The 57,671-nt window shown below is 71.4% G+C and carries 43 protein-coding genes, 2 tRNA genes and 1 pseudogene (2 of these 46 cut by a window edge); 17 read left to right on the top strand and 29 right to left on the bottom strand.

Annotation, left to right across the window (positions count from 1 at the left end; translation table 11 throughout):
- Window positions 1-1,277: the 3' portion of a recombinase family protein gene (locus ACFYNS_RS24670; RefSeq protein ID WP_388605108.1), read on the top strand. Its footprint begins 412 nt before the window's first position; 1,277 of the gene's 1,689 nt are visible here — the last part of the coding sequence; its start codon lies beyond the left edge, outside the window; its stop codon occupies window positions 1,275-1,277.
- Between the two features lie 512 nt (window positions 1,278-1,789).
- Here the strand turns inward: ACFYNS_RS24670 and ACFYNS_RS24665 are convergent.
- The 11 genes from ACFYNS_RS24665 to ACFYNS_RS24615 all read right to left on the bottom strand — a co-directional run bounded on the left by ACFYNS_RS24665 (window position 1,790) and on the right by ACFYNS_RS24615 (window position 16,171).
- The gene (locus tag ACFYNS_RS24665) at window positions 1,790-1,951 is read right to left on the bottom strand and encodes a hypothetical protein (RefSeq protein WP_360294588.1); all 162 of its coding nucleotides are present in this window, start codon (window positions 1,949-1,951) and stop codon (window positions 1,790-1,792) included.
- 23 nt (window positions 1,952-1,974) lie between these two features.
- Window positions 1,975-3,906 carry a TIGR03960 family B12-binding radical SAM protein gene (locus tag ACFYNS_RS24660; RefSeq protein ID WP_388605107.1) on the bottom strand — a complete coding sequence of 644 codons (1,932 nt, stop codon included), beginning with the start codon at window positions 3,904-3,906 and terminating at the stop codon, window positions 1,975-1,977.
- 160 nt (window positions 3,907-4,066) lie between these two features.
- Window positions 4,067-5,266, bottom strand: a complete 1,200-nt coding sequence (gene rodA, locus ACFYNS_RS24655; protein ID WP_360294582.1) for a rod shape-determining protein RodA — start codon at window positions 5,264-5,266, stop codon at window positions 4,067-4,069.
- On the bottom strand, window positions 5,263-7,572 hold the full coding sequence (gene mrdA / locus ACFYNS_RS24650; protein ID WP_388605105.1) for a penicillin-binding protein 2: 2,310 nt from the start codon (window positions 7,570-7,572) through the stop codon (window positions 5,263-5,265). The genes rodA and mrdA overlap by 4 nt, the downstream gene beginning before the upstream one ends.
- Before the next feature lie 115 nt (window positions 7,573-7,687).
- Window positions 7,688-8,422 (bottom strand): rod shape-determining protein MreD, encoded by a 735-nt coding sequence (gene mreD / locus ACFYNS_RS24645; RefSeq protein ID WP_388605118.1) that lies wholly within the window; start codon window positions 8,420-8,422, stop codon window positions 7,688-7,690.
- A 23-nt stretch (window positions 8,423-8,445) separates the two neighbouring features.
- Complete coding sequence (gene mreC / locus ACFYNS_RS24640) at window positions 8,446-9,381, bottom strand: rod shape-determining protein MreC (RefSeq protein WP_360294576.1); 936 nt, start codon at window positions 9,379-9,381, stop codon at window positions 8,446-8,448.
- Between the two features lie 127 nt (window positions 9,382-9,508).
- A complete protein-coding gene (locus ACFYNS_RS24635) occupies window positions 9,509-10,528 on the bottom strand; it encodes a rod shape-determining protein (protein ID WP_026004902.1) in 1,020 nt (339 codons plus the stop codon).
- 258 nt (window positions 10,529-10,786) lie between these two features.
- Window positions 10,787-11,200, bottom strand: a complete 414-nt coding sequence (gene ndk / locus ACFYNS_RS24630) for a nucleoside-diphosphate kinase (RefSeq protein ID WP_019358134.1) — start codon at window positions 11,198-11,200, stop codon at window positions 10,787-10,789.
- 129 nt (window positions 11,201-11,329) lie between these two features.
- Window positions 11,330-11,692, bottom strand: a complete 363-nt coding sequence (locus ACFYNS_RS24625) for a DUF4233 domain-containing protein (protein WP_360294573.1) — start codon at window positions 11,690-11,692, stop codon at window positions 11,330-11,332.
- Complete coding sequence (locus ACFYNS_RS24620; protein WP_388605102.1) at window positions 11,693-13,252, bottom strand: bifunctional folylpolyglutamate synthase/dihydrofolate synthase; 1,560 nt, start codon at window positions 13,250-13,252, stop codon at window positions 11,693-11,695. It lies immediately after the preceding gene.
- Between the two features lie 285 nt (window positions 13,253-13,537).
- Window positions 13,538-16,171, bottom strand: coding sequence for a valine--tRNA ligase (locus tag ACFYNS_RS24615; protein WP_388605100.1), 2,634 nt, complete (start codon window positions 16,169-16,171; stop codon window positions 13,538-13,540).
- A 132-nt stretch (window positions 16,172-16,303) separates the two neighbouring features.
- On the opposite strand from ACFYNS_RS24615, the gene ACFYNS_RS24610 reads away from it, so the two are divergent.
- The 3 genes from ACFYNS_RS24610 to ACFYNS_RS24600 all read left to right on the top strand — a co-directional run bounded on the left by ACFYNS_RS24610 (window position 16,304) and on the right by ACFYNS_RS24600 (window position 19,695).
- A complete protein-coding gene (locus ACFYNS_RS24610) occupies window positions 16,304-17,407 on the top strand; it encodes a hypothetical protein (RefSeq protein WP_388605099.1) in 1,104 nt (367 codons plus the stop codon).
- A 577-nt stretch (window positions 17,408-17,984) separates the two neighbouring features.
- Window positions 17,985-18,914, top strand: coding sequence for a hypothetical protein (locus tag ACFYNS_RS24605; RefSeq protein WP_360294563.1), 930 nt, complete (start codon window positions 17,985-17,987; stop codon window positions 18,912-18,914).
- A 7-nt stretch (window positions 18,915-18,921) separates the two neighbouring features.
- The gene (locus ACFYNS_RS24600; protein WP_360294560.1) at window positions 18,922-19,695 is read left to right on the top strand and encodes a hypothetical protein; all 774 of its coding nucleotides are present in this window, start codon (window positions 18,922-18,924) and stop codon (window positions 19,693-19,695) included.
- A gap of 151 nt (window positions 19,696-19,846) precedes the next feature.
- On the opposite strand, the gene clpX is transcribed toward ACFYNS_RS24600, so the two are convergent.
- The 5 genes from clpX to ACFYNS_RS24575 form a co-directional block, all read right to left on the bottom strand.
- Window positions 19,847-21,130, bottom strand: a complete 1,284-nt coding sequence (clpX, locus tag ACFYNS_RS24595; RefSeq protein WP_019358128.1) for an ATP-dependent Clp protease ATP-binding subunit ClpX — start codon at window positions 21,128-21,130, stop codon at window positions 19,847-19,849.
- A gap of 159 nt (window positions 21,131-21,289) precedes the next feature.
- Entirely contained in the window at window positions 21,290-21,949 is a 660-nt protein-coding gene (locus tag ACFYNS_RS24590; RefSeq protein ID WP_019358127.1) for an ATP-dependent Clp protease proteolytic subunit, read from the bottom strand.
- Window positions 21,950-22,019: 70 nt separating this feature from the next.
- Window positions 22,020-22,625, bottom strand: coding sequence for an ATP-dependent Clp protease proteolytic subunit (locus ACFYNS_RS24585; RefSeq protein ID WP_019358126.1), 606 nt, complete (start codon window positions 22,623-22,625; stop codon window positions 22,020-22,022).
- 248 nt (window positions 22,626-22,873) lie between these two features.
- Entirely contained in the window at window positions 22,874-24,271 is a 1,398-nt protein-coding gene (gene tig / locus ACFYNS_RS24580; protein WP_360294557.1) for a trigger factor, read from the bottom strand.
- 102 nt (window positions 24,272-24,373) lie between these two features.
- Window positions 24,374-24,450, bottom strand: a tRNA-Pro gene (locus ACFYNS_RS24575).
- 70 nt (window positions 24,451-24,520) lie between these two features.
- Here ACFYNS_RS24575 and ACFYNS_RS24570 point away from each other — a divergent pair.
- Window positions 24,521-24,591: transfer RNA gene (locus tag ACFYNS_RS24570), tRNA-Gly, on the top strand.
- A gap of 453 nt (window positions 24,592-25,044) precedes the next feature.
- On the opposite strand, the gene ACFYNS_RS24565 is transcribed toward ACFYNS_RS24570, so the two are convergent.
- Window positions 25,045-25,239 (bottom strand): hypothetical protein, encoded by a 195-nt coding sequence (locus ACFYNS_RS24565; RefSeq protein ID WP_019358124.1) that lies wholly within the window; start codon window positions 25,237-25,239, stop codon window positions 25,045-25,047.
- A 608-nt stretch (window positions 25,240-25,847) separates the two neighbouring features.
- Between ACFYNS_RS24565 and ACFYNS_RS24560 the strand changes: the two genes are divergently transcribed.
- The gene (locus ACFYNS_RS24560; RefSeq protein ID WP_360294554.1) at window positions 25,848-27,047 is read left to right on the top strand and encodes an acyltransferase family protein; all 1,200 of its coding nucleotides are present in this window, start codon (window positions 25,848-25,850) and stop codon (window positions 27,045-27,047) included.
- A gap of 149 nt (window positions 27,048-27,196) precedes the next feature.
- Here ACFYNS_RS24560 and ACFYNS_RS24555 read toward each other — a convergent pair whose 3' ends face one another.
- Window positions 27,197-28,357 (bottom strand): PP2C family protein-serine/threonine phosphatase, encoded by a 1,161-nt coding sequence (locus ACFYNS_RS24555; RefSeq protein ID WP_360294551.1) that lies wholly within the window; start codon window positions 28,355-28,357, stop codon window positions 27,197-27,199.
- Window positions 28,358-28,505: 148 nt separating this feature from the next.
- On the opposite strand from ACFYNS_RS24555, the gene ACFYNS_RS24550 reads away from it, so the two are divergent.
- A complete protein-coding gene (locus tag ACFYNS_RS24550; protein WP_388605096.1) occupies window positions 28,506-29,759 on the top strand; it encodes a GNAT family N-acetyltransferase in 1,254 nt (417 codons plus the stop codon).
- A gap of 4 nt (window positions 29,760-29,763) precedes the next feature.
- Here ACFYNS_RS24550 and ACFYNS_RS24545 read toward each other — a convergent pair whose 3' ends face one another.
- The gene (locus tag ACFYNS_RS24545) at window positions 29,764-30,597 is read right to left on the bottom strand and encodes an Fpg/Nei family DNA glycosylase (RefSeq protein ID WP_388605095.1); all 834 of its coding nucleotides are present in this window, start codon (window positions 30,595-30,597) and stop codon (window positions 29,764-29,766) included.
- A 3-nt stretch (window positions 30,598-30,600) separates the two neighbouring features.
- Window positions 30,601-31,086 (bottom strand): ribose-5-phosphate isomerase, encoded by a 486-nt coding sequence (locus ACFYNS_RS24540; RefSeq protein ID WP_019358119.1) that lies wholly within the window; start codon window positions 31,084-31,086, stop codon window positions 30,601-30,603.
- Window positions 31,087-31,313: 227 nt separating this feature from the next.
- Here ACFYNS_RS24540 and ACFYNS_RS24535 point away from each other — a divergent pair, with 227 nt between their 5' ends.
- On the top strand, window positions 31,314-32,876 hold the full coding sequence (locus ACFYNS_RS24535) for an amino acid permease (protein ID WP_360303737.1): 1,563 nt from the start codon (window positions 31,314-31,316) through the stop codon (window positions 32,874-32,876).
- A gap of 127 nt (window positions 32,877-33,003) precedes the next feature.
- Here ACFYNS_RS24535 and ACFYNS_RS24530 read toward each other — a convergent pair whose 3' ends face one another.
- Entirely contained in the window at window positions 33,004-33,609 is a 606-nt protein-coding gene (locus ACFYNS_RS24530) for a biotin transporter BioY (protein ID WP_388605093.1), read from the bottom strand.
- A 328-nt stretch (window positions 33,610-33,937) separates the two neighbouring features.
- Between ACFYNS_RS24530 and ACFYNS_RS24525 the strand changes: the two genes are divergently transcribed.
- Window positions 33,938-35,410 (top strand): amino acid permease, encoded by a 1,473-nt coding sequence (locus ACFYNS_RS24525; RefSeq protein ID WP_388605091.1) that lies wholly within the window; start codon window positions 33,938-33,940, stop codon window positions 35,408-35,410.
- 158 nt (window positions 35,411-35,568) lie between these two features.
- Window positions 35,569-36,210, top strand: coding sequence for a superoxide dismutase (locus tag ACFYNS_RS24520; RefSeq protein WP_366769910.1), 642 nt, complete (start codon window positions 35,569-35,571; stop codon window positions 36,208-36,210).
- 215 nt (window positions 36,211-36,425) lie between these two features.
- Here ACFYNS_RS24520 and ACFYNS_RS24515 read toward each other — a convergent pair whose 3' ends face one another.
- On the bottom strand, window positions 36,426-37,055 hold the full coding sequence (locus tag ACFYNS_RS24515) for a DsbA family protein (RefSeq protein WP_366769876.1): 630 nt from the start codon (window positions 37,053-37,055) through the stop codon (window positions 36,426-36,428).
- Between the two features lie 204 nt (window positions 37,056-37,259).
- Between ACFYNS_RS24515 and pepN (ACFYNS_RS24510) the strand changes: the two genes are divergently transcribed.
- Together pepN (ACFYNS_RS24510) and ACFYNS_RS24505 are read left to right on the top strand one after the other, a co-directional pair.
- Complete coding sequence (pepN, locus tag ACFYNS_RS24510) at window positions 37,260-39,893, top strand: aminopeptidase N (protein WP_388605089.1); 2,634 nt, start codon at window positions 37,260-37,262, stop codon at window positions 39,891-39,893.
- A gap of 12 nt (window positions 39,894-39,905) precedes the next feature.
- A pseudogene (locus ACFYNS_RS24505) lies at window positions 39,906-41,127 on the top strand (IS701 family transposase).
- Between the two features lie 351 nt (window positions 41,128-41,478).
- Here ACFYNS_RS24505 and ACFYNS_RS24500 read toward each other — a convergent pair.
- Together ACFYNS_RS24500 and ACFYNS_RS24495 are read right to left on the bottom strand one after the other, a co-directional pair.
- The gene (locus ACFYNS_RS24500; protein WP_388605087.1) at window positions 41,479-42,483 is read right to left on the bottom strand and encodes a hypothetical protein; all 1,005 of its coding nucleotides are present in this window, start codon (window positions 42,481-42,483) and stop codon (window positions 41,479-41,481) included.
- 263 nt (window positions 42,484-42,746) lie between these two features.
- Window positions 42,747-43,733, bottom strand: a complete 987-nt coding sequence (locus tag ACFYNS_RS24495; RefSeq protein WP_360299680.1) for a LysR family transcriptional regulator — start codon at window positions 43,731-43,733, stop codon at window positions 42,747-42,749.
- Between the two features lie 232 nt (window positions 43,734-43,965).
- Between ACFYNS_RS24495 and snpA the strand changes: the two genes are divergently transcribed.
- Complete coding sequence (snpA, locus tag ACFYNS_RS24490) at window positions 43,966-44,646, top strand: snapalysin (protein ID WP_366769872.1); 681 nt, start codon at window positions 43,966-43,968, stop codon at window positions 44,644-44,646.
- A 90-nt stretch (window positions 44,647-44,736) separates the two neighbouring features.
- On the opposite strand, the gene pepN (ACFYNS_RS24485) is transcribed toward snpA, so the two are convergent.
- Window positions 44,737-47,319: an aminopeptidase N gene (gene pepN, locus ACFYNS_RS24485; protein ID WP_388605085.1), complete on the bottom strand. Its 2,583-nt coding sequence runs from the start codon at window positions 47,317-47,319 to the stop codon at window positions 44,737-44,739.
- Window positions 47,320-47,498: 179 nt separating this feature from the next.
- Here pepN (ACFYNS_RS24485) and ACFYNS_RS24480 point away from each other — a divergent pair, with 179 nt between their 5' ends.
- Window positions 47,499-49,313 (top strand): TIGR03767 family metallophosphoesterase, encoded by a 1,815-nt coding sequence (locus tag ACFYNS_RS24480; protein ID WP_388605083.1) that lies wholly within the window; start codon window positions 47,499-47,501, stop codon window positions 49,311-49,313.
- A 64-nt stretch (window positions 49,314-49,377) separates the two neighbouring features.
- On the opposite strand, the gene ACFYNS_RS24475 is transcribed toward ACFYNS_RS24480, so the two are convergent.
- Window positions 49,378-50,298, bottom strand: coding sequence for a LysR family transcriptional regulator (locus ACFYNS_RS24475; protein WP_360302666.1), 921 nt, complete (start codon window positions 50,296-50,298; stop codon window positions 49,378-49,380).
- Between the two features lie 191 nt (window positions 50,299-50,489).
- On the opposite strand from ACFYNS_RS24475, the gene ACFYNS_RS24470 reads away from it, so the two are divergent.
- On the top strand, window positions 50,490-51,404 hold the full coding sequence (locus ACFYNS_RS24470; protein WP_388605081.1) for a DMT family transporter: 915 nt from the start codon (window positions 50,490-50,492) through the stop codon (window positions 51,402-51,404).
- Window positions 51,405-51,415: 11 nt separating this feature from the next.
- Window positions 51,416-52,561 carry a serine hydrolase domain-containing protein gene (locus ACFYNS_RS24465; protein WP_360302672.1) on the top strand — a complete coding sequence of 382 codons (1,146 nt, stop codon included), beginning with the start codon at window positions 51,416-51,418 and terminating at the stop codon, window positions 52,559-52,561.
- A gap of 10 nt (window positions 52,562-52,571) precedes the next feature.
- On the opposite strand, the gene ACFYNS_RS24460 is transcribed toward ACFYNS_RS24465, so the two are convergent.
- The 3 genes from ACFYNS_RS24460 to ACFYNS_RS24450 form a co-directional block, all read right to left on the bottom strand.
- Window positions 52,572-53,462 (bottom strand): hypothetical protein, encoded by an 891-nt coding sequence (locus ACFYNS_RS24460; protein ID WP_360302675.1) that lies wholly within the window; start codon window positions 53,460-53,462, stop codon window positions 52,572-52,574.
- A gap of 143 nt (window positions 53,463-53,605) precedes the next feature.
- Complete coding sequence (locus tag ACFYNS_RS24455; RefSeq protein WP_360302678.1) at window positions 53,606-53,842, bottom strand: hypothetical protein; 237 nt, start codon at window positions 53,840-53,842, stop codon at window positions 53,606-53,608.
- 381 nt (window positions 53,843-54,223) lie between these two features.
- Window positions 54,224-54,505, bottom strand: coding sequence for a hypothetical protein (locus ACFYNS_RS24450; RefSeq protein WP_075001366.1), 282 nt, complete (start codon window positions 54,503-54,505; stop codon window positions 54,224-54,226).
- Between the two features lie 531 nt (window positions 54,506-55,036).
- Here ACFYNS_RS24450 and ACFYNS_RS24445 point away from each other — a divergent pair.
- Window positions 55,037-57,671 carry the 5' portion of a beta-N-acetylglucosaminidase domain-containing protein gene (locus ACFYNS_RS24445; RefSeq protein ID WP_388605116.1) on the top strand. The gene runs 614 nt beyond the window's last position, so only the first 2,635 of its 3,249 coding nucleotides appear in the window; its start codon is at window positions 55,037-55,039; the stop codon falls past the right edge of the window.

Genomic DNA, 57,671 nt, shown 5'->3' with positions numbered 1-57,671 from the left:
TGGTCTCGAAGAACGACGCGATCGACCTCGGTACGCCTGCTGGCCGGATCATGGTCACGCTCATCGGTGGTATCGCTGAGATCGAGGCAGCGAACACGTCGACCCGTGTGACGTCACTGTGGGACTACACACGGACTCAGGACGCATGGCTTGTCGGTAAGCCTGCGTACGGCTACGTCACGACCAGGATCAACGGAAAGCCTGCCCTTGCCATCGAGCCCGACGCGCACAAGGCGCTGCACTGGGCTCGCCGCATGGCTCTGCGAGGGGTGTCCGCCCGTCGCATGGTTCTGTGCATCGTCCGCTCTGGACTCATGACCGCCGGGCTCACCCCGTCAACTCTGCTCCGTCGCCTTCGAAACCCGGCGCTCATGGGGTACCGGGTCGAAGAGAACAAGCAGGGCGGGAAGCGGCGGAGCAGGACCGTCCTCGGCAACGACGGCAAGCCGATACGGGTCGCTCCCCCGATCGTCACCGAGGAGGAGTTCGAGAGCCTTCAAGCGGCGCTCGACCGCCGAAGCAAGAATCAGCCTGCCCGGCAGGCAGGCGGAGCTACGCAGTTCCTTGGTGTGCTGATCTGCGTCGACTGCTCAACCAACATGACCGCGCAGAAGACGAGCCACAAGGGGCGGGACTACACCTACTTGCGGTGCGGCGAGTGCAAGAGCGGAGGGCTCGGCGCTCCGAACCCGCAGGGCGTGTACGACGTGCTGGTGAGCGATGTCCTCCGAGTCCTCGGGGACTTCCCCGTGCAGGTCCGTGAGTACGCGCGAGGAGCCGAAGCCCGCGCCGAAGTGAAGCGTCTCGAAGAGGCCATCGCCTACTACATGACCGAGCTCGAACCGGGAGGCCACTACACGAAGACGCGGTTCACGCGGGAGCAGGCGGAGAAGGCGCTCGACAAGCTCACGGACGAACTGAACGCCATCGACCCCGAGACCACACAGGACCGGTGGGCCCTCGTCCACAACGGGAAGACGTTCCGCGAAATGTGGGAAGAGGGCGGCATGGAGGCCATGGCGGAGGACCTGCGTCGAGTCGGCATCACGTGCGAGGTGACCCGGACAAAGGTCAAGGGAGTGCGCGCTCCGTCCGTGCACCTGCGGTTGAAGATCCCTCGCGACGTACGCGAGCGTCTCGTCATCAAGAGCGACGCCTTCGCCGCTCAAGTGCAAGCACAAGAAGGGGGCGCTCCCGCGCCCAGACAGAGCAGGGCTGCCAGGCGTCGTTCTACGCAACCCGGCGTCCTCCCGCCGGGGGGCAGCGCAGGCCCATGACCAGGTAGGACGAGCGCGGACAGGAGCAGGTCGACGTCCTGAACGGTGGGCAGGGTCCGGCCGTTCTCAATCTTCGAGAGCTTCCCTGCGGGCTACCGCGTCACCGGTCAGTCCCGATGCTTCCCGCAGTGCCCGCAGGGATCTCCCGATCGACTCCGTGGTCAGGGATGCCGCTCCCAGTAGGCCGCGAACGGCACGGCGCGGGTGAGCGCCACGTCACGGTAACCCTGGTACTCCCTCAGTCGGTCGGCAGGCAGGAGCTCACTGCCGATGAACTTGCCGCGGGGTTGCCGTTCTCGCAGTCCGGGTCTCCCGACAGCTTCCGCAGCGGTGCGCCCACGGCTTCCCCCTCACGTCGCCAGTCAGTGTCCCGATCGATGCTTCCGACCTGCGGGCAGCAGGGTCAAGATCTTCGGCTTTCCAGAACGGGAAAGCCCTTCATCTGTGCGGGAGCCGCATCCCACAACGAGCGAGAGGCGCCGGACTGTCACTGTCCGAACGCCTCTCATCGATCACACCCACTCGACCGAAGAGACGATGCTCTCGGCTCGCCGGGGAGCGGGCAGCGGCGTGCGGCGCACCCTACGGGGCGCCTGCTCGCGCCCCTTCGCGCCGAGCGAGCGAAGCATCTCGGCACGCTCCACCTCGGTCAGACCAGCGATTGTCTCAGCCACCTGCCGGACCGTATCGCCGCTGGTCACGAGGACTTCTTGACCGTCAGCGGAAGCAGCTTCCTACCGCTGTCGCTCAGTTGTGGCCACGTATCAAATTGCGGGCACACCCCGCAGTCGAAGCAGGGGTCCCAGCGGCAGTCCGGGACCTCGGTCTCGTCGAGGGCGTCCTGCCAGTCCTCCCAGAGCCAGTCCTTGTCCAGGCCCGAGTCGAGGTGGTCCCAGGGGAGCACCTCCTCGTAGGAGCGCTCGCGTGTGGTGTACCAGTCGACGTCGACGTCAGCGCCGCGCAGCGCCTCGGCTGCCGACTCCATCCACAGGTCGTAGGAGAAGTACTCGCGCCAGCCGTCGAACCGGCCGCCGCGCTCGTAGACCTCGCGGATCACCGCACCGAGGCGGCGGTCGCCGCGGGAGAGCAGGCCCTCGACGATGCCCGGCTTGCCGTCGTGGTAGCGGAAGCCGATGGAGCGGCCGTACTTCTTGTCCCCGCGGATCGCGTCGCGCAGCTTGGCCAGCCGCGCGTCGGTCTCCTCGGGCGAGAGCTGCGGTGCCCACTGGAAGGGGGTGTGCGGCTTGGGGACGAAGCCGCCGATGGAGACGGTGCAGCGGATGTCGTTGGACCCGGCGACCTCACGGCCCTTGGCGATGACGCGGGTGGCCATGTCGGCGATCTGCAGGACGTCCTCGTCGGTCTCGGTGGGCAGCCCGCACATGAAGTAGAGCTTCACCTGACGCCAGCCGTTGCCGTAGGCCGTGGCGACGGTGCGGATCAGGTCCTCCTCGGAGACCATCTTGTTGATGACCTTGCGGATGCGCTCGCTGCCGCCCTCGGGGGCGAAGGTGAGGCCGGAGCGGCGGCCGTTGCGGGTCAGCTCGTTGGCCAGGTCGATGTTGAAGGCGTCGACGCGGGTGGAGGGCAGGGACAGGCCGACCTTGTCCTCCTCGTAGCGGTCGGCGAGGCCCTTGGCGACGTCGCCGATCTCGCTGTGGTCGGCGGAGGAGAGGGAGAGCAGTCCCACCTCCTCGAATCCGGTGTTCTTGAGGCCCTTGTCGACCATCTCGCCGATGCCGGTGATGGAGCGCTCCCGGACCGGGCGGGTGATCATGCCCGCCTGGCAGAAGCGGCAGCCGCGGGTGCAGCCGCGGAAGATCTCCACCGACATCCGCTCGTGGACGGTCTCGGCGAGCGGGACCAGCGGCTGCTTGGGGTAGGGCCACTCGTCCAGATCCATCACGGTGTGCTTGCTCACCCGCCACGGGACGCCGGAGCGGTTCGGCACGACGCGGGAGATCCGCCCGTCGGCCAGGTACTCGACGTCGTAGAAGCCCGGCACGTACACCCCGCCGGTCTTCGCGAGCCGCAGCAGCAGCTCCTCCCGGCCGCCGGGGCGCCCTTCGGCCTTCCAGGCCCGGATGATCTCGGTGACCTCCAGCACGGCCTGCTCGCCGTCACCGATCACCGCGACGTCCAGGAAGTCGGCGACGGGCTCCGGGTTGAACGCGGCGTGGCCGCCCGCCATCACGATCGGGTGGTCCTCGGTGCGGTCCCGGGCGTGGAGCGGGACGCCGGAGAGGTCGAGGGCGGTGAGCAGGTTGGTGTAGCCCAGCTCGGTGGAGAAGGAGACGCCGAGGACGTCGAAGGCGCCGACCGGGCGGTGCGCGTCGACGGTGAACTGCGGGACGTCGTGCTCCCGCATCAGCTTCTCCAAGTCGGGCCAGACGCTGTAGGTGCGCTCGGCCAGCACGCCCTCGCGTTCGTTGAGCACTTCGTAGAGGATCATGACGCCCTGGTTGGGCAGGCCGACCTCGTAGGCGTCCGGGTACATCAGCGCCCAGCGGACGTCCGTCGCGTCCCAGTCCTTGACAGTGGAGTTCAGCTCACCGCCCACGTACTGGATCGGCTTCTGGACGTGCGGGAGGAGGGCCTCTAGCTGGGGGAAGACCGACTCGACGGGCATCTGGGGCGCGCTTTCGTACGGAGGACAGGGCCAGTCGTCCAGAGTAACGGTTGGTTCGGGCCCGTCCCGATGGCCGTGCGCCCGCACCGCTGTGCGCGGCCGCCGGGAGGGGCGGCGCACAGCGGTGCGGGCGGGGCTGCGGCGCGCGGCGGGGCCGCGGCTAGGCCGCTATCGGGCGCTGGGTGCGGATCGACTGCAGCAGTCCGACGGCGATCCAGACCGCGAACATGGAGGTGCCGCCGTAGGAGACGAACGGCAGCGGGAGGCCGGCCACCGGCATGATGCCGAGTGTCATGCCGATGTTCTCGAACGCCTGGAAGGCGAACCAGGCGATCACGCCCGCCGCGACGATGGTGCTGTAGAGCTCCGTGGACTCCCGGGCGATCCGGCAGGCGCGCCAGATCAGCACGCCCAGCAGCACGAGGATCAGCCCGCCGCCCACGAAGCCCAGTTCCTCGCCCGCGACGGTGAAGACGAAGTCCGTCTGCTGCTCGGGGACGAACTGACCGGTGGTCTGGGTGCCCTCGAAGAGACCCTTGCCGGTGAGGCCGCCGGAGCCGATGGCGATACGGGCCTGGTTGGTGTTGTAGCCGACGCCCGCCGGGTCGAGTGCCGGGTTGGCGAACGCCGCGAACCGGTTGATCTGGTACTCGTCCAGCAGGCCGAGCGCCCACACCAGGACCGCTCCCCCGGCCCCTGCCAGGCACAGTCCGATGACCCAGCGGTTGGAGGCGCCGGAGGCGAGCAGGACCGCGAGCACGATGACGACGAGCACCATCACCGAGCCGAGGTCCGGCATGGCCAGGATGACCGCGATGGGCAGGGCCGCCATGCCGAGCGCGTGCAGCACGGTGCGGTGGTCGGGGTGGTCCTGGTCGCCCGCGTCGACCTTGGCGGCCAGCAGCATGGCCATCCCCAGGATCACCGTGATCTTGATGAACTCGGCGGGCTGGACGGTGAAGCCGCCGCCGAGGTTCAGCCAGGCGCGCGATCCGTTGATGGTGGCGCCGAGCGGGGTGAGGACGCAGAGCGCGAGCAGCACGGTGAGGCCGTAGAGCACGGGTACGGCGCTGCGGAGTCTGCGGTGGCCGAGCCAGACGGTGCCGATCATCAGTGCGATGCCGATGCCCAGGCTGATGACGTGCCGGACCAGGAAGTACCGCGGGTCGCCCTGGTTGAGCTCGGTGCGGTTGCGGGTGGCGGAGTAGACCAGCAGCGAGCCGATGATCGCGAGCGCGACACCGGCGAGCAGGATGATCCAGTCCATCCGCCACACGACGGAGTCCCGCGCGGTGAGCCGGTCCCAGGCCGAGCGGGGGCGCGGTCCGTAGCCGCCGAGTGCGAACGTCCGGCTGGTCATGGGCGGTCACCTCCGGCGGACTCGCGGGTGGCGCCGGCCTGCTGGGCGCCGTCCCGGCGGCGCTGCTGCTGCTCGCCCTCGTTGCGTGCGGCCTCGCCCTCGCGCCGGGTCTCGGGGGTCTCGCCGGGCGGTGCGGTGGAGGGGCCCTGGCCGGACGGCGAGGCGGAGGGACTCTTGGAGGGGTCGTCGGCGGGCCGCTTGTCGCGCTGGGCGACGATGGCGCCGTCCTTGTCGATCTTCGGCAGCTTGGTCTGCGGCTTGGGCAGCAGGGCCTTCTTCTTGTCGATGCCGCCGTCGGAGCCGACGCCGTACATGGCGTTGTAGATCTCGCGGACGGCTGGGCCGGAGGCGCCGGATCCGGTGCCTCCCTGGGAGATGGTCATCACGACGGTGAAGTCGTCGGTGTAGGTGGCCAGCCAGGAGGTGGTCTGCTTGCCGGCGACCTCGGCGGTACCGGTCTTGGCCCGGATCTTGACCTTGTTCTGCGGCCAGCCCGCCTCGCCGAACCGCCAGGCCGCCGTGCCGTGGGTGGCCACGCCCTGGAGGCCCTTGTCGATCTTGCGGAGGGTCTTGTCGCTCACCGGGAGCTTGCCGTGCGCGTGCGGCTCGATCTCCTTGACGGACTTGCCGTCGGGGCTGACGACGGCCTTGCCGATCGTGGGGTCGTGCAGGGTGCCGCCGTTGCCGAGCGCCGCGTAGATCGTGGCCATCTGGATCGGGGTGACCAGGGTGTCGCCCTGGCCGATGGAGTAGTTGACGCTGTCACCGGCCCGCATCTTCATACCGGAGACGCAGTTCTCCTTGGCGATCTTCTCGGCGTAGCTGGGGTCGTCCCCGGCGTTGTCGGCCTGCTTGCACCAGGCGTCCTTGTTGGCCTTCCAGTAGTCCTTCTTCCACTGGCGGTCCGGGACACGGCCCTCGACCTCGTTGGGGATGTCGATGCCGGTCTTCTCGCCGAGGCCGAACTGGTGGGCGGTCTTGTAGAACCAGTCCTTCGCGCCCTTCTTGGGCAGGTTCCCGCCGTCCTTCTTCCACTCCTTGTAGGCGAGGCGGTAGAAGACGGTGTCGCAGGAGACCTCCAGCGCCCGGCCGAGGTTGATGCCGCCGAAGCTCTCCGACTCGAAGTTCTTGAAGACCTGGCCGCCCACCTCGAAGTCCGAGGAGCAGTCGTAGCGGCCGTCGAACGGGTAGCCGGCCTTGACTGCCGCGGAGGTGGAGATGACCTTGAAGATGGAGCCCGGCGCCGCCAGACCCTGGATTCCGCGGTTGAGCAGCGGGTAGTTGGACTTCTTCCCGGTGAGCTTCGCGTACTCCTTGCCGGAGATGCCGCCGACCCAGGCGTTGGGGTCGTACTCGGGGTTGGAGGCCATGGAGACGACCCGCCCCGTCTTGTTCTCCAGTACCACGACGGCGCCCGCGTCGGCCTTGTAGTTGCGGCCGGTGTTCTTGTCGAACTTCTTGCGGGCGTCCTTCATCGCCTTGTCGAGCTGCTTCTCGGCCACCGCCTGGAGGCGCGAGTCGATCGAGGTGACCAGATTCGAGCCGGGGCGGGCCTTGTCCCGCTCGGCCTCGCCCATCACGCGTCCGAGGTTGTCCACCTCATAGCGGGTGACTCCCGAGGAGCCGCGCAGTTCGCTGTCGTAGGACCGCTCCAGGCCGTTGCGGCCGACCTCGTCGGAGGCCAGGAACGGCGAGTCGGTGTCCTTGGCCTTCTCGATCTCGTCGTCGGTGACGGGCGAGAGGTAGCCGAGTACCTGCGAGGTGTTGGCGCCGTGCGGGGCCGGGTAGCGCCGGACGGCCTCCGGCTCGGCGGTGATCCCGGGGAAGTCCTCGGAGCGCTCCCGGATCTGCAGGGCCTGCTTGGGCTCGGCGTCGTCGGTGACCGGGATCGGCTGGTAGGGGGAGCCGTTCCAGCACGGCTGCGGAGTCTCCGCGTTGCAGAGCCGCACCTTCTCCTCGACCGTCTTGGGCGACATGCCCAGGACCTTGGCGAGCCGTTCCAGGACGGCCTTGCCGTCGTCGTCCTGCTTCATCAGCTCGGTGCGGGAGGCCGAGACCACCAGGCGGGTCTCGTTGTCGGCGATGGGCACGCCCCGCGCGTCCAGGATCGAGCCGCGGGTGGCGGGCTCGACGACCTGCTGGACGTGGTTGCCCTTGGCCTCCTTCTGGTATTCGTCGCCGTTGCGGATCTGGAGGTACCACAGTCGGCCGCCCAGCGTCAGCAGCAGCGACAGCACCAGGATCTGGATGGCGACCAGCCGGATGGTGACGCGGGAGGAGCGGCCGGTCTCGGGAATGTTGGTCACGGCGCGCAACGCCTCCTCGAAGGGCGGTGGTCGGCCCGGTGGTCGTGGCCGGCGGGCGCCGGGCGGGAAGCCGGGAGGAGAACCGAGGGGAAAGCCGGGTGGGAAGGAGCGCGCGTCACAGCCGCTTGACCCCCTTGATCTTCCCGGCCTTGCCACGGCCGCTGAGGTTCACGGCCTTGTTGCGCGAGGTCCGCTTGCCGGTCTTGAGCCCCTTGCCGCCCTTGCCGAACACGCTGCCGCTGCCGCTCTTGCCGAACACGCCGCCGCCGAGCTGGGCGTCCAGGCTTCCGCCGGAGGTGAGCCAGCCGTAGGCGCGCATCCCGCCGTCCGCGCTGCCGCCGCCGGGTTCGCCCCCGATCGGGTCCTTCTCGCCGCGCCGCGCCAGGGACATGATCAGCGGGACCACGAACGGCGCCAGCAGCAGGTCGTAGAGGGTCGCGGTGAGCAGCATTCCGCCGAGTCCGTCGGGGCGGGCCACGGTGTCCCCGACCAGGGCGCCGACCCCGGCGTACAGCAGGGTGGAGCCGATGGCGGCGGAGGCGACGACGAGCATCGGCACGGTGGCCGAGCGGTGCTGTCCGCCCTCCGGCTTGGTCAGCCCGGCGGCGTAGCCGATCAGGCAGAGAACCAGCGCGTAGCGGCCCACGGCGTGGTCGGCGGGTGGGGCGATGTCGGCCAGCAGTCCGGCGGCGAAGCCCACCAGGGCGCCGGCGGTGTGACCGTAGACCAGTGCGAGGCCCAGCACGACGAGCAGCAGCAGGTCGGGCACGGCACCCGGGAGCTGGAGTCTGGCCAGCACGGTGACCTGCAGCATCAGGGCGACGACCACGAGAGCGGCCGAGAGCAGCATCCGGTTGAGGAGGTGCACGGGGATCAGCTCCTGGGCGAGGAGGTGGCGCCGGGCGTCTTGGTGACGGTCACCGTGGGGGCGGGCTTGGGCTTCGGGGGCTTCTTGGATTTGAGGACCTCGTCGCGCGGGTCCTTGCGCGGCGGCTTGACGACGATGCCGACCACGTCCAGTCGGGTGAAGCCCACGTAGGGCCGCACCCGTACCGTCCGGGTGAGGTCGCCCTGGTGCCGGTTGATCTTGGTGACCTCGCCGACCGGGACGCCGGGGACGAACGGCTTGTCCTCGCTGGAGCCGAAGGTGACCAGCCGGTCGCCCTTCTTCACCTTGGCCTTGCCGTTGAGGAGCTGGACGGAGAGGGCGTTGCCGCCGCGCCCGGTGGCGAAGCCCAGCTCGTTGCTCTTCTCCATGCGGGTGCCGACGGTGAAGTCGGGGTCGTTGGCCAGCAGCACGGTGGAGGTGGAGGGGCCGACGGTGGTCAGCCGGCCGACCAGTCCGTCGCCGTTCAGCACGGTCATGTCGCGGCGCAGTCCGTCCTCGCGGCCCGCGTCGATGGTGACGGTCCAGGAGAATCCCTGGGCCGCGCCGATCGCGACGACCTGGGCGCCCTTGACGCCGTAGCCGCCCGCCCCGGCGGTCTTGAGGAGCTTGTCCAGTTCCTTGGCCCGGGCCCGGTTGCGGTCGCTGGAGCCGAGCTTCTGGCGCAGTGCCGCGTTCTCCTGCTCCAGCCGGCTGAGTCTGTCGTGGCGGGCACCCGAGTCGCGGACGGCGGCGACGGCGTTGCCGACGGGGTCGACGGCCGAGGCCATACCGTTCTCTACCGGGCCAAGGACGGAGGCGGCGGACTGCCGTGCTCCGTCGAGCGGAGACTGCTCGCCCCCTCTGAGGTCCACCGTGATCAGTGCGAACGCGATGGCGATCAGCAGGACGAGCAGCAGCCGGCTTTCTCGTGTGTCCCTCACGTGGGGCGGCCGTGCCTTTCTGTGGGGCAGCCCCGCCTGGGCGGGGTGCATGGCGGGGGCCGCCACTGCGTTCGAACGACCCGCCGCGTGAACGGTCAGTTGTTGCGCACCGGCGCGCGCTCGGGGCTCAGCGGCGCGGCTGCGCGTCGAGCACCTGCTGGAGCGCCTCGAACTCCTCGACGCACTTGCCGGAGCCGAGCGCGACCGAGTCCAGCGGGTCCTCGGCGATGTGGATCGGCATCCCCGTCTCCCGGCGGAGCCGCTCGTCCAGACCGCGCAGCAGCGCGCCACCGCCGGTGAGCACGATGCCGCGGTCCATCACGTCACCGGACAGCTCCGGCGGGCACTTGTCGAGGGTGGTCTTGACCGCGTCGACGATCGCGTTGACCGGCTCCTCGATGGCCCTGCGGACCTCGGCAGCGGAGATCACCACGGTCTTGGGGAGTCCGCTGACCAGGTCGCGGCCGCGGATCTCGGTGTGCTCGTCCTTGTCGAGGTCGTGCGCCGAGCCGATGGTGATCTTGATGCTCTCGGCGGTGCGTTCGCCGAGGAGGAGACTGTACTCCTTCTTGATGTGCTGGATGATCGCGTTGTCGAGCTCGTCTCCCGCCACCCGGATGGACTGCGCGGTGACGATGCCGCCGAGCGAGATCACGGCGACCTCGGTGGTGCCGCCGCCGATGTCCACCACCATGTTGCCGGTCGCCTCGTGGACGGGCAGCCCGGAGCCGATCGCCGCGGCCATCGGCTCCTCGATGATGTGCACCTGGCGGGCACCCGCCTGGGTGGACGCCTCGATGACGGCGCGGCGCTCGACTCCGGTGATACCGGAGGGGACGCACACCACCACGCGGGGGCGGGCGAGATAACGCCGCTTGTGGATCTTCAGAATGAAGTAGCGGAGCATCCGCTCGGTGATCTCGAAGTCGGCGATCACGCCGTCCTTCAGGGGCCTGACGGCCACGATGTTGCCAGGGGTGCGGCCGATCATCTTCTTCGCCTCGGCGCCGACCGCGAGGATTCCGCCGGTGTTGGTGTTGATCGCGACGACGGACGGCTCGTTGAGGACGATCCCGCGACCCCTGACGTACACCAGCGTGTTGGCGGTCCCGAGGTCGACAGCCATATCACGGCCGATGAACGACATATTGGTTCCCATGGATGCGTCTGGCCTTCCAAGTGGGGCGATGTGGTGTGCGGCTACGGAAGGATGTGGAGTACCTCGCCGGCATGCTCGAAACGCGAGGCTTCCATCGTAGACGCGGTTGCTCGAACACGTGGAGACGGTTCCTCCGCCATTGTCGGCGGAAGTCCGAACGGCCACCGTAATGGTGACGTCGTGTCGGAGCCGAGCCCCGGTCCATTCCGCCTCAGGCGGTCGATTCGGCGGCGGGCGAGGCCCGGCTCAGGAGAATCGGGGGAAGAAGATCTTCATCTCCCGTGCGGCCGACTCCTCCGAGTCCGAGGCGTGGATCAGATTCTCCCGCACAATGGTGCCGAAATCTCCGCGGACCGACCCGGCGGGGGCCGCGATCGGGTCGGTCGGCCCGGCCAGCGCCCGCACTCCCTCGATCACCCGTTCGCCCTCGACGACCGCGACGACGGACGGGCCGGAGGCCATGAACTCCATCAGCGGCTGGTAGAACGGCCGGCCCTCGTGCTCGGCGTAGTGCTGCTCCAGCGCGGCCCGCTCCAGCGTACGCAGCTCCATGGCCGCGATCGTCCACCCCGCCTTGCGCTCGATACGGCCGATGATCTCGCCCACCAGACCGCGTGCGACGGCATCGGGCTTGAGGATGACGAGGGTGCGCTGGGTCATGCGTGCGGCTCCTTGGCTGCGGTCGTACGGTGAGCAGAGGCTACCTGCGGCCCGCGGCCGCTCCGACGCCGGGGAGCACTTTTCCGCCGCCCGGGTGGCACCCGCGCCTCGGCGGATGCCGTCCGCGCCTCAGCTCGCGGCCTCGGCCTCGCCCGTCGGCGCGGCCGCGGCCGCGAAGCGCGCCTTCGCCTCGTCGACCTTCCGGCCGAAGTGCACCGAAGCCCACCAGAGTCCGGCGAAACAGGCACCCAGGAAGAACATCGCGGGGACCACGAACCCGCTGGCCACCAGGGCGATCTGGAGCACCCAGCCGAGGTGGACACCACCCGGACGGGTGAGGACGCCGCACAGCAGCAGGCACACCACCATGGCGACCCCGCTGACCGTCCAGACGGTGGCCGCCGAAAGGTCACTCGTCTGCATCGCGACCAATCCGGCGAACCCGATGACGAAGAACTCGCCGATCAGCGTGGACGCGCACAGCGTTCGCATCTAGCGCCCCCCGCCGAGCAGCAGCCGGGCCTCGCCGACCGTGATGACCGAGCCGGTGACCAGCACCCCGGCCCCGGCGTACTCGCCCTCCTCCTCGGCGAGGGTGACCGCTTCCTCCAGCGCCGCGTCCAGCCGCGGCTCCACCTGGACCCGCTCGTCGCCGAAGACCTCCACGGCGAGCGCGGCCAGCGCGTCCACATCCATCGAGCGGTGGCTGGAGTTCCGGGTGACGACGATCTCCGCGAAGATCGGTTCGAACGCCTCCAGCAGTCCGCGCACATCCTTGTCGGCGCTGGGGGCCACGACTCCGACGAGCCGGCTGAAGTCGAACGCCTCGCTGACGGCCTCGGCCGTGGCGAGGGCGCCGCCCGGATTGTGCGCCGCGTCCAGCAGCACCGGAGGACTGTTGCGCACCAGTTCCAGGCGGCCCGGCGAGGAGACCGCGGCGAACGCCTCGCGGACCACGTCGATGTCGAGGGTGCGGGCCTGCTGCTGGCCGATACCGAAGAACGCCTCCACGGCGGCCAGCGCCACGCACGCGTTGTGCGCCATGTGCGCGCCGTGCAGCGGGAGGAAGATGTCCGGGTACTCGCCGCCCAGGCCGCGCAGCGTGAGCTGCTGGCCGCCGACGGCGAGCTGCCGGGAGACCACGCCGAACTCCATGCCCTCGCGGGCGACGGTCGCGTCCACCTCCACGGCCTTCTTCAGCACCACGGAGGCCGCCTCCACCGGCTGCTGGGCCAGCACCACGGTGGCGTCCGGCTTGACGATCCCGGACTTCTCCTGAGCTATCCGCTCGGGCGTGTCGCCGAGCCGGTCGGTGTGGTCGAGGGAGATGGGGGTGATGACGGCGACGCCCGCGTCGATCACGTTGGTCGCGTCCCAGGTGCCGCCCATGCCGACCTCGACGACGGCCACGTCCACCGGCGCGTCGGCGAACGCGGCGAACGCCATCGCGGTGAGGACCTCGAAGAAGGAGAGCCGGTAGTCCTGCTGCGCGTCCACCATCTCGACGTACGGCTTGACGTCCTCGTACGTCTCGATGAAGCGCTCGGCCGAGAGCGGCGCGCCGTCGACGCTGATGCGCTCGGTGACCGACTGCACGTGCGGGGAGCTGTAGCGCCCCGTCCGCAGCTCGAAGGTGCCCAGCAGCGCCTCGACCATGCGCGCCGTGGTGGTCTTGCCGTTGGTGCCGGTGATGTGGATGGAGGGGTAGGAGCGCTGCGGCTCGCCCAGCACGTCGACCAGCGCGGCGATGCGCTGCACCGAGGGGTCCAGCTTGGTCTCGCCCCAGCGGGTGGCCAGCTCCTCCTCCACCGCCCGCAGGGCCCGGTCCACCTCAGGGTCCTCGGGGCGGGCGGGCACCGGCTCCGGCTGCGGGGGTCCGGCCTGGGCCCGCAGGGTGCGGCTGCCCGCCTCGATCACCGCCAGATCGGGATCGCGGTCGGTCTCTTCCCCGACGATCTCCTCGAAGGAGGAGGGCCGCGGCTCGTGCGGCTCGGACTCGTGGGGCTCGGGTTCGTGCGGCCGGGACTCGTCGGGCTGGGGCTCGTCGCTCACGCGACCAGTCTACGTAAGGGTCCGGCGTCGGACGGGGGTGCGTTCGGACAGACCGGACGACCACCCCCGCCAGGTGGCGCAATGTGCCATGCGGGCATATTGCGCTGCTACGCCCGTGCCCGACTCCCTGACCCGAACCCTGCTCGCCCTCCGGCGGAACGCCCCGGCCGGACAGTGCCGGAACGGGTGCGGCACGGCGGCCCGGACGCACGGACGGCGGTGTGGAACCGACCCGGGGCCGGTTCCACACCGCCGGTCACGCGGACGCGCCTGCCGTGCGGCCGGTCAGCCGAGCCGCTCCAGCTGCTGCCGCAGCCGGTCGATGTCGGCCTCCGCAGCGGCCTTGCGGCCTCGGATCTTCTCCACCACCTGGTCGGGCGCCTTGGCCAGGAATGCCTCGTTGCCGAGTTTCGCGCCGGTCTGCGCCAGCTCCTTCTCGGCGGCCGCCAGGTCCTTGGCCAGCCGCTTGCGCTCGGCCGCCACGTCGATCGCGCCGGAGAGGTCGAGGCTGACCGTCGCACCGGCGACCGGCAGCGAGGCCGTGGCCTGGAACCCCTCCCCCGCGGGCTGGAGCCGCAGGAGCTGCCGGATGGCGTCCTCGTGGGCCACCAGCGGGGTGCCCTGCACCGCCAGGTCGGCGGGCACCTTCTGGCCCGGCTGGAGACCCTGGTCGGCGCGGAAGCGGCGGACCTCGGTCACCGCCTGCTGGACGGTGGCGATCTCCCGCTCCGCCTCCGCGTCGCGGAACCCGGAGTCCTGCGGCCAGTGCGCGACGACCACGGACTCGCCGCCCGTCAGCGTCGTCCACAGGGTCTCGGTGACGAACGGGACGACGGGGTGCAGCAGCCGCAAGGTCACATCCAGCACCTCGCCCAGCACGCGGCGCGAGACCTCGGCGGGCCTGCCGCCCTTGGCGAAGGTGGTCTTGGACAGCTCGACGTACCAGTCGAAGACCTCGTCCCACGCGAAGTGCCGCAGCGCGTCGGAGAGCTTGGCGAACTGGTAGTCGTCGTAGTAGCCGTCGACCTCGGTCAGCACCTCGTTCAGCCGGGAGAGGATCCAGCGGTCGGTGGCCGCCAGCTCACCGGCCTCCGGCAGCGGTCCCTCGACGGTCGCCCCGTTCATCAGCGCGAAGCGGGTGGCGTTCCAGATCTTGTTGGCGAAGTTGCGGGACGCCTTGACCCAGTCCTCGCCGATCGGCACGTCCGTGCCCGGGTTGGCGCCCGAGGCGAGGGTGAAGCGCAGCGCGTCGGAGCCGTAGGCGTCCATCCAGTCCAGCGGGTCGACGACGTTGCCGAAGGACTTCGACATCTTCTTGCCGTGCTCGTCGCGGACGAGGCCGGTCAGCGCGATGGTGTGGAAGGGCGGCTCCTCCATCACATACGTGCCGAACATCATCATCCGGGCCACCCAGAAGAAGATGATGTCGTAGCCGGTCACCAGGACGTCGGTGGCGTAGAACGTCTCCAGGTCCGGCGTCCGGTCCGGCCAGCCGAGCGTGGAGAACGGCCACAGCCCGGAGGAGAACCAGGTGTCCAGCACGTCCGGGTCCTGGTGCCAGCCCTCGCCTGCGGGCGGCTCCTCGTCCGGGCCGACACAGACGACCTCGCCGTCGGGGCCGTACCAGACCGGGATGCGGTGCCCCCACCACAGCTGGCGCGAAATCGTCCAGTCGTGCATGTTGTCGACCCAGTCGAAGTACCGGGAGGACATGTCGGCCGGGTGGATCCTCACCCGGCCGTCGCGGACGGCGTCGCCGGCGGCCTGTGCGAGCGGGGCGACCTTGACCCACCACTGCATGGACAGCCGCGGCTCGATCGTCGTCTTGCAGCGGGAGCAGTGCCCGACGCTGTGCACGTAGGGGCGCTTCTCCTCCAGCACCCGGCCCTGCTCACGCAGCGCGGCAACGATCGCCGAGCGCGCCTCGAAGCGGTCCAGGCCCTGGAAGGGGCCGTGCGCGGTGATGACACCGCGCTCGTCCATCACCGTGAGCATCGGCAGCCCGTGCCGGCGGCCGATCTCGAAGTCGTTCGGGTCGTGCGCCGGCGTCACCTTGACCTGCCCGGTGCCGAACTCCGGGTCGACGTGGCTGTCGGCGACGACGGGGATGGTCCGGTCGGTCAGCGGCAGCTTGATCTGCTTGCCGATCAGGTGCTGGTAGCGCTCGTCGTCGGGATGGACGGCGATCGCGGTGTCCCCGAGCATCGTCTCGGCGCGGGTGGTGGCGACGACGACGGTCTCCTCGCCCTCGCCGTACCGGAGCTGGACCAGTTCCCCGTCGTCCTCCTGGTACTCCACCTCGATGTCGGAGATGGCGGTCAGGCAGCGCGGGCACCAGTTGATGATCCGCTCGGCGCGGTAGATCAGCCCGTCGTCGTACATCTTCTTGAAGACGGTCTGGACGGCGCGCGAGAGGCCCTCGTCCATGGTGAAGCGCTCGCGGGACCAGTCGACGCCGTCGCCGAGGCGCCGCATCTGGCCGAGGATCCTGCCGCCGTACTCCTCCTTCCACCGCCACACGCGCTCGACGAACGCCTCCCGGCCGAGGTCCTGGCGGGACTTGCCCTCCTCGCCGAGCTGCTGCTCGACCTTGTTCTGGGTGGCGATGCCCGCGTGGTCCATACCGGGCAGCCACAGCGCCTCGTAGCCCTGCATCCGCTTGCGGCGGGTGAGCGCGTCCATGAGGGTGTGCTGGAAGGCGTGCCCGAGGTGCAGGGACCCGGTGACGTTCGGGGGCGGGATGACGATGGTGTAGGGCGGCTTGCCGCTCTTGGCGTCGGCCTCGAAGTAGCCCCGCTCCACCCAGCGCTCGTACAGCTTCCCCTCTACCTCGGCCGGCGCGTACTGGGTCGGCAGATCTGCGGGGGCGGCGCTGTTCGGCCCGTCGGCTGCCGGGCTCTGCTGAGTGTTGTCGGTCACGACGGCCAGTGTACGGGCGTCCATGCCCCGTTCTCGAACCGGTTCGCGGACCGGTGACGCACACCCTGGCGGCATCCGTCACTATGTGCGGAGCGCATTCGACGACTTGTCCACGGAGGGGAAGCGCCGCTCATGAGCAACCAGCAACCCGGCCCTTACGGCCAACAGCCAGGGCAGCCCGGGCCGTACGGCCAGCAGCCGGGTCCGTACGGGCAGCCGCCGCAGCAGGGCGGCCCCAGCCCGTACGGCGGCGCCCCCGGGCAGCCCGGTTACGGCTACCCGCAGCAGCCGCCGCCACAGCAGCCACCCGGACCGCCGCCACAGGGCTACGGCTTCCCGCAGCAGCAGGGTGCGCCGGGCCAGCCAGGTCCGGGCGACCCCTATGGCCAGCCGGGGCCCTACGGTCAGTCCGACCCCTACGGCCAGCCCGACCCTTACGGCCAGCAGGGGCCCTACCAGCAGGGGCCCTACGGTCAGCCCGGGCCGCCGGTGCCGCCACAGGGCGGTGGCGGCAAGGGCAAGACGATCGGCATCGTGGTCGGCGCCCTGGTGCTCGTGGCGGCCGTCATAGGCGGCGTCGTCCTGTTCACCGGCACGGACGACGACGAGGGCGGCGGCGGCAAGGGCGGCGGCGCCGCGGTGGCCGACGACGGCAAGAAGTACAAACTCATCACCCCGGCGACGGTGGCCGACGAGTTCGACAAGAAGCCCGGCTCGGAGAACAGCTCCTCGAACGGGTTCAGCGACTCCGACAAGGAGAAGTTCGAGCAGTTCGGCGTCAAGGACCCCAAGAACGTCTCGGCCAGCTATGAGAGCGGCACCGGCGTCAACGCGAAGAAGCTCAGCTTCGGCGGTGTCTACGGCGAGATCGAGAACCCGGAGGCCGTCGTCGACGCGGCGCTGCTGATGGTGGCGAACGAAGCCAAGAAGGACCCGGACACCAGCGGGGGCGGCAAGGCCGAGCTGGACGGAGAGCCGCAGGAGGTTCACCCCAGCGGGCTTGAGGACGACGCGGTGATGAAGTGCCAGAACGTCAAAATCACCCCTTCGCCCGGGGACACCTCGAGCATGAAGGAATTCACCATGCCCTTTTGCATGTGGGGTGACCACAGCACCATCGGCTTCGTCGTGACTGCCTCCACGGCTGACGTGCTCAGCGGCAAGGACACTCCCGCCTCCGAGGCCGGCGAGACCACAGCCAAGGTTCGCAAGGACGTCCGCGTCCCGATCAAGTGAGTTGACGGAGGGTATGCCTCGTCCCCGGGACATACCCTCCGCACTTGCGAGCGTCGCTTCAGGCTCAGCGCGCCGCGTAACTACAGGCCCTCGACTGGACCGTCGAGTTCTTGACCCCGGCCTCAGTCATCAGCGTGACGCACACCCCCCAGAACGCGACCCCCTTGGACCCAGCGCTGCACGCCTCTCTCACCTTGGGGCCAATCTTGTAACCCTTTTTCCCCATGTAGTTGATGCACTGAGAGGTCGACGCCTGTGCCGGAGCCGCTGTAGCGAGAGGCGTCAAGACACCCGCCAACAAGAGACCGGCCGTAACCAACAACACCTGGAGCTTTCGCGACACAACTACACCTCTTCACACTACCTCTGTCAGGACTCCATCACTCTAAGTGTTTATGATCTTGTTCGTCAATGTGAACGTGCTCGAATGCAGCTCGGCGCACCAGGAAAACCGCGCGGACGTTCACGATGCCGTCCCCAGTTGGACCCAATCTCGTCCCCGGTGCGGCGCCCTCGTCGTGCATCCGTCAAGATGTCGTAGCGCGTTCAAGCACATCAACGGAGGGGAAGCGCCGCCATGAGCCAGAACCAGCCGGGTCCCTACGGGCAAGACCCCTACGGGCAGCAGCCGCAGCAGCAGCCCGGTTACGGGTACCCGCAGCAGCCGCCCCAGCAGCAGCCCGGCTACGGCTACCCCCAGCAGGGCCAGCCCCAGCAGCAGCCCGGCTACGGCTACCCCCAGCAGGGCCAGCCCCAAGGCGGCGCTCCGTACGGCCAGCCGGGCCAGCCACAGGGCGGCGCTCCCTACGGGCAGCCGGGCCAGCCGCAGGGCGGCGCTCCGTACGGACAGCCCGGACAGCCGGGGATGCCCGGACAGCCGCACCCGGGGATGCCGATGCCGCCGCAGGGCGGCGGGGGCAAGGGCAAGACCATCGGCATCGTGGTCGGCGCGCTGGTCGTCGTGGGGGCCATCATCGGCGGCCTGTTCCTGTTCGGGGTCGTCGGGGGCGGCGACTACAAGCTGGACGCGCCGCAGTCCATAGGCGAGTACCAGCGCAAGGGCGAGCCCGAGACGGGCAAGGGCGGCCAGGTCAAGGTCGGCACCAGCGGGGACAAGAAGCAGGACATCCCCGGGATGGACCCCGAAGGCCACATCAGTGCGCAGTACACCGCCGGTGAGAAGAAGCTCAACTTCAGCGGCGCCTACGGCACCCTGGACGACCCCGAGAAGGGCGTGGACTGGCTGCTGGGCCAGCTCGAGAAGACCACCGGCGGGTCGGCGAAGGCCGCGGGCGAGCCGAAGAAGGTGAGCCCCGCCGGGTTCGACGGCGACCTCATGAAGTGCCAGGACTACAAGATCATGGGCACCACCATGCCGGTGTGCGCCTGGGCCGACGACAGCACCATCGCCATCGTGACCGCCGCCGACGGCAGCGGCCCCGCCTCCTCGGACGAGACCGCCGAACTGACCGCGAAGGTCTACGGCGCGGCCCGCGTCGAGAAGTGAGCCGAGCATGAGCGCACCGCCTCCGGCCCCCTACGGGGCGGGCGGATACGGGCAGCCTCCGGGCCCCGGCGCCGGTCCTCTCGGACCGCCGCCGGGGCCCGGTTTCGGCGCGCCCGGACCCTACGGCGCGTGGCCACCGCCTCCCCCTCCGCGCCGCCGCGGCCTGGGCGGCGGCGCCATCACGGCCATCGTGCTGGGCAGCCTGGCCGCGGTCGGGGTCCTGCTCTTCGCCCTCGTCTCGCTGATCCGCGCCGCGCAGCCGCACGGCACCGAGAAGATCGCCTTCCCGGCCACGCTGGAGAGCGGCAGATACCACCGCGTGGTCGGCGACGCCCGGGTGGAGGCCCAGGAGCGGACGCTCCAGGGCAAGTTGCCCGACGACGGCACCGCCAAGGTGGCCACCTACACCGCCGGGGCGTCGGACCGGCCGACGGGCAGCGGCCTGGCCATCGCGGGCGCCTACGGCGACATCGACGCCCCCTCGTCCCGGATGCGCAAGGACATGCTGGACGGCATGCGGCAGAGCCAGGCCGGCGAGGTGATCGGGGAGCGCCGGGAGTTCGCGCCGGGCGCGGGCGACGTGGAGGTCTCCTGCCAGCTCATCCGGATCAGCCAGAACGGCGTCTCCGTGTACGCGCCCGCCTGTGCCTGGGCGGACTCCTCGACGGCCGCCACCGTGCTGGACCTCGACATCGCCCACACGAGTCCGGCCAGCGTCGACCTGGCGGAGTTCGCGCGGGTCACGGTACGCATCAAGGACCAGGTGACCGTGCCGAAGTAGCCGCGCGGCCGGTCGGCGACGACCGGCAGTCCACCCACGGCGAAGGCCCGCCCCGGAATGGGGCGGGCCTTCGCCGTGGTACGGGGAGAGGGGCCGGCTGCCGGTACCGGGCCGCGGGAGCCGGGCACCGGACCGCCGGGTCCCGGGGCGGTCAGGCGCTCTTCTCGTGGCGCTGCTGGTCGCCGTTGCCGCGGGCGCGCGGCACCAGGGTCGGGTTCACGTTGGAGTGCACGACCTCCTCGGTGATCACGACGCGCTCGACGTCCTTGCGCGAGGGCACCTCGTACATCACCGACTGGAGGACCTCCTCCATGATGGCGCGCAGTCCGCGGGCCCCGGTGCCGCGCAGGATGGCCTGGTCGGCGATGGCCTCCAGGGCCGGACGGTCGAAGTCCAACTCGACACCGTCGAGTTCGAAGAGCCGCTGGTACTGCTTGACGAGCGCGTTCCTGGGCTCCATGAGGATCTGCAGCAGGGCCTCGCGGTCGAGGTTGTGCACGGAGGTGATGACCGGCAGCCGGCCGATGAACTCCGGGATCATCCCGAACTTCACCAGGTCCTCCGGCATGACCTCCTCGAACTGGTTGGTCGCCTCGATCTCCCGCTTGGAGCGGATGTCGGCACCGAAACCGATGCCCTTGGCGCCCGCCCGGGACTCGATGATCTTCTCCAGGCCCGCGAAGGCGCCGCCCACGATGAACAGCACGTTCGTCGTGTCGATCTGGATGAACTCCTGGTGCGGGTGCTTGCGGCCGCCCTGTGGCGGCACCGAGGCCGTGGTGCCCTCCAGGATCTTCAGCAGCGCCTGCTGCACACCCTCGCCCGAGACGTCCCGGGTGATGGAGGGGTTCTCGCTCTTGCGGGCCACCTTGTCGATCTCGTCGATGTAGATGATCCCGGTCTCGGCCTTCTTGACGTCGTAGTCGGCCGCCTGAATGAGCTTCAGCAGGATGTTCTCGACGTCCTCGCCGACGTAGCCGGCCTCCGTGAGCGCCGTGGCGTCGGCGATGGCGAAGGGGACGTTCAGCATCCGCGCGAGGGTCTGGGCCAGCAGCGTCTTGCCGGAACCGGTGGGGCCCAGCAGCAGGATGTTGGACTTCGACAGTTCGATGCCGTCGTCCCTGCCCTGGCCGTTCTCGCCCGCCTGCACCCGCTTGTAGTGGTTGTAGACGGCCACCGAGAGCGCCTTCTTCGCGGCCTCCTGACCGACGACGTAGCCCTCCAGGAACTCGTAGATCTCCCGGGGCTTGGGCAGCTCGTCCCACCGGACTTCGGAGGATTCGGCGAGTTCCTCCTCAATGATCTCGTTGCAGAGATCGATGCACTCGTCGCAGATGTACACACCTGGACCCGCGATGAGCTTCTTCACCTGCTTCTGGCTCTTGCCGCAGAACGAGCACTTGAGCAGATCGCCGCCATCACCGATGCGTGCCACGAGGAGCTTCCCCTTCGCCTGGGATCCGTCAGGGATACGGACCGAGGTACGTGCTCTTCGACGGTACCTTGCCGGACCGCCGGAATGGGCCCCCCTTGGAGCGACCGGACCGACACATCCGGTGCCGCTCCAAGGGGGCAGGGTCGTGCGCGCGGACCCTCAGACCCCCACCGAGGTCTTCCGGGTGGAGACGATCTGGTCGATCAGGCCGTACTCCAGGCACTCCTCAGCGGTGAGGATCTTGTCGCGCTCGATGTCCTGGGAGATGATCTCGCGCTCCTTGGTGGAGTGCTTGGTCAGCATGTCCTCCAGCTGCTCGCGCATCCGCTGGATCTCGTTGGCCGCGATCTCCAGGTCCGAGACCTGACCGCGGCCCGTCTCGCTGTAGGGCTGGTGGATCAGGATACGGGCGTTGGGCAGCGCCATCCGCTTGCCGGGGGTGCCGGCGGCCAGCAGCACGGCGGCCGCGGAGGCGGCCTGCCCCATGCAGACCGTCTGGATGTCCGGCTTGACGAACTGCATCGTGTCGTAGATGGCGGTCAGCGCGGTGAAGGAGCCGCCCGGCGAGTTGATGTAGACCGAGATGTCGCGGTCGGGGTCCATCGACTCCAGGCACAGGAGCTGCGCCATGACGTCGTTGGCCGAGGCGTCGTCGATCTGCACACCGAGGAAGATCACGCGCTCTTCGAAGAGCTTCGCGTAGGGGTCGTACTCCCGCACGCCCTGCGAGGTGCGCTCCACGAAGCGCGGCACGACGTAGCGGGACTCGGGCGCGATGCCGGTGAACTCGGCCCGGGCGTCCGTGGGAAATGAGGTCATCGGGAGGTTCTCCTGGAGATGAGCTGGTGGCTGCGGGAGGAGCGGGTGCCCTGCGGCGCTGTGGCGGGGCTCACGCACCCGTGCCGCCACCGCCGGGAAGCTGCGCGGCACTGCCGTACACCTCGTCGATGAGGCCGTACTCGCGCGCCTCCTCGGCGGTGAACCAGCGGTCGCGGTCCGCGTCGCGGGTCCACTGCTCGACCGTCTGACCGCTGTGCGCGGCCGACAGCTCGGCCAGCCGCTTCTTGGTGCGCAGCAGCTGCTCGGCGTGGATCTTGATGTCAGTGGCCGAGCCCGCCAGGCCCGCGGAGGGCTGGTGGATGAGGATGTCGGCGTTGGGCAGCGCGAAGCGCTTGCCGGGGGTGCCCGCGGTCAGCAGGAACTGTCCCATGGAGGCGGCCAGGCCCATGGCGATGGTGACGACATCGTTCTTGATGTACTGCATGGTGTCGTAGATCGCCATGCCCGCCTGGACCGAACCACCCGGGCTGTTGATGTACAGGAAGATGTCCTTGTCCGGGTCGGCGGCAAGGAGCAGAAGCTGGGCGGTGATCTTGTTGGCGATATCGTCGTCCACCGGCTGGCCGAGGAAAATGATGCGCTCGTCGAGCAGCCGGTTGTAGACCTGATCGCCGAGGCCACCACCGAAGTTGGGCTCGCCGGCGGCGGAAGGCATCGGAAGCGTCACGTGTCCACCTGCTCGTGTCCGGACGGCCACGCGGAGCTGGCCGCCACTGGGGTCTTCGTCTACTGGGGACCCTAACGCGCCGGTCGTCGGCCGCCATCCCGGGCCGAGCGCATTTCGCTGTGAGCGCAGGTACCCCCGGGCGGGCGCGTCCGCCGCGGCCGACAGCCGAACGGGGGGCGCCGGGGCGTGCACTCGCGCGCCCCGGCGCCCCCCGTTCGCGGGTCAGGCGAGCCGGATCAGCTCTCGGCCTTGCCGGCCTCGTCCGCCGCCTCGGCGGCGGGGGCCTGCTCGGCCTCGGCGCCTTCAGCGGCCTCCTCGGCGTCCTCGTCGCTCAGGTCGACGACCTCGCCGGCGGTGTCCTTGACGGTCACGGCCTCCACCACGGTGGCCAGCGCCTTGCCACGGGCGACCTCACCGACGAGGACCGGCACCTGGCCGCCCTCGACGACGGCCTGCGCGAACTGGTCGGGGCTCATGCCGGAGGACTGGGCGCGGCGCATCAGGTGCTCGGTCAGCTCTTCCTGGCTGACGTTGAGCTTCTCCTTGCTGACCAGCTCGTCGAGGACGAACTGGGTCCGGATGCCCTTCTCCGCCTGCTCCTTGAGCTCGGCGTCGAACTCTTCCTCGCTCTTGTCCTGCATCTTCAGGTAGGACTCGAGGTCCAGGCCGAGCTGGCCGAGCTGGTGGTTGATCAGGTTGTGCTTGCGGCTCTCGATCTCGTCCGCCAGCAGCTTCTCCGGAACCGGGACCTCGATGAGCTCCAGGAGGGCGTCGAGCACCTTCTCCTGGGCCTGGGTCGCCTGCTCCTGCTTCTTCTGGTCGGCCAGCCGCTTGCGGCTGTCCTCGCGCAGCTCCTCCAGCGTGTCGAACTCGCTGGCGAGCTGGGCGAACTCGTCGTCCAGCTCGGGCAGTTCCCGCGCGGAGACGGTCTGGACGGTGACGGCGACCTCGGCCTCGCGGCCCGCGCCGGAGCCGCCCTTCAGCTCGGAGGCGAAGGTGGCGGTGCCGCCCGCCTCCAGGCCGGTGACGGCCTCGTCGATGCCGTCGAGCAGCTCGCCGGAGCCGATGGTGTAGTCGACGCCCTCGGCGACGCCGTCCTCCAGCACCTCGCCGTCGATCCGGGCCTCGAGGTCGACCTTGACGACGTCGCCCTCGGCGGCGGCCCGCTCGACCGCGGTGGTGGAGGCGAAGCGCTCGCGGAGCTGCTCGACGGCCTCGTCGACGTCCGCGTCGGAGACCTCGGCCGCGTCGACCTCGACCTCGATGCCGGAGTAGTCGGGGATCTCGATCTCGGGGCGGACGTCCACCTCGGCGGTGAAGGCCAGCAGCTCGTTGTCCTTCAGCTCGGTGATGTCGACCTCGGGCTGGCCGAGCACGTTGAGCTCGCCCTCCTCGACGGCGGACTGGTAGAGCTTCGGAAGCGCGTCGTTGACGGCCTCCTCCAGGACGGCACCGCGGCCGAAGCGCTGGTCGATCAGGCGCGCAGGGATCTTGCCCTTGCGGAACCCGGGCACGGTGACCTGCTGGTTGATCTTGCTGTACGCCGCGTCGAGGCTGTCCTTGAGCTCCTCGAAGGGCACCTCGACAGTGAGCCGAACCCGGGTCGGGTTCAAGGTCTCCACGGCGCTCTTCACGGTCGGTCTCCTTGGGGCTGGCATTGGGGGTTCTGCTGACTTCTTGGCTGCGCCCCGTATGCATGCAGACACGACACAGGCACGCGCGTCTTTCATAGTACGTGGTCGGGGTGGCCGGATTCGAACCGACGACCTTCCGCTCCCAAAGCGGACGCGCTACCAAGCTGCGCCACACCCCGTCGGTGCGACACGTAGAGTACATGTCGTAGGATGCGGTGCGTGCCGATCCGGTCCGCCGATCCGGCGCACGCGGGCGTAGCTCAATGGTAGAGCCCTGGTCTTCCAAACCAGCTACGCGGGTTCGATTCCCGTCGCCCGCTCAGGAGTGCGAAGGGCCCGACCCCCGATGGGGCCGGGCCTTTCGCCGTCTCGTCGCCTCACTGCCGGGTCGCCCGGCGCCTCGCCGGCTCTGCTGTGCTGTGCGGCCTCGTGCGGCTCGGGACCGCCGACGGGCGCGGCCCGCTGCGTCCGGGCCGCGGAAGGCAGCCGCCGGTGTCGGTCGCGGGGCCCGGGAGCGCGGTCGCACTGCGTGCCGGTCCGGCTGCGTCGCGGACATCCGCACGTCGAGCCGGGGGCATCGCGCGGGCGGTCCGGGCCGCTCCCTGAGCGTCGCCCGGACGCGGTCCCGGCGACACGCGGCACTGCGGACGGCGGAGAGGCCGCGGGGGACGGCAGGGAAGAACGTGCCGCCACCCCCGAGGGGGCGCTTCCCCGGCAGGGGCTTACCGGCAGGGGACGCCGACGCGCCCCGAGAAGCCGATCCGGCGGCCCCGCTAGAAGCTGATCTGGTTGATCGTGTCGGCGACCGAGTTCAGGAACCGGTTGATGGACGGGGCCATGCCGCTGGAGGCGAGGAAGAAGCCGAAGAGCACGGCGACGATGGCGGGTCCCGGCTTGATGGACTTGCCCCGGATCATCACGACCAGGATGACCGCCAACAGCACGACAACGGACAGCGAGATGGCCACAACTGCTCACACCCTCATGGTCGGAACGCCTCACCCGGCCTCGGGGGCCGCCACTGTGGCCGTACCCCCACGCACACAGCGCGCACCCATCGTGCCACCAACTCCCTTGCGCGAGGAGCCGACCGGGGCACCGCCGGGCCCATCATCGGGTAAATACCGATCATCGACCAGGGGGACAGCACGGGACACTTGGGGCGTAGGTGACGCAGTCGGCGGACTGCCGGGTGCTCGGAATTCCCGCCATCAATTCGATGTGATCACGGCACGATGACTTGACGAATGCCGGAAATGCGTCAGGTGGCGCATCGCACAGCAGGTGCACTTTGTGCAGAAAGACCGGCACGCGGTGCCGCGCTCCGCCGGCGGCCGGAATTCTCCGGGTGGATCTGCGAATTGTGTCCTCGCTCACAGCGCGTACCGAGAGCACCGCCCCCCGCGCCTCCAGCGCCACAGGGACCTCATACGCCCCGTTTAGATGGGACATCGTCCGGCAGATCGAACATTCACGTCACGCCCCGTCAGCCCTGTTCCGGAAACCGAGGAATAGCGCGCGGTGCGGCGGGAAGGCGGCGCGGGACGAGAATTTACGGCTCACACGGTGACCCGCTATGGTGCGGCAGATGTTGCACGCTGGTTATGAGCGGGCGCCGCTCCCCCCCGTCCGCCAGGAGTCCCCCTCCGAGACGCCACCCGCGTCCGCGGAGCGGGCTGCGAAGTCGCAGCCCGCACAGGCGCAGAAGAAGCCAGCAGCCAAGCAGCGGGACCCGTTCTTCGACAACGCGAAGTACCTGACGATCGTCCTCGTCGGGATCGGGCACGCCTGGGACCCGCTGCGCAGCGACAGCCGAACGGCCGAGGCGCTCTACTTCGTCCTCTACACGTTCCACATGCCGGCGTTCATCATCATCTCGGGCTACCTCTCCAGGAGCTTCGAGGGCAAGCCGAAGCAGGTCCAGCGGCTGGTCACCGGGGTGGTCGTGCCCTACCTGGCGATCCAGTTCGGCTACACGTTCTTCATGCGCTGGGCCAACGACGACCCGGACCGTGAGTTCCACTTCCAGGAGCCGGGGTTCGCACTGTGGTTCCTGTGCGCGCTGTTCCTCTGGCGGCTGACGACTCCGCTGTGGAAGAGCCTGCGCTGGCCGATGCCGGTGGCGCTGGCCATCGGAGCGGCGGCCAGCGTGACGCCGAGCATCGGCGGCGATCTGAACCTGATGCGGGTGGCGCAGTTCCTGCCGTTCTTCGTCCTCGGCCTCCAGCTGCGCCCCGAGCACTTCAAGCTGGTCAAGCGCAAGCAGGCGCGCTACCTCGCGGTGCCGGTGACGCTGTGCGCGATGGTCTTCGCCTACTGGGCGGTCCCCCGGATGTCCAAGGCCTGGTTCCTGCACGACAAGGCGGCCGAGGACATGGGCGTCCCGTCCTGGGCGGGTGCGGTGATGTACCTGGCGCTCTTCGGCTGCGGCCTGGTGATGACGGCCTGCTTCCTCTCCTGGGTGCCGCGGCGGCTGATGTGGTTCACCGCGCTGGGCGCCGGCACGCTGTACGCCTACCTGCTGCACATCTTCTTCATCCAGAGCTCGCGCCAGTTCGACTGGTACGAGATGGCCTGGGTCGACCACCCGCTCAGCCGGGTCGTCATCACCCTGCTGGCCGCCGTGATGATGACGGTGCTGTGCACTCCGTGGGTGACCCGGCTGTTCAAGTTCGTGATCGAGCCGAAGATGGACTGGTTCTTCAAGCGTGACCCCGGGGCCATGGCCCGCAAGCGGGAGTCGGGCACGACGCCCGCCTCGCACCGCAAGAAGTAGCCCCCGTCCGGACACGTTTCCCGGCCCCCTCCCGCAACCCGCGCGAGGGGGCCCGCTGCTGGACGAGGAGCCCGCCAACGGGTCGAACATGCGGACAGCGGGTGAGCGGACGCCGCGCTGGTTGACCGCGTCGGTGCGCCGTGGCGCCGTCAGTCGCGGCAGATCAACAACAGTGCCCGGTCGTCGTTGACATCGCGCGCCACCGACTCGATCAGATGCCAGGCCGCGCCGTGGAAGCTCGTGGCGACATAGCGGTCGGCCTCCCCGGTGAGCCGGTCCATGCCCTCGGTGAGGTCCCGCTCCGCGGTCTCCACCAGCCCGTCGGTGAAGAGCATCAGCACGTCCCCGCGCCGCAGCGTCCCCTTGATCGGGTCGAACTCGGCACCGTCGTACACGCCCAGCAGCGGCCCCTCGGCGGCCTTCTCCTCCCATTTGCCCGAACCGGCGTTGAGCTGCATCGCCGGCACGTGCCCCGCCGAGAGCAACTCGTAGTCGCCGCTGTCCAGGTCCAGGACGAGGTGGACGGAGGTGGCGAAGCCCTCCTCCCACGACTGGCGGAGCAGATAGCCGTTCGCCGCGGGCAGGAAGGCGTGCGGCGGAAGCGAACCCAGCAGCCCGCCGAAGGCACCGGAGAGCAGCAGGGCGCGGGAGGCGGCGTCCATGCCCTTGCCCGAGACGTCGGTGAGGACCAGCTCCAGGGTCCGGCGCCCCGGGCCGGTGCGCGCGGCGACGACGAAGTCCCCGGAGAAGGACTGCCCGCCCGCCGGGCGCAGGGCCATCTCGTGGTGCCAGCCGGCCGGCAGCTTGGGCAACTTGCTCTGCACCCGGATGCGCTCGCGCAGGTCGAAGAGCATGGTGCCGCCGCGCCGCCAGGGCACGCCCACCCTGCTGCGGAACTGCGCGATGAGCAGCCCGGAGAGTCCGGCCGCCGCCACCACCAGGATGGTGCCCGGCGTCACGCGCCCGCCGTCGGCCGACTCCCAGGGCGGCAGCAGCAGCGACTCGACCATGAGCGCGACCGCGGCGGCGGCATACAGCGCCAGCAGGCTGGCCGGCCGCAGCAGCAGGCCGCCCGCGATGAGCGGGAGCACCAGCGCCTCGGGGGCGCACCACAGCGGGGTGAGGACGGTGGCGCAGGCCAGGGCCGGGACGGTGAGCAGCAGACCGACCAGTGCGACCCAGTCGGAGGCGCCGCCGCGGAAGTAGTCGACGGCGGACCTGCGCAGGGTGGTGCGGGCCCGGTGCCAGGTCTTCTGCGCCTGGTGCAACCGGGCCGTGGCTGCTGAGAATCCCACGCGGCGGTCCGCCATGCTCACGGAGCCTAGCCACCCTGTCGGCGAGCCGTCGATTCCCGGCAGCGGCCGGGAGGTGTGCGCGGGGGGCCGCGCGCCCAGGGGGCGGCGCGCCAGCGGGCAAATACGTTCGCCCGCGTTCGAACTGCCTGCTAGTGATGACGGTATGACAACTGAGCCGCAGGTTCTCCAGCCGTCCGAATGGGACGCCTGGTACGCGTCCCTGCAGAGTGCGTTCGCCGCGGACGAGACGTCCGAGGAGCGGGAACTGAACCGTTCGCTGACCGAGTCGGAGCGCTCGATCGGGGTGTGGGACGAGGGACGCCCGGTGGCCACGGCGGGGTTGCTGTCGTTCCGGATGGCGGTGCCCGGTGGCGCGGTCGTCCCGGCGGCCGGGGTGACGATGGTCAGTGTGGCGCCCACCCACCGCAGGCGGGGGCTGCTGCGCTCGATGATGCGACGGCAGCTGGACGACGTGCGGGAGGCCGGACAGGAGCCGCTGGCGGTGCTGACGGCGTCCGAGGCGGGGATCTACGGCCGGTTCGGCTACGGCCAGGCGGCGCGCTCGCTCTCGGCGCGGATCGACACCGCGAGGGTCGCGCTGGAGCTGCCCGCCGGGACGGCGGACGAGGCGGCGGGGCTGCGGCTGCGCCAGTCGGACGAGGCCGCTTCGCTGCTCGCGGAGTGCGAGTCCGTCTACGCCCGCGCGGTGCCCCGCCGTCCCGGGATGCTGGAGCGGCGCCCGGGGTGGGAGCGGGTGCCGCTGCGCGACCCGGAGCGCAACCGCGACGGCGCCTCGCCGCTGCGCTGCGTGGTGGTGCTGCGGGACGGCGAGCCGGTGGGGTACGCGCGCTACGCGGTCCGGCTGCGCTGGACGCAGACCGGCGCCGCGGAGGGCGAGGTGCGGCTGCGGGAGCTGGAGGCGCTCGATCCGGCCGGGCACGCCGCGCTGTGGCGCTTTCTGTGGGGCATCGACCTGACGTCCTCCGTGGTCGCCGACGACCGGCCGCTGGACGACCCCTGGCTGCAGCTGGTGAGCGATCCGCGCCGCTGTGCGACGGCGTTCCGGGACTCGCTGTATCTGCGGCCGGTGGAGGTCGGCGCCGCACTGGCCGCGCGCGGCTACGCCGCCCCGGTGGAGGTGGTGCTGGAGGTCGAGGACACGTTCTGCCCGTGGAACACGGGCCGCTGGCGGCTGTCGGGCGACACGAAGGGGGCGGTGTGCGAGCCGACCCGGGACGCGGCCGATCTGTCGCTGTCCGTGCGGGAGCTGGGGCGCGCCTATCTGGGCGGGACCTCGCTGGCGGCGCTGGCCGGAGCCGGGCTGGTGCGGGAGCAGCGGCCGGGGTCGGGCGCGCTCGCGGCAGCCGCAGCGGCTTTCGGGAGCGACGTGCAGCCGTGGCTGCCGCACGGGTTCTGACCGGTCACCGGCGCTGGCAGGAGGGGCACCAGAACAGGTTGCGGGCCGCGAGTTCCGCGGTGGCGACCGGGCTGCCGCACACCAGGCAGGGCAGCCCGGCCCGGCGGTAGACATAGACCTCGCCGCCGTGGTCGTCCACCCGCGGCGGGCGTCCCATGGCCTCGGGGGTGTGCTCGTCGCGCACGGTGTCGATGCGGTTCTTGCGGACGCCGTCGGTCATCAGCGCGACGAGGTCGTCCCACAGCGCTTCCCATTCGGTGCGGGTGAGGTCCCGCCCGGCGCGGTAGGGGTCGATGCCGTGCCGGAAGAGCACCTCGGCGCGGTAGACGTTGCCGACGCCGGCGACGATCTTCTGGTCCATCAGCAGCGCGGCGACGGTGGTGCGGCTGCGGGAGATCCGTGCCCAGGCGGCTGCCGGGTCGGAGGCGGGGCGCAGCGGGTCGGGGCCGAGCCGGTCGCCGACCGCCTGCTTCTCCGGTTCGGTCAGCAGTTCGCAGCGGGTGGGCCCGCGCAGGTCGGCGTAGTGCGGCGGGCCCGCGGGGCGCTCGCCGGGGCGGGTGGCCAGCCGCAGCCTGATCTGCCCGACGGGTGCCGGGGGCGGGCCCTCGCCGAACCGGAAGGTGCCGTAGAGGCCCAGATGGATGTGGACCCAGCCGACCGGGCCGAAGCCCAGGAACAGGTGCTTGCCGTGCGCCTCGGTGGCCGACGGCGCCGCGCCGTCCAGCAGCGCGGCGCCGTCGGCGAACTTGCCCTGGGGGCTGGAGACGTCCAGCGGGTGTCCGGCGAACCGGTCCGCTACCTCACGGGCGAGCCGGTGGATGGTGTGGCCCTCGGGCACGGCTCAGGGCTGGGGGTGGTGCGCGGGCACGGGCGGCAGCTCGCCGCTGCGCTCGAAGTCGGCGAGCATCGCGATCCGGCGCCGGTGCCGCTCGCCCTCGGAGAAGGGCGTGTTCAGGAAGGTCTCCACGAAGGAGACGGCCTCCTCGGTGGTGTGCATCCGGGCGCCCACGCTGACCAGGTTGGCGTCGTTGTGCTCGCGGGCCAGGGCGGCCGTCTCGGTGCTCCAGGCCAGGGCGCAGCGGGCGCCGGGGACCTTGTTGGCGGCCATCTGCTCGCCGTTGCCGGAGCCGCCGATGACGATGCCGAGCGCGTCGCCGTCCGCGGCGGTGCGCTGCGCGGCGCGCAGGCAGAAGGGCGGGTAGTCGTCCTCGGCGTCGTAGATGTGGGGGCCGCAGTCGACGGGCTCGTGGCCGGCCGTGCGGAGCCACTCGACGAGGTGGTTCTTGAGTTCGAAACCGGCGTGATCGGAGCCGAGGTAGACGCGCATGACGGAGAGTGTGCCATCTTCGCCGGGCGATCGGCCGCCCAGGGCGCGGTCCGGCGGCGCGGGACACGGTCAGACGGCGGAACAGGACGTGTTTCTCAGCCGTACGGGAGGTTTTCCCGATGTTCCGTAGGCAACAATCGTGATTCACCTCTTCCATAGGGGGCGGTACGGGCCGTTACATGTGAGCGCTCGTTTGCACACCACCCTCATTAGGAGCCGGCTGCCCCATGAGTTCCCAGCACACCCCGCGCACGTCGGGGGAGCCGCCACAGAGCCCGTCCGTCCCCGGTACCGGGGACGGTGACGGCCTCCAGGCGGGCCTCAAGAACCGCCATCTGTCCATGATCGCCATCGGCGGCGTCATCGGCGCCGGACTCTTCATCGGCTCCAAGGCCGGTATCGCGGACGCCGGTCCCGGCATCCTGCTCTCCTACGCGCTCGCCGGGCTGCTCGTCGTCCTGGTGATGCGGATGCTGGGCGAGATGGCCGCCGCCCAGCCGACCTCCGGGTCGTTCTCCACCTACGCCGACCGTGCACTGGGCCGCTGGGCCGGGTTCACCATCGGCTGGCTGTACTGGTTCTTCTGGTCCGTCGTGCTCGCCGTGGAGGCGACCGCGGCCGCCGAGATCCTGGAAGGCTGGGCGCCCGCGGTACCGCAGTGGGGCTGGGCCCTGCTGGTGATGCTGGTGCTGACCGGCACCAATCTGATCTCCGTCGGCTCCTACGGCGAGTTCGAGTTCTGGTTCGCGGGGATCAAGGTCGTCGCGATCATCGCGTTCATCGTCGTCGGGGTGATCGCCTTCGCGGGCCTGCCGCCCGCCGACCACTTCGCGGGGACGGAGAACCTGACCGGGCACGGCGGATTCCTGCCCCACGGGCCCGGAGCGATCCTCTCCGGCATGCTGCTGGTGGTCTTCTCGTTCATGGGCAGCGAGATCGTGACCCTGGCCGCCGCCGAGTCGCCGAACCCGGTCGACGCCGTGCGCAAGGCCGTCAACAGCGTGATCTGGCGGATCGGGCTGTTCTACATCGGCTCGATCTTCGTGATCGTCTCGCTGCTGCCCTGGGACTCGAAGGCGATCGCCTCCGAAGGCCCGTACGTGGCCGTGCTGAACTCGCTGGACATCCCCTACGCGGGCACCGTCATGGACGTCGTGGTGCTGACCGCCGTGCTCTCCTGCCTGAACTCGGGCCTGTACACCGCGTCGCGGATGGCCTTCTCGCTGGGTGAGCGCAAGGACGCGCCGGCCTCCTTCGGCCGCACCAACGGCCGCGGTGTGCCCACCACCGCGATCCTGGCCTCGGTGGCCTTCGGGTTCGTCGCGGTCTTCTTCAACTACATCGCCAAGGACACGGTGTTCGAGTTCCTGCTGAACTCCTCCGGCGCCGTCGCCCTCTTCGTCTGGCTGGTCATCTGCGCCTCACAGCTGCGGATGCGGCGCCGGATCGAGCGGGAGGCCCCGGAGAAGCTGACCGTGCGGATGTGGCTGTACCCGTATCTGACCTGGGCGACCATCGGCCTGATCGTCTTCGTGATCGGCTACATGTTCACCGACGAGGACGGCCGGATCCAGATGATCCTGTCGCTCGCCGTCGCTGCCGTGGTGCTGGCGGCCTCGCTGGTCAAGGACCGGATCGTCCGGCAGCGGGGCGAACCGCTGCCCGGCCCCTCCGGGGAGGACGGCACCGGCGCTCCCTCCGGGGAGGACGGCACCGGGCCGGACGCCGCCGCGGCCGCCCGGGTGCCGAAGCCCGCCGGGGAGGCCGACCGCCAGGCGACCCGCCGCTGAGCGGCACCCCGGCAGGCGGCACCCCGGCAGGCGGGGCCGCAGCAGGACCGAGGGGCCCGGCGCCGCGACGGCGCCGGGCCCCTCGGCACAGCGGATGCGCGGCCCGCCTCCGGGCCGGGCGCGGGCGTCAGTCCTGGCGGCCCGCCAGCTTCCAGGCCGCGGGCAGCGCGCCCATCGCCAGTGCGGCCTTGACGGCGTCGCCGAGCAGGAAGGGCACCAGCCCGGCGGAGAGCGCCTCACCGGCCGACATACCGGTGGACAGCGCCAGGTAGGGGACACCGAGCGCGTAGATGATCGCCGTGCCGACCGCCATGGTCCCGGCCGTGCGCAGCACGCCACGGTCACCGCCGCGGCGGGCGAGGGCGCCCACGGCGAGCGAGGCCAGCACCATGCCGAACACATAGCCGAGCGAGGGCATCCCGACCCCCGCGGACGCCTGCGCGAACCACGGCACCCCGGCCATGCCCGCCACCGCGTACAGCGCCAGGGCCAGGAAACCGCGCCCGGCGCCCAGTCCGGCGCCGATCAGCAGCGCGGCGAAGGTCTGGCCGGTGACCGGCACGGGCGAGCCCGGGATCGGCACCGCGAGCTGGGCGGCGGCGCCGGTCAGCGCGGCGCCGCCGAGGACGAGTGCGACGTCCCGGACCCGGGCGCGGGCTGAGCTGGAGGCGGGCAGCAGATCCGCGAGCACGGCTCCCGGACGCGGTGTGGCTGCGGAAGTGAGGGCACTCATCTGGCATCTCCGTCTGGTGCGAGCTGGTAGAAGCAGGCACGGGCGCGCAGAACGTCGGCCTCGTGCGCGTCGACGCTAGCCGAATCCACTCGTGCGCCGAGCGTGAGCGGGGCGTGAGCTTGCTGACAGTGCGCGGCGCGGAAGGGCCGGTTCGCCCCGGTTCACCGCCGAAGGGGACTGTCCGCATTGCGGAAAGCACTGCACGATTATTGCCGTGCCGGGGCAGGCTCCCGAACACTGTGGAAACGCCAGTCTCCCCGATGGCTGCGGGACCACGCGCAGCGCCCCGTCCCCCGCTCACCCTCACACACTCCAGGAACGGCCACTGATGACGCGCACCGAGACCTCCGACGCGCCACACCCTCCCGGCGAACCCGCCACGTCCTCCGGCCCGCCGGAGGGCTCCGGCCCCTCCGGCGGCGCCCTCGCGCACGGCCTCAAGCAGCGCCACCTGTCGATGATCGCCCTGGGCGGCGTCATCGGCGCGGGGCTCTTCGTCGGCTCCGGCGCGGGCATCGCCGCCGCGGGTCCCGCGATCGTCCTCGCGTACGCCGCCTCCGGCGCGCTGGTGATGCTCGTCATGCGAATGCTGGGCGAGATGTCGGCGGCCCGCCCGGCCTCCGGCTCCTTCTCGGTCCACGCGGAGCGGGCCCTAGGACCTTGGGCGGGTTTCACCGCGGGCTGGATCTACTGGACGCTCCTGTGCGTGGCCATCGCCACCGAGGCGACCGCGGCGGCGAAGATCATGACCGGCTGGCTGCCCGAGACCGGGCAGTGGATGTGGGTCGCGCTGTTCATGCTCGTCTTCTGCGCCACCAACCTGGCGCAGGTGCGCAACTTCGGCGAGTACGAGTTCTGGTTCGCCGCGGTGAAGGTTCTGGCCATCAGCGCCTTCCTGGTGCTGGGCGGGCTCGCGATAGCCGGCCTGCTGCCGGGCACCGACTCGCCGGGCGCCGGCAATCTGACCGGGGACGGGGGTTTCTTCCCGACCGGCACCGAGGGGCTGATCGTGGGGCTGCTCGCCTCGGTGTTCGCCTTCGGCGGTCTGGAGACGGTGACGATCGCGGCCGCCGAGTCGGAGAAGCCCGTCTCGGGTGTCGCCAAGGCGGTCCGCACCGCGGTCTGGCGGATCGCGCTGTTCTACGTCGGCTCGATGCTGGTGATCGTCACGCTGATCCCGTGGCAGGACGAGTCCGTGCTCTCCGGTCCGTACACCGCGGTGCTGGATCACCTCGGGATCCCGGCCGCCGCGCAGATCATGAACGTGGTGGTGCTCATCGCGCTGCTGTCGGCGATGAACGCCAACATCTACGGCGCTTCGCGGATGTCGTACTCGCTGGTGGAGCGGGGCGAGGGCCCCGCGTTCCTCAACCGGGTGAGCGCCCAGGGGGTACCGCGCTACGCGGTGGTCGCCTCGTCCCTCTTCGGCTTCGTGGCGGTGCTGCTGAACTTCTTCTGGGAGAAGACGGTCTTCCAGTGGCTGCTGAACATGGTCGGCGCGGCGACGCTCGTGGTCTGGGGCTTCATCGCCGTCTCGCAGTTCCGCACCCGGCGCAGGCTGGAGCGGGAGGCCCCGGAGAAGCTGGTGGTGCGGATGTGGCTGTTCCCGGGGCTGACCATCGTGGCGCTCGCCGGTATCGCCGCGATTCTGCTGCTGATGCTCCGCGAGGGCGACACCCGCACCCAGTTGGCGTTCACCGCGGGTCTGACGGTGGTGCTGGCCGTGGCCGGGTACCTCCGGCAGCGCCGGCGTCCGCAGACCCCGGCGCCTGCGGACGGCCGACCCGCCCGCGGGTCCTGACAGCACCTCAGCGCACGCCGGACCTACGACTTCCGGCCGATCCGAAAGAGCGGAGCGCCCCCCTCGCACGGGGGGCGCTCCGCTCTTTCGGGATCTGTTGCTGCTAGCTTCTTTTTGCAAGTATTATGCAATAGCGAGTGAGGGGCGAGAGCATGTCGATCACGACCTACACCTTGCCGGAGCTGCCGTACGACTACTCCGCGCTGGAGCCGGTCATCAGCGGCGAGATCATCGAGCTGCACCACGACAAGCACCACGCCGGGTACGTGAAGGGGGCCAACGACACCCTGGAGCAGCTCGCGGAGGCCCGGGACAAGGACCAGTGGGGCTCGGTCAACGGACTGGAGAAGAACCTCGCCTTCCACCTGTCCGGGCACATCCTGCACAGCATCTACTGGCAGAACATGACCGGCGACGGCGGCGGCGAACCGCTGGAGAAGGACGGCACCGGCGAACTGGCCGACGCCATCGCCGAGTCGTTCGGCGGCTTCGCCAAGTTCAAGGCCCACCTCTCCAAGGCGGCGGCCACCACCCAGGGCTCGGGCTGGGGCGTACTCGCCTACGAGCCGGTCACCGGACGGCTCATCGTCGAACAGGTCTACGACCACCAGGGCAACGTCGGGCAGGGCTCGGTGCCGCTGCTCGTCTTCGACGCCTGGGAACACGCCTTCTACCTGCAGTACCGCAACCAGAAGGTGGACTTCGTCGAGGCCATGTGGCGCGTCGTCAACTGGCAGGACGTCGCGGCCCGCTACACCGCGGCGAAGGAGCGCGCCAACAGCATGCTGCTCACCCCGTAGCCGAGGAGCACACCCCTCGCCTGCGGCAGGCCTTCCACCCTCGTGATCGTCTTCTCACCTTTCCCGGGGGCGGAGGACGGCGGGGCCCCTGTGTGGACGTGACACGCAGGGGCCCCGCGTACTTCCGGGCCCACACCCGCGCACCGGGCGCCCCGGCCGCGCGGGCGGGCCCCGCACGCCGGACGGACCGGCGAGCCGCGCACCGGGCGGGCCCGTCAGTCGAAGAGCGGGCCCACGTCGCGGGTGCGCTTGATCTCGAAGAAGCCGGGCGTCGAGGCCACCATCAGCGTGCCGTCCCACAGCCGGGCCGCGGCCTCGCCCTTGGGCGCCGGGGTGACCACCGGGCCGAAGAAGGCGATCCGCCCGCCGTCCGCACCCGGCACGGCGATGACCGGGGTGCCGACCTCCTGGCCCACCAGCCCGATGCCCTCCTCGTGCGAGGCGCGCAGCGCCGCGTCGTAGGCGTCCGAGTCGGCGGCGTCGGCCAGCGAGGCGGGCAGCCCCGCCTCGGCGAGCGCCTCCAGGATCACCTCCCGGTCCAGCTCCCGGCCGCCCGGGTGGGCGCGGTTGCCCAGCGCGGTGTACAGCGGGCCCAGCACCGCGGAGCCATGCTCCTGCTCGGCGGCCACGCACACCCGCACCGGACCCCAGGCGCGGGCCATCAGCTCCCGGTAGTTCTCCGGCAGCTCCTCCAGCCGCTTCTCGTTGAGCACCGCAAGGCTCATCACGTGCCAGCGGACCTCGATCGGCCGCAGCTTCTCGACCTCCAGCATCCAGCGGGAGGTCATCCACGCCCAGGGGCACAGCGGATCGAACCAGAAATCGGCGGGCGTCTTCTCGGGCATGGGCCTCTCCTCGGCGACGAAGGTCTGCTGCACCGCGGCCGCGGCCGCGGTGTGACGGTGATCTCGAACGCGGACAACGCACCGGGCGGGCGACGGCATTCCCGGGTGTGCCCGCCCGGCGCCGCATGCGATCCTGAACAGGCTGTCGACCATGCGGTCCGTGCCACGCGGCGGGACCGTGACCGATCGGAGAGGAAGCGCGGCGTGCCCGGAGAGAACCTGACCCGCACGGAGGCCCGGGAGCGCGCGGCGCTGCTGACCGTGAGCGGGTACGACGTGGCGCTGGACCTGCGCTCCGCCATCGAGCCGCCGCCCGCCAGCGGGCCCCGCACCTTCCGCTCGACCACCACCATCCGGTTCGCCTGCGCCGAGGAGGGCGCCACCACCTTCGTGGACCTGGTGGCCCCGCACGTCCATTCGGTCACCCTGAACGGCGAGACGCTCCGGGCCGAGGAGGTCTTCGACGGTGCCCGCGTGACGCTGTCCGGGCTGCGCGCCGCGAACGAGGTGACGATCGACGCGCAGTGCGCCTACAGCCGCACCGGCGAGGGACTGCACCACTTCCTCGACCCCGAGGACGGGCAGGTATACCTCTACACCCAGTACGAGCCGGCCGACGCGCGCCGCGTCTTCGCCACCTTCGAGCAGCCCGACCTCAAGGCGCCCTTCGACTTCACCGTCACCGCACCCGCCGGCTGGACGGTGCTCAGCAACGGCGCCCAGGAGGGCGAGCCGCGCCCGGTGGACGACGGGGCCGCGGCCCTGTGGCGGTTCGCCCGCACCGAGTCCATCTCGACGTACATCACCGCCGTCGTCGCGGGCCCCTACCACTACGTCGCCGACACCTACCGGCGCACCCTCGAGGACGGCAGCGAGCTGGAGATCCCGCTGGGTGCCCTGTGCCGCAAGGGGCTGGCACGCTACTTCGACCCGCAGGACATCTTCACCGTCACCAAGCAGGGCCTGGACTTCTTCCACGACCACTTCGACTACCCGTACCCGTTCGGCAAGTACGACCAGGCGTTCGTGCCGGAGTACAACATCGGCGCCATGGAGAACCCGGGCTGCGTGACCTTCCGCGAGGAGTTCGTCTTCCGCGGCAGGGTCACCGAGGCCTCCTACGAGGGCCGCGCCAACGTCATCCTGCACGAGATGGCGCACATGTGGTTCGGCGACCTGGTCACCATGGAGTGGTGGGACGACCTGTGGCTCAAGGAGTCCTTCGCGGACTTCATGGGCGCCTTCGCGCTGGTGGAGTCCACCCGCTTCCGGGACGGCTGGATCACCTTCGCCAACCGCCGCAAGTCCTGGGCCTACCGCGCCGACCAGCTCCCCTCCACCCACCCGGTCACCGCCGACATCCGGGACCTGGAGGACGCCAAGCTCAACTTCGACGGCATCACCTACGCCAAGGGCGCCTCCGTCCTCAAACAGCTCGTCGCCTACGTCGGCAAGGACGCCTTCCTGGAAGGCGCCCGGCGCTACTTCAAGCGCCACCAGTGGGGCAACACCCGGCTGGCGGACCTGCTGTCCGTGCTGGAGGAGACCTCCGGCCGGGACATGGCCGAGTGGTCCGAGGCGTGGCTGCAGACCGCCGGGGTCAACACCCTCACGCCGCAGTTCACCTACGACGCGGCCGGCCGGGTCACCGAACTCGCCGTGCTCCAGGAGGCCGCCTCCGCCGAGCACCCCGTGCTGCGCCCGCACCGCGTCGCGGTGGGCCTCTACCGGCGCGACCCGGCGCGGGGCGTCCTGGAGCGGTACGCGCGCGCCGAGGTCGACGTCGCGGGCCCGCGCACCCCGGTCGCCGAACTGGCCGGTGCCCAGCGGCCGGATCTGGTGCTGGTCAACGACGACGACCTGACCTACTGCAAGATCCGCTTCGACGAGGCGTCCCTGGCGACCCTGCGCGAGCACCTCGGCGAACTCACCGACCCCGCCCCCGGCCCCTCCGGCGCCGGGCACTCGCTGGCCCGCGCGCTGTGCTGGTCCGCCGTGTGGAACCTGACCCGGGACGGGCTGATGCCGGCCCGGGACTTCCTCGACCTCGTGTTGCGGTTCGCCGGGCAGGAGACCGAGATCGGTGTGCTGCAGATGCTGCACGGCCAGGCGAAGCTGGCCCTGGAGCACTACACGGCCCCCGAATGGCGTCCCGAGGCCGGGCGGCTGCTCTCGGAGTGCGCGGTCACCCGGCTGCGGCAGGCCGAGCCGGGCAGCGGACACCAGTTGGCCTGGGCTCGATTCCTCACCGCCGTCGCCTCCCGCGAGGAGGAGCTGCGGCTGTTGCAGGGGCTGCTGGCCGGCACCGCCCGGATCGACGGGCTGGCGGTGGACCAGGAGCTGCGCTGGACCATCCTGGGCGCCCTGACCGCCGCCGGCCTGGCCGACGAGGAGGCAGTCGACGCCGAACTGGCGCGGGACGACACCGCCTCCGGCAAGCGGCACCAGGTCCGCTGTCTGGCCGCCCGCCCCTCGGCCGCGGTCAAGGCGCAGGCGTGGGCCTCGGTCGTGGAGTCCGACGCGCTGTCCAACTCCCTGGTCGAAGCGACGATCTCCGGCTTCGCGCAGCCCGGCCAGGCCGAGCTGACCGCGCCGTACACCGCGCGCTACTTCGAGATGCTGGAGACGGTCTGGGCCACTCGCTCGATCGAGATCGGCATGGCCGTCGTGCGGGGCCTGTTCCCCGCCGGGCAGGGCGACCAGGCCACCCTCGACGCCGCGGACGCGTGGCTGACCGGGCATCCGGATGCCGCACCCGCGCTGCGGCGGCTGGTCGTCGAGGCCCGGGACGATCTGGCCCGGGCGCTGCGCGCCCAGCGCGCCGACGCCGTCGCCTAGTACTGCAACCGCATGTGGCGTGACGGTTGGCGGGGTTGCTCGCTGGTCGGACTGTGTGATGAGTCGTTGACGGTTGAGCAGATCGAGTCGTGGTCCGATGGCACAGCGGGGTTGCATGCCCGCTTCGGGCGTCGTTTTGGCAGGTCGGAGCCACGCGATCGGGCTCTGGACTACATGACGGGCCTGCTTGCGCCGTTGGGGAAGAAGAACGGTTGGACGCTGGCCGAGCAGGTCGGCCAGCTCCGCCCGGACGGTGTGCAACGCCTGCTCAACCACTCCGAGTGGGACGAGAACGCGGTCCGGGACGATGTCCGGGATTTCGTCGTGGAGACCATCGGCGCCAAGGACGGCGTGCTCATCGGGGACGACACCGGATTCCTGAAGAAGGGCGTCAGCAGGGGTCCAGCGGCAGTATTCCGGCACCGCCGGCCGCACCGAGAACTGCCGGATCGGCACGTTCCTCGCCTACGCATCCGGCAAGGGGCGGGTGCTGGTCAACCGGGAACTCTACGTCCCGAAGTCCTGGACGGATGACCGCGACCGCTGCCGGAAGGCCGGGATCGACGACACGGTGCCGTTCGCCACGAAGATCGAGCATCTCAAGTGGATGCTGCAACGCGCCATCGATGCCTGTGTTCCCTTCGCCTGGGTGACCGCGGACGAGGCGTACGCGCAGGTCAAGCACTTCCGCGCCTGGCTCGAAGAGCGGCGGGCCGCGTATGTGCCGGCCACCAAGGTCAACGACACCGTGATCACCGCCGACGGCCAGGACGCCCGCGTCGACGCTCTGATCGCGGCCTTGCCGAAGCAGGCGTGGAAGCGGATCCCGGCCGGAGCCCATGGCCAGCGGATCTACCACTGGGCCCGCGTCGCCGTCCGGCCGTGCTGGGAGGACGGGTACGGACACTGGGTGCCTGCCCGCCGCAGCCTGGCCGATCCTGCTGACCTCGCCTACTACGTCTGCTACGGGCCGGTCACTTCCCGGTTGAAAGACCTGGTCAGGACCGCCGGGGCGAGGTGGGCGGTGGAAGAGTGCTTCCAGACCGCGAAAGGCGAGTGCGGGCTCGACCACTACCAGGTGCGGCTCTACCGGGCCTGGTACCGGCACATCACCCTGGCCATGGCCGTCCTCGCCCACCTCACGGCCATCCGCGCGCAAGAAGCCGCAAAAGGGGCAGCGGAAATGACGAGCGGGACCTCATACCCCTCAGCGTCCCCGAGATCCGCCGGATGATCGGGCACGTCGTCGTCACGCCCCGCTGCCACAGCAACGAGCACCGTCTGGGTCACACTTCCGGCGCCGCGGTCAGGCCCGGGCCCGACGCTGCCATTACCCACGCCGAGGCCACGACCCACACATGGGGGCACCGACGGAAGTCGCTGACGAGCGGTGAGGGAACTGCCGCAGCGGGCCGTCCCACGTTGGTGGAGATCGATTCCCACGTTCCTGGCGTACTGCGTGGTGCTTACGCCGTAGCTTCGGGGCAGTCGGCTGGGACCCGTGTGGCGGTGGAGGCTACGGATCGAGGGCGGCATGACCGCACACCTCCACCCGGCCAGGCCCGATACCTCAGCACCGGATGGCTCACCGCTGTCGCGTAAGGATGTACCGCTCACCCGAATCCGGCTCGCCGATCCAGGTGAAGACCGTCGGGTGTTCCTCCGTACCGCCGATGTCCCAGCCGGAGGACAGGCTCTCGCAGTCCGCGATGCTGAGCTCGAACGGCCGACCGACGCCGTCGTTCGCGGTCAGCTGCCATGTCCCGGTGCAGTCGGAGGTACCGGACTGCTCACCCGTGGCCTCGTACTCGTTGACGCCCTTCGCCGTCACCCTGCCGTCCGCCTCGAAGCGGAGGCTTCCGCCGTCGCCGTCCGTCCAGGTGCCGACCATGTCGGCCTCAGTGAGCCGGGGCGGTTCGTAGATCTTGAGGATCCCCGAGCTGTACGCCGCGGCCCCGACCGCAAGCGTCACCGCGAGCAGCCCCAGACCGCCCAGCGCCACGCCCCCGAGCACCCGCCACCGGGCCCCGGGCTTTCCGGGGTTCCCCGCCGCCCGGGCGCACAGGGTCGCGGGTGCCAGCCCGACGATGAGGCTGAGGGCAAGGACGGGATAGACGAGCAGGTCGCCGGGGCCGCCGAAGCCGGCCAGGAGCACGCAGGAGCCGATGAGCAGCGCCAGGGCGACGGCAACGACCGCCACGGTGGCCAGGGTGAGCCGCCAGCTGTCGCGCCGCCCCGTACGGCGGGCCACCGCACGCCCGAGGAGGACCAGGGGGAGCACCGTCATCGCCGAACCGGCCAGCCCTGCGATCATCGAAAGGACTGCCAGCAGCACGAGCGCGAATACGGTGCCGAACAGCCATCCCAGGCCGCCTTCGCCTCCGTGGGACTCGGACTGCAAGCTGTACAGGACGGCGACCAGCGCGGCGATCACGGTCTCAGCCCCGATTGCCGCAGCCCCGACGGTGAACACCGCGGCGTTCCCGCCGTCCGGAGGCCGCACGGGCGTGAACCCCTGCGGCGGCACACCCGGATTCCCCGGAGCCCCCGGCGGTGTCAGCCCCCGTTTCGGCGGCGTGGTCTGCGTCATGCGTCCCCCCTATGCCCAGGCACATCATGCACCTAGGCACACCGGCGTGATCAAGGGGGGGGCAAGACGCTCGCTTCCCGCGATCGAGCAGCGACCCCGGCAGGAGGTCCGGACGAACCACGAAAGGTGCCCCGCCACCAGCGACTTCCGTCACAGGGACGAGGCGCCTTTCGTCGGTGCTTCACATGCGGTTGCAGTACTAGCCCCGCTCCGCGGGCCGGTCCCGGCACCGGCCCGCGGCGGGACCGGCCCGGCGGGACGTCTCAGGCCACGACGGGGAGCCCGGGGTCGCGCCGGGTGGCCAGCCAGCGCGCGTAGGCGGGGCTGCCCAACGCCACCTCCTCGTAGGAGGCGCGCAGATCCTCGACGACCCCGTCCCCCTCGATGCCCGCGCGCCGTCCGGCCCGCAGCGCCACCACCAGCCGCACCCCGAGCGGATCCCCCGCCAGGGGGACGATGGACATGCCCGGCCGCGGCTGCGAGGTGGGCTGGCACGGGGTGACGACCTCTCCCGCGGCTACCAGATCGCCCGCGGACAGATAGTCGCCGTACACCACCCGCGGATCGATCCGCGCTGCCGCGAACACCCTGCGCAGCCCGTCCCAGTCGCCGTCGACCGACGGGTCGACCATCCACTTCTCCCCGGCGAGCTCCGCGACGGCCACGGCCCGCCCGGTCCGCGCCGCCGGATGGGTGGCGGGCACGGCGACGAACTGGGGCTCGCGCCGCACCAGGACCCGCAGCCGGATGCCGTCGGGGACCCGCAGCGGGGCTCCCTCGACCTCGTGCACGAAGGCGGCGTCGAGCTGGTTGTCCGCGACCATCTGCAACAGCGTGTTCGCCGAGACATCGGTCTGGAAGGTGATGTCGGTGTCCGGCAGCCGGCGGTGCAGGCGGCGCAGCCAGCCGGGGACCGCCCTGCTGCCGGTACTGCCGAGCCGCAGCCGCGCCCCGGGATCCGCGTGGCCGAGCCCGGCGGCGTCCTTGGCCTCCCGGATCAGCTCCGTCATCTGCGCGACGATCGGCCGGGCGCGGGTGAGGACGGTGCGGCCCAGCGGCGTGGGCCTGCTGCCGGTCCGCTCCCGGTTGAAGAGCGGGCCGCCCACGGCCTGTTCGATGCGCCTGAGCTGGGTCGTCAGCGAAGGCTGCGTCATACCGAGCTGGCGGGCCGCCTTGTGCACGCTGCCGGTGTCGGCGATCGCACACACTGCACGAAGATGCCTCACTTCGAGCTCCACACCGCGGAGCATATCGGCGGGTCGCGGGTCCCACCAGAGAGCGCCGGACCGGTGAACGGTGCGCGAACGTCCGTGCGGCGCGGGGGGATTCACCGGTCCTATCGGGAGTTGGCATCATTCCGGAACGCCGTCCGTTCGAACAGACTCTCCCGGAGCAGCAATCCGTCCGGAGGGACCGGCGGCGCCCCCCACGCCAACATCCCAGAGCGGCGCCGGTTTCTCCGAAACCAAGGAGAGACCCCCCATGGAATACCGCAGATCGGCTCTTTCGGCGGCGCTCGGCCTGGGCGTGACCGTCGCACTCGGCCTCGGCGCCGTGCCCGCCTCCGCGGCGGACGACGCAGCCGCCTCCCGTCCCGCGGCGTCCTCGACGGCAGCCTCCGCAACCACTCAGGGCTTCACCGGCGAGAACCAGCAGCGCAACGAGAAGTTCTTCAAGTTCATCGTCAAGGAAGCCTTCAAGAAGCAGGCCGAGAAGCCGGGCATCCAGCAGGTCACCATCAACTACAGCACCAGCGGCGCGCCCTCGTTCCGGAGCGAGATCGCCAACAGCACGGCGGTGTGGAACTCGGCCGTCTCGAACGTGAAGCTGGCCGAGGGCGGCGGCGCCAGCTTCGACTACCGCGAGGGCAACGACTCGCGCGGCAGCTACGCCTACACCGACGGCCACGGCAGCGGCTACATCTTCCTGGACTACGCCCAGAACCAGCAGTACGACTCCGACCGCGTCGTCGCGCACGAGACCGGTCACGTGCTCGGCCTGCCGGACCACTACTCCGGGCCGTGCAGCGAGCTGATGTCGGGCGGCGGCCCCGGCACGTCCTGCACCAACGACCAGCCCGACGCCTCCGAGCGCGCGCAGGTCGAGCAACTGTGGGCGAACGGCGTGGCGTCCGTCGCGTTCGAGAACGTCGGCTTCAAGTAAGCCGCACCCGCAACTGATCCACCCCCCGCACGTCGGCCCCCGGTCACCACCGGGGGCCGATGCGCGTGCGGCGGCAGCGCCGCCGGGCCGTCAGCCCGCGGCACCCGCCGCCCGGTCCGCGGCCTGGGCACGCAGCGCCCGCTCGACCCCGGACCGGGACTCGGTCACCAGGCGGCGCAGCGCCGCGCTCGGCTCCGCCGAGGCGAGCCAGGCGTCGGTGGTGTCCAGGGTTTCCTGGGAGACCTGCAGCACGGGGTAGAGACCGACAGCGACCTGCTGGGCCATCTCGTGGCTGCGCTGCTCCCACACATCCTTGACGGCGGCGAAGTAGCGCTCGGTCCAGGGCTCCAGCAGGGTGCGCTGGTCGGTCTGGACGAAGCCGGAGATGACGGCCTCCTGAACCGCGTTGGGCAGCTCGTCGCCCTCCACGACGGCTCGCCACGCCTCCGCCTTGGCCTCCGGGGTGGGACGCGCCGCGCGCGCGGCGGCGGCGTGCCGCTCCCCCGCCGAAGTGGCGTCGCGCGCCAGCTCGGCGGCGATCTCGGCCTCGTCGGCCCGGCCGGTGGCAGCCAGCCGCTCCAGGACCGCCCAGCGCAGCTCCGTGTCGACGACCAGGCCCTCGACCGTGCGGCTGCCGTCCAGCAGCCCGGCCAGCAGGTCGAGCTGCGCGTCGGTGCGGGCCGCGGCGGCGAACGCACGCGCCCAGGCCAACTGGTGGTCGCTGCCCGGCGCGGCAGCGCGAAGCTGCTCGTCGGTCGCCTCGGCCCAGCGGGTGAGCCCCGCCTCCCGGTGCTCGGGCGCCGCGTACAGGTCAAGGGCGAGCTTGACCTGGCGCTGCAGGGACTGCACGAGGCCGATGTCGGACTCCTTGCCGATACCGGAGAGCACCAGCTCGAGGAAGGCGCTCGCGGACAGCTCGGCGTCGCGGGCCATGTCCCAGGCGGAGGCCCAGCACAGGGCGCGCGGCAGCGGATCGGAGAAGTCGCCCAGCTGCCGGGTGACGTTGGCCAGCGACTCCTCGTCCAGCCGGACCTTGGCGTAGGTGTGGTCGCCGTCGTTGAGCAGCAGCACATCGGGGCGCTTGCGGCTGCGGGGCAGCGGCACCTGGGTCAGCTCACCGTCGACGTCGAGTTCGACGCTGTCGGTGCGGACCAGCTTGCCGTCCAGCAGGTCGTAGAAGCCGACGCCCAGACGGTGCGGGCGCAGGGTCGGCTCGCCCTCGGCGCCGGCGGGCAGCGCGGGGGCCTCCTGGCGGATGGCCAGCGCCGTGAGGGTGCCGTCCGGTGCGCAGGTCGGCTCGGGGCGCAGCACGTTGATGCCCGCGGTCTCCAGCCAGGCCCGGGACCAGGTCTTCAGATCCCGCCCGGAGGTCTCCTCCAGGGCGCCGAGGAGGTCGCTCAGCCGGGTGTTGCCCCACTGGTGGCGCTGGAAGTAGGCCCGGACGCCGCGGAAGAACTCCTCCATCCCGACATAGGCGACGAGCTGCTTGAGGACGGAGGCGCCCTTGGCGTAGGTGATGCCGTCGAAGTTGACCAGGACGTCGTCCAGGTCCCGGATCGGGGCCATGATCGGGTGGGTGGAGGGGAGCTGGTCCTGGCGGTAGGCCCAGGTCTTCATCTGGTTGGCGAAGCTCGTCCAGGCGTCCGGCCAGCGGCTGCCGGGAGCGTGCGCCTGGCAGGCGATGGAGGTGTAGGTGGCGAACGACTCGTTCAGCCACAGGTCGTTCCACCACTCCATGGTGACCAGGTCGCCGAACCACATGTGGGCCAGTTCGTGCAGGATGGTCTCGGCGCGGCCCTCGTAGGCGGCGTCGGTGACCTTGGAGCGGAAGACGTACTGGTCCCGGATGGTGACGGCGCCCGCGTTCTCCATGGCGCCCGCGTTGAACTCGGGCACGAAGAGCTGGTCGTACTTCTCGAACGGGTACGGGTAGTCGAACTTCTCCTGGAACCAGTCGAAGCCCTGCCGGGTGACCTCGAAGATCGCGTCGGCGTCCAGGTACTCGGCCAGCGAGGGGCGGCAGTAGATGCCCAGCGGCACGCTGCGGCCGTCCGCTCCCTTCCCCTCCCAGCTGCTGTGCACCGAGTGGTACGGACCGGTGATCAGCGCCGTGATGTAGGTGGAGATCCGCGGGGTGGGTGCGAAGCTCCAGATGTTGTCCCGGGGCTCGGGGGTGGGCGAATTGGAGATCACCGTCCAGCCCTCGGGGGCGCGGACGGTGAACTGGAAGGTGGCCTTCAGGTCCGGCTGCTCGAAGGTGGCGAAGACTCGGCGCGCGTCCGGCACCTCGAACTGGGTGTAGAGGTAGGCCTGGCCGTCGACCGGGTCCACGAAGCGGTGCAGGCCCTCGCCGGTGTTGGTGTAGGCGCAGTCGGCGACGACCCGGAGCTCCTGCGGCCCCTGGGACAGCCCGCGCAGGGCGATGCGCGAGTCGGCGAAGACGGCAGCCGGGTCGAGGGCCTCGCCGTTGAGGGTGACCTCGTGCACGCTGGGCGCGATCAGATCGGCGAAGGTGTCGCCCGCCGCGGCCGTCTCGAAGCGGACCGTCGTCACCGACCGGAAGGTGCCGCCCTCCTGCGCACCGCTCAGATCCAGGTCGATCTCGTACGAGTCCACGGTGAGCAGCCGGGCCCGCTCCTGGGCCTCCTCGCGCGTCAGATTCGTGCCAGGCACTTGTTTGGTCTCCCCACTCTCGCGGATCTCGTCGCAGTCGTGCTGGAGCCATACTTGCACGCGGTTGCGACACCCGGCGGCGGGCGTTCCCACGCTGTTCAAACGGGGGTCATCCGGGCTGCCAATGCACCGGAGGAGGGGCTCCCCGCCCCTGCCGAACCTCCGCACCGGGAGACCGCATGTCCCCTCGCAGCCGCTCCGCACCCACCGCCCCGCCCGACTCCCCCGCCGCCTCGCCCACCGTCCCGCCCGGGGACCGCGCCGCCGAGCCCGGCCCGGACGGCCCTGACGGCGCACACCCCGGCCGCGGGCCCCGCCGCCGACCGCCCTCCCGCGGCCCCGGCAGGCGCCGGGTGCTGGTGCTCGCCGGTTCGGCGGGGGCCGCCGCCGCGCTGGGCCCCGCGACCGGCTCGTCGCCCGCGGCCGCGCCCGCCTCCGGCACCCGCGCGCACCGCCGGGTCCCCGGCGGCCGGGCCGCAGTGGACACGCCGCACACCGGCACCACCCTCACGGGGGTCGCGGTGCCCTCCGGGGACGGCCCGTTCCGGCGCCTGGTGACGGGGCCCGGCTGGGCCCGGGTGGTGCGCACCGAACTGGCGCGGGCCGGTGCGCGGCGCGCCGCCCGGGCCGTACCGCTCGCGTCCTTCGTCCAGTTCACCGATCTGCATCTGGTGGATGTACAGCATCCGCTGCGCTACGAGTACCTGCGCGCGCAGACCGCGAGCGCCTGGCGGCCGCAGGAATCCCTGTCGGTGGCCGGTGCCGTCTCGCTCGTCGAGCGGGTCAACTCACTGGCCGGCGGCCCGGCCACCGGCGCCTCCCTCTCCTGCGTGGTGACCACGGGCGACAACACCGACAACAACTCGCGTGCCGAGTTGGAGTGGTTCACCGCCGTGCTGAGCGGCGGCCGGATCACCCCCGACACCGGCGACCCGCGGATCCACGAGGGGGTGCAGGACTGCGGGCTGCCGGACTTCTGGCAGCCGGACTCGGACCTGCGCGACCGCGACAAGGCCGTCGGCTTCCCCCGGTTGCGGGGCTTCCTGCGGTCCGCCGGGCGGCAGGTGGCCAGCCCCGGCCTGACGCTGCCCTGGTACGCCACGGTCGGCAACCACGACGCGCTGCCGGGCGGCTGCTTCGCCACCGCCGACGCGCGCGGCTTCTTCGCGGACTTCGCCACCGGCGACCGGAAGCTGATGCGGCTGCCCGAGGAGCAGGGCGCCCGGCTGTGGCGTGCCATGGAGCGCGGCCACGACCCCGGGGGCCGGCTGTTCACGGAGATGCTGCGCGCCGAACGGCGCCGCATGCGCAAGGTCACCCCGGACCCCATGCGAGCCCCGGTCACCCCGCGGGAGTACGTCCGCACCCTCGCCCGGCCGCAGGCCCTGGGTCGCGGACCGGCCGGGCACGGGTACACGGAGGAGAACGCGGAGGAGGGCACCCTGTACTACGCCTTCCGGATAGCCCCGGACGTGATGGGCTACAGCCTGGACACCACCCGCCGGGACGGGCACTACACGGGCCGGGTAGGCGCGGCGCAGCTGAGCTGGCTGCGGCGGCAACTGGCGGCGCACCGCGACATGTACGCGCTCGTCTTCAGCCACCACACCAGCACCACCACGCCGGAGGGCGGCACGGAACTGCTGGCCCTGCTGCGCGACACCCCGCACGTGGTGGCCTGGGTCAACGGGCACAGCCACCGCAACAGGATCACCCCGCACGACACGTTCTGGGAGGTCAGCACGGCCTCGCACATCGACTTCCCGCAACTGGCGCGCACCCTGGAGCTGGTGGACAACAAGGACGGCACCCTCTCCCTGTTCACCACCCTCATCGAATCCGCCGCGCCGCACCGTACGGACTTCACCGACCTGTCGCAGACCGGGCTGGCCTCCCTCTACCGGGAGCTCGCCTTCAACGCTCCCGGAACCCGCAGGGGGCTGGAGGGGGACGAGGAGGACCGCAACACCGAACTGCTGCTCCGCAAGCCGTGACCCGCGGGGCGAGCCGTGCCCGCCGGGCACCGCGCCGACCGCGGACTGAGCCGCACCGTGCGGCTCAGTCCGCGGCAGCCCCGGCCGGCTCCCCGTCCCACTCCTCGGCGGTGAGTGCCGCCAGGCAGGCGCGGACCGAGGGGCTGTCGCCGCCGGCACGCCAGGCCGCCCGCACCTCGCGGTGGAGCGCCGGTTCGACCGGCACGAAGCGCACCCCGGGCGGGCAGGGCCACCGCCCCATGCCGGGTACCAGCGCCGCGGTCAGTCCGCGGGCCACGAAGGCGAGCTGGGTGGCGTACTCGCCGACCGCGTAGCGCACCCGGGGTTCGACGCCGCGCGCCCGCAGCGCCTGGACCAGCGCCTCGTAGGGCTCGGTGCCGACCGGGCAGCTCGACCAGTCGACACCGTCCAGCTCGGCCAGGTCCACCGTCTCCCGGCCCGCCAGCGGATGCCGGGCCGGGAGCGCCACCTGTACCTCCTCCACGGCGAGCGGCTTGACCCGCACGCCCTCGGGCAGCGGCATGGGGCGGCTGTGCCAGCTCTCGATCAGCAGCAGGTCCAGTTCACCGGCGAGCAGCAGCGGCACCATGTCGACGGCCTCGCCGTCCACCACGGTGGGCCGCAACCGGGGGTGCGCCTCGGTGAGCGCGGCCAGCACGTCCGGCAGCAGGGCGCGCAGACAACTGCCGACGCCGCCGAGCCGCAGGGGTCCGATGATCTCGTCCCCGAGGTCGGCCAGATCCCTCTCGGCGGCGGAGAGCTGCGCGACGACGCGGGCCGCGTGGTCGGCCAGCACCCGGCCCGCGTGGGTGAGGCGGACGCCGCGGCCCTGCGGCTCCAGCAGGGTGTGGCCCGCCTCGCGCTCCAGCTTGGCCAGTTGCTGGGAGACGCCGGAGGGGGTGAGGTGCAGGGCGGCCGCGGCGCGCACCAGCGAGCCGTGCACGGCGACGGCGTCGAGAGCGCGGAGCCGGTCGGAGCTGAACATGCGGGGAACCTCATCGATGGGGCGGTCGGGCGGTCGGGCGGTCGGGCGGTCGGGCGGTCGGGCGGTCGGGCGGTCGGGCGGTCGGGCCTTGGACGCGCACCCGTGCGGAGGGGATTCATCAGCAACGCTCACCGATACTGCCAACGAATCGTCGCTTTTCCTTGGCAGTCGCGGCAGGCAGAGTGACGGCCATGACCGGCACCGAAGAGAGGACGCAGCAGGCCGCACCGCGCGGCCGACTGGCCGACGCCGCACCGGTGCCGCTGGCGGTGGCGGCGTCGGCGTGCATCTCCGCCTCCGCGATGTTCGTGAAGCTGTCCGGGGTCAACGCCGGCACCGCTGCCTTCCTGCGCTGCGGGCTGGCCCTGGTCGCACTGGTGCCTCTCGCCCTGCTGGAACGGCGGCGGCTGGGCCCCCGACCGGTCCGCGCCCAGCGGTTCGACCTGGTGGCGGGCGCACTGCTGGGCGTCGACTTCGTCTTCTGGGCGCAGAGCATCCACGACGTGGGCTCCTCCATCGCGACCGTACTGCTCAACATCCAGATCGCGGTCTTCCCGCTGCTGGCCCTGGCCGTCACCCGCACCCGGCCCGGCGCACGCTACTGGCGCACCCTGCCCGTGCTGCTGCTCGGCGTCGCGCTGGCCAGCGGCGCCATCGGGCATCCCGAGCCCGGCAGCAGCCCGGTCTCCGGGGTGCTCTACGGGGCGGGCGCCGGAGTGGCGTTCGCCGGATACCTGTTCCTGACCCGGCTGGGCGGCGGCGGGGCGCACACCCTCCACCCGGTGTGCGTCTCCACGCTGGCCGCCGGCGTCACCTCCGGGGTGCTGGGAGCGCTGTGGACGGGGATCGACCCGGCGCCCGGCTGGGGCCCGCTGGGCTGGCTGACGGTGATGTCGCTGTTCGGGCAGGTGCTGGCGCTCGTGCTGATGGGGCCCGCGCTGGCCCGGCTGGCGCCGGTGACCAGCGCCGCGCTGCTGCTGTTGCAACCGGTGCTGGCGCTCGTCCTCGGTGTCGTCTTCCTCGGTGAACGACCCACCGCGACCCAGTTCGCCGGGTGCGTCCTGGTCGTCCTCGCCGTCTGGCACACCAGTCGCCCGGCTCACTAGAGTCGCCGTCCATGCACCTGCCGCGGCGCCTCCTGAGCGGGCTGATCTCCACCGTGACCGCCTTCGGACTGATGGTCAGCTCCTCCACCGCGGCCGATCTGGGGCACACCCGCACCCGCGCGGCGATGGAGGAGCTGGTGGCGCGGGGCGACGCTCCGGGAGTGCTGGCGCAGGTGGCGGACGGGGCCGGGGTGTGGAACGGCGGCGCCGGCACCGCCGACTACGCCACCGGCCGCCCGCGGCGGGCCGGCGACCGGTTCCGGATCGGCAGCCTGACCAAGCCGTTCGTGGCGACGGTACTGCTGCAACTGGAGGCGGAGGGCACGCTCGGGCTCGACGATCCGGTCGGCCGCTGGCTGCCGGACGTGCGGCTGGGCCGGTACGGCGCGGCGGTGGGCGGACCGGAGCGCGCCGTCACCGTGCGTCAACTCCTCGCCCACACCAGCGGCATCCCCGACTACACCGAGGATCCGTCCCTGCGCTCGGCCTACTTCAGTCCGCGCTTCCCGGAGGTGCGAATGCGCACGCACAGCGCCGGGGAACTGGTGCGGCGCGCCCTGTCCCGGCCGCCGCTGTTCCGCCCCGGCACCGGCTGGAGCTACTCCAACACCAACTACCTGCTGGCCGGGATGGTCATCGAGCGCGCCACCGGGCACTCCTATGCGACGGAGATCGAACGCCGGGTGCTGCGTCCCCTGAAGCTGCGCGACACCTCGCTGCCCGGCACCTCGACGCGCATCCCGGGGCAGCACGGCAAGGAGTACTCCACGCTGTTCGCGCCGGGCGCCGACCCGCCGGTCCGGGACGTCACCGCGCTCAACCCCTCGCTGGCCGGGGCGTCCGGCGAGATGATCTCCTCGACCGGCGACCTGGTGCGCTTCGTCCGCGCCCTGGCCACCGGCCGGCTGCTGCCGCCGCAGGAGGCGGCCCGGATGCGGACGACCCGCAGAGCGGACGCGACCGACCGCTACGGGCTGGGACTGACCGAGCGCACCCTCTCCTGCGGGGTCACGGTCTGGGGCCACGACGGCACCATCCACGGCTCCAGCACGGCGGCCTACACCACGCCGGACGGCACCCACACGATCGCCGTCAACCTCAACGGCGACTGGTCGGACGGCGCCCGCGACCTGGTCGAGGCCGAGTACTGCGACTGACCCCGGCGGCTCAGCGCGGCAGGACCGCCACGTACTCGGCGGGCGGCTGCTCCGCGGCGGCCATCAGCGCCGTCCGGACCACGGCAGCCTGCTGGGCGGGGGTCTCGCGCAGCTTCTCCGGGGTGACGTGGACGACGGTGACCCCGAACTGCTCCAGGGATTCCCGCTTGTGGGTGCACGCGTCCCAGGCCGCCTCCGCACCGGCCCGGGGGGAACGTGCATCGATCTCCACAGCGACGGCCTGGTCCGGCCAGTAGGCGTCGACGGCACCGAGGTGCGGACCGCCGGGCACCCGCAGTTCGACGTTCCAGCAGGGGTCGGGCAGCCCCTGGCCGAAGACCATTCCGTACAGCAGGCCCTCGGTCAGTGCCCGTCCCTCGGCCAGCAGGCTCTCCACGGCGTCGGCGACGTGCGGCAGGCCGAGCAGCCGGGCCCTGGTGAGTTCGCGCACCACCGGCTGCGGCTCGCAGTGCCCGCCGCGCACCGCCTCGGTCAGCAGGCCGCGCACCTCGTCGGCGTCGGCCAGCTGGGCCACCGCGTCGGCCAGCGCCCGCGGCACGGGGGCCACGGGCAGCCCGGTGATCTCCTCCGGTTCGGGCACGATCCGGGTCCGCACCAGATGCGCCGAGGTGTAGGCGCAGCCCGCGGGGAGCGGCACCCTGGTGCCCGGTCCGAGAGGCTCGCCCAGCTCCGGGACCAGCACGTCGATCCGGTCGAGATCCAGCAGGGAGGGTGCGGCGGCGAAGCAGTGCAGCGCGAGCGCGGCCAGACCGGTGATCATCGCGCGGCCGGGCGGACCGAACGGCTCGGTGCCGCCCTGTGCGTACCGGAGCGCGGCCCGCAGCCGCTCTTCACTGGTGGGCAGTCCGGTACGGGGCGGGAGTGGTACATCGTGCGTCATGGTGTGGGCAATTCCCCACAGCCGACGGAGTGCCAACGTGTGTGACAGAGCTGTCACCGAACCCGGACAACCTCGCACTAAAGCACGGCAGTTCGACTGCCGATAGGGCGGGGCGCGGCGCGCCGGACCGGGACCCTACGGAGTCAGCTCTTCTTCCCGCGCTTGTCGCTCAGCGTCACCAGACCGGCGATGACCAGGAAGAGCACGAGGGGCGCGGCGACGTACAGCCCCAGGGTGTCGAGGACGCTCAGGCCGGAGCCCGGCTGGTCGCCGTCGTCGCGGGTGAGCGCGAAGGCGGGGGACGACAGCAGCGGCACCAGTGCCGCGCCGACGGTGACCGTGCCTGCGCGCAGTGCGTTCTTCTTGACCTTGTCGCTCACACAGCCAAGATATCGGACGGGTGAACGGGTCGCGCGCCGGGGTGCTCCTGCGGGCAGCCACCCTGCCCGGGGCCGGGGTGCGGGGGCGCGGAGGGTGCGATGAGGCGGCGCGGGCATTCCGTTGAGGAGCGGACGACTCCGGGCGCACGCCGGAGCGCGACGCGGCGACAAGGGGCGCGACACGGCGACAGGGGGTGACATCGGCGACGGGCCGACGCCCGGCACTCCGGCCCGGGACGGCCGGTGCGCGGCGGAGCGGCAGCGGGCGGCGACGCCCAGAGCCGCGAGCACGGAGGGGCCGCCTCCCGGGCACCCGGACCCCGCGGTCCGGTGCGCTCCGGCAGGAGAGCGCGGCTCCGTGCGCCGCGGCGGGCCACGCGATCAGATCTCTGCGGGCTCCGTGCCGAATCCGACCCCGGCGGGTTCACTGGTCAGCGGCGCCTCCGCGAGCGGGGGCTCGCTGGTCAGCGGGGCGACGTCGGCGAGCGGGGGCTCACTGGTGAGTGGAGCGTCCGCGCAGCCGCAGATGCACGAGCCGTCGAGTCCGGAGTCGGGGTCGGACACACCGGACAGGTCTACCGGCTCGTGCCCTCGTTTGGAGAGTGCGCGCTGTTGGGGAAGCGGAGTCAGGGCGGAGATCAGGAGTTCAGCGGACGCGGCCACCGGGGGCCTCCGTTCGTTGACGAATGGATGGTCAGGACTCGCCCTACCCAGTAGACGGGCGCGCAGACGTGTCCGAAGAAGAAACGTGTCCCAGCTCACGCGCGTTCCCGCGGCGAATCAGCGACAGCAATCCGCCGGGGAAGGAGATCCAGCGGACAAAACGGGCACCCCGGCGAGGATTTGCGGCCCGGCCGCGGATGCGGTGCCCGGCCTGGCCCGGTGCGGTGACCGGGCACGCGGCCGGTGCCGGGGCGGTCGGCGGACCGTAGAATCCGCTGGCACCCGGTTTGTGGCACATCTGTGGCCTCCCGAGGTGAGCGCGGCGCGGCGCTCACCTCTATGGTGCTGGCGGAGGCTGCAGCGGTACGGACGGCAGGCGCGCGTGCGCCGGGCCCGTGCCCGCTCGGCGGAGGGGTTCCGGTCGGACATCGGGAGGAAGCGGTGGGGACAGCGCGCGGCCAGGGCGGCCCGAGGGTCTCCGGGCCCGGCACGGGCACCGTCCCGCGCCAGGCACCGGGCGGCAGGGCCAGGATGAGCGCCGCCGCGCTCGCCGCGGCGGTCGTCTCCGGCCTGCTCACCGGTGCACCCGCCGCACAGGCGGCCGCCCCGGCCGCACCGGACGGCCCTTCCGCCGGGAGCCGGGACGACGAGAGCACCCGGGACGGCCTGCCCCCGGTCTGGCCGCGTCCGCAGAAGATGCACGCCCAGGGCGGATTCGTCCCCGTCTCCACAGCGGCCACGCTGATCGCGGACGAGGACGCGGACCCGCACGCCCTGCGCACCGTCCGCGCGACGCTGCGCGCGGCCGGAGTGCGCACGCTGCACGAGCGGCAGGCGGGCGGCAGCGACCGCTCCGCCGCCTCCGGCGGCCTCGTCGTACGGGTGGGCACCGAGTCGGCCGGCGCCGCCCTGCGCGCCCTGCGCGCCCCCGCCCGCGGCGACCTGCCCGCGGGCGGGTACCGGCTGGCCGCGGGCCGGGCCGACGGGCACGACACCGTGGCGCTGGAGGGGACGGACGGCGCGGGCCTCTTCCACGCCGCGCAGACGCTCCGGCAGCTCGCCACCGAACATGAGGGACAGCACGGCTTCCCCGGCGTCTCCGTACGCGACTGGCCGACCGCGTCGGTACGCGGCACGACAGAAGGCTTCTACGGCCAGCCCTGGACCCAACAGGAGCGGCTGTCGCAACTGGACTTCATGGGCCGCACCAAGCAGAACCGCTACCTGTACGCGCCGGGGGACGACCCCTTCCGCCAGGCGCCGCGCTGGCGCGACCCGTATCCGGCGGCGCAGCGCGCCGATTTCCGTGAGCTGGCCGACCGCGCCGGGCGCAACCACGTCACCCTCGGCTGGGCGGTCTCACCCGGCCAGGGACTGTGCTTCTCCTCCCCCGAGGACCGCAAGGCGCTGCTGCGCAAACTGGACGCCATGCGCGCGCTGGGTGTGGACGCCTTCCAACTGCGCTTCGAGGACGTCAGCTACACCGAGTGGCACTGCGACCAGGACGCCGACACCTACGGCTCCGGCCCCGCAGCCGCGGCCCGCGCCCAGGCCGAGCTGGCCAATGCCGTGGCCGACCATCTGGCCACCCGCCACCCGGACGCCGCACCGCTGTCCGTGGTGCCGACGGAGTTCTACCAGAAGGGCCGCACCGAGTACCGGGCCGCGCTCGCCGAGAAGCTCGACGACCGTGTGGAGATCGGCTGGAGCGGGGTGGGGGTGGTGCCGCGCACCATCAGCGGCGCCGAACTCGCCCGCGCTCGCAGTGCCTTCCCACGGCACCGCCTGGTGACGATGGACAACTACCCGGTCAACGACTTCGCCTCGGACCGGATCTTCCTGGGCCCCTACCGGGGCCGCGAACCCGCCGTCGCCTCCGGTTCCGCCGCGCTGCTGACCAACGCGATGAAGCAGCCGCGGGCCTCCCGCATCCCGCTGTTCACGGCCGCCGACTACGCCTGGAACCCGCGCGGCTACCGGCCCAAGGAGTCCTGGCGAGCCGCGGTGGACGAACTGGCGGGCGGCCGCGGCAGCTCCGCCGACGCCCGCGCCGCCGTGCACGCGCTGGCGGGCAACGACGCCTCCTCGATGCTCGGCAGCGACGAGTCCGCCTATGTGCGCCCGCTGCTGGAGAACTTCTGGCGGGAGTACGGGAACGGGCCGGGCTCCGGGCTGGACCGGGCCGCCGAAGAGCTCCGCGACGCCTTCACGACCATGCGCACGGCCCCCTCGAAGGTGCCCGAAGGGCTCGGCCGGGAGGTGAAGCCGTGGCTGACCCAGCTCTCGCGGCTCGGCGCCGCGGGCGAGCGGTCGGTCGACATGCTGGTCGCACAGCTCGGCGGCGACGGAGCGGCGGCCTGGAAGGCGCAGTTGGAGGTACGGCGGCTGCGCGCCGAGAGCCGCGGGAGCAAGGTCACGGTCGGCAAGGGCGTGCTCGCGGACTTCACGGACAAGGCGCTGAAGCTGTCCGAGAGCTGGAGCGGCGGCCGGCCCGGGTCGAAGGGGAAGTCCGGCTCCGGACGGACCGACAAGGGCGACGACAGTGGTACCCGGCCGACGGTGAGCGGCAGCCCGGAGGGCGCTCCCGACCACCCGCTCTCCGCCGCCGCCGACGGTGATCCGGGCACGTCCTACCGCGCCGCGGTGCCCCCGGCCACCGCCACCTTCACACCCGAGCAGCCGCCCATGCTCGTCCCGCCGGCCGCCGCGGCCGAACCAGCCGCCGGCGACGGGAACGGCGGGGGCGGCGGCCGTCCGGCGCGGGACGCGCTGACGGTGCGGCTGCCCGAGCCCCGCCCGCTGCGCGCCGTCACGGTGCTGACCGGCCCGGACTCGGGCACCCGGGGCACAGTCGAGGCACATGTGCCCGGCAAGGGCTGGCAGCGGCTGGGGGCGCTCTCCAAGAGCGGCTGGACGCATCTGGCCACCGGGGGGCAGGACGCGAAGGCCGACGCGGTGCGGCTGGTGTGGAGCCAGGACGCGAAACCGCCCGTCGTCCACGAGATCACCCCCTGGTACGCCGACACCCCCGAAGCCTCCTTGTCGCTGCCGCGCACCACGGTGGACGCCGCGATCGGCGGCGGCACCACCCGCGTCACGGCGCGGCTGAGCGGCAACCGGCCCACCGACGTGCGGGACAAGGTCACCGTGCACGCCCCCAAGGGCT

The organism is Streptomyces sp. NPDC006925 (assembly GCF_042869575.1).
In the GTDB taxonomy this organism is placed as follows: domain Bacteria; phylum Actinomycetota; class Actinomycetes; order Streptomycetales; family Streptomycetaceae; genus Streptomyces.
Note: the sequence above shows the minus strand (reverse complement) of the source record. Positions and strands in the feature narration are given on the sequence as shown.

Excerpts from the sequence above, each read along its gene's own strand:
- ACFYNS_RS24495 (WP_360299680.1), bottom strand. The coding sequence starts at position 43,733 with ATGCTCCGCGGTGTGGAGCTCGAAGTGAGGCATCTTCGTGCAGTGTGT.
- ACFYNS_RS24535 (WP_360303737.1), top strand. The coding sequence starts at position 31,314 with ATGAGTTCCCAGCACACCCCGCGCACGTCGGGGGAGCCGCCACAGAGC.
- ACFYNS_RS24530 (WP_388605093.1), bottom strand. The coding sequence starts at position 33,609 with ATGAGTGCCCTCACTTCCGCAGCCACACCGCGTCCGGGAGCCGTGCTC.
- ACFYNS_RS24470 (WP_388605081.1), top strand. The coding sequence starts at position 50,490 with ATGACCGGCACCGAAGAGAGGACGCAGCAGGCCGCACCGCGCGGCCGA.
- ACFYNS_RS24555 (WP_360294551.1), bottom strand. The coding sequence starts at position 28,357 with ATGGCGGACCGCCGCGTGGGATTCTCAGCAGCCACGGCCCGGTTGCAC.
- rodA (WP_360294582.1), bottom strand. The coding sequence starts at position 5,266 with ATGACCAGCCGGACGTTCGCACTCGGCGGCTACGGACCGCGCCCCCGC.
- ACFYNS_RS24560 (WP_360294554.1), top strand. The coding sequence starts at position 25,848 with ATGGTGCGGCAGATGTTGCACGCTGGTTATGAGCGGGCGCCGCTCCCC.
- mreD (WP_388605118.1), bottom strand. The coding sequence starts at position 8,422 with ATGCTGCTCTCGGCCGCTCTCGTGGTCGTCGCCCTGATGCTGCAGGTC.
- ndk (WP_019358134.1), bottom strand. The coding sequence starts at position 11,200 with ATGACCCAGCGCACCCTCGTCATCCTCAAGCCCGATGCCGTCGCACGC.
- ACFYNS_RS24635 (WP_026004902.1), bottom strand. The coding sequence starts at position 10,528 with ATGTCGTTCATCGGCCGTGATATGGCTGTCGACCTCGGGACCGCCAAC.
- ACFYNS_RS24460 (WP_360302675.1), bottom strand. The coding sequence starts at position 53,462 with ATGACGCACGATGTACCACTCCCGCCCCGTACCGGACTGCCCACCAGT.
- ACFYNS_RS24660 (WP_388605107.1), bottom strand. The coding sequence starts at position 3,906 with ATGCCCGTCGAGTCGGTCTTCCCCCAGCTAGAGGCCCTCCTCCCGCAC.
- ACFYNS_RS24610 (WP_388605099.1), top strand. The coding sequence starts at position 16,304 with ATGAGCAACCAGCAACCCGGCCCTTACGGCCAACAGCCAGGGCAGCCC.
- ACFYNS_RS24625 (WP_360294573.1), bottom strand. The coding sequence starts at position 11,692 with ATGCGAACGCTGTGCGCGTCCACGCTGATCGGCGAGTTCTTCGTCATC.
- ACFYNS_RS24605 (WP_360294563.1), top strand. The coding sequence starts at position 17,985 with ATGAGCCAGAACCAGCCGGGTCCCTACGGGCAAGACCCCTACGGGCAG.
- ACFYNS_RS24515 (WP_366769876.1), bottom strand. The coding sequence starts at position 37,055 with ATGCCCGAGAAGACGCCCGCCGATTTCTGGTTCGATCCGCTGTGCCCC.
- ACFYNS_RS24500 (WP_388605087.1), bottom strand. The coding sequence starts at position 42,483 with ATGACGCAGACCACGCCGCCGAAACGGGGGCTGACACCGCCGGGGGCT.
- ACFYNS_RS24550 (WP_388605096.1), top strand. The coding sequence starts at position 28,506 with ATGACAACTGAGCCGCAGGTTCTCCAGCCGTCCGAATGGGACGCCTGG.
- ACFYNS_RS24585 (WP_019358126.1), bottom strand. The coding sequence starts at position 22,625 with ATGCCTTCCGCCGCCGGCGAGCCCAACTTCGGTGGTGGCCTCGGCGAT.
- ACFYNS_RS24480 (WP_388605083.1), top strand. The coding sequence starts at position 47,499 with ATGTCCCCTCGCAGCCGCTCCGCACCCACCGCCCCGCCCGACTCCCCC.
- ACFYNS_RS24525 (WP_388605091.1), top strand. The coding sequence starts at position 33,938 with ATGACGCGCACCGAGACCTCCGACGCGCCACACCCTCCCGGCGAACCC.
- ACFYNS_RS24590 (WP_019358127.1), bottom strand. The coding sequence starts at position 21,949 with ATGACCTCATTTCCCACGGACGCCCGGGCCGAGTTCACCGGCATCGCG.
- ACFYNS_RS24475 (WP_360302666.1), bottom strand. The coding sequence starts at position 50,298 with ATGTTCAGCTCCGACCGGCTCCGCGCTCTCGACGCCGTCGCCGTGCAC.
- ACFYNS_RS24600 (WP_360294560.1), top strand. The coding sequence starts at position 18,922 with ATGAGCGCACCGCCTCCGGCCCCCTACGGGGCGGGCGGATACGGGCAG.
- ACFYNS_RS24540 (WP_019358119.1), bottom strand. The coding sequence starts at position 31,086 with ATGCGCGTCTACCTCGGCTCCGATCACGCCGGTTTCGAACTCAAGAAC.
- snpA (WP_366769872.1), top strand. The coding sequence starts at position 43,966 with ATGGAATACCGCAGATCGGCTCTTTCGGCGGCGCTCGGCCTGGGCGTG.
- ACFYNS_RS24465 (WP_360302672.1), top strand. The coding sequence starts at position 51,416 with ATGCACCTGCCGCGGCGCCTCCTGAGCGGGCTGATCTCCACCGTGACC.